This window comes from Sphingomonas faeni, assembly GCF_003053745.1.
GTDB classification, from domain to species: domain Bacteria; phylum Pseudomonadota; class Alphaproteobacteria; order Sphingomonadales; family Sphingomonadaceae; genus Sphingomonas; species Sphingomonas faeni.
On the sequence record NZ_QAYE01000002.1, the window covers coordinates 56,739 to 114,409 of the forward strand.

Genomic DNA, 57,671 nt, shown 5'->3' on the forward strand with positions numbered 1-57,671 from the left:
GAGCGCGGCGGCGATGAAACAGGCAAGAGGCCCAGCGGAAACGGCACTGCTACGTGCTCGGTGGGCGGCTCTACGGCTTGACACCCGGACCGCTGAGCGTGAACTCGCCGCCTATTTCGCGTCCGGGGACACGGATCCCAGGCGTCATTCCATTGCTCTTTCCACCCGTGTCGACGTGGCCTTCGCCGCAGGCTCTTATGCGCAGGCAGTGAAAGCGATCAGCACTTGGCAATCCCTGCACGTATCGAGTCGGACCGCGGATGAGACGGCCAGCATGGCGCAGGAACTGGGAATCGCGAGTCTTCTCGCCAACCAACCTCGCCAGACAGTCATCGGCGGAATGCCGGCCAGTATCCCGACGATGCGCGACAAGGCAGGGCTCGTACGCGCGGACGTGGCGATCAATGGTCTGACGCAGAATGCCATTCTTGACACAGGTGCCAACCTGTCGGTCATGTCGGTATCCGCTGCGAAGCGACTGGGTTTGCGCATACTCGCTGGCGCGGGGAGCATCGCTAGCCCCAGTTCAGGCCAGATCGCCACACGCGTGGCGGTCGCCGATCGGCTTATCATCGCCGGTGTCGAACTGGCGCATTTCGCCTTCTTGGTCATGAACGACGCGCAGCTCAGTTTTCCTATTGCGGGGGGCTATCAGATCGACGCGATCGTGGGATTTCCGGTTTTCCGCGCGCTCGGCCGAGTGCGTTTCGACCGGGCAGGGGGATTTGCCGTGGGAAGGTCGGCGGGCCCCGCGTTGGCGGGTGATACTCTGCGCGCAAGCGGGAATGACCTGTACGTGCTCGCGAACGTCGACAAGGTCCCTGTGACGCTGCACCTCGATACGGGCGCTGCGAGCAGCGGGCTCACCAGCCTGTTCGCCAAACGCCATCCGCAGTTGATAGCAGGATTGGCGCGCGGGTCGGAAAAGATCATGGGGATAGGTGGCAATACGATCGTGGCGCAAACTGCCCTATGGAGGGATGTCAAGATGTCAGTCGGAACGGCATCGACATCATTGCCGCAGATCACCATCGCTCTCGATCTGCCAGCAGGTAGGAAGGAGAAAAGGTTGGACGCGATCGGCCAGGATGTACTCGGAGCTTTCGCGTCCTACACTCTAGACTTCGACACTATGGGCTTCGAGCTGGGGAAACCGACGGGATACGTCTCGAAAATTTCAGCTTCCCGCTCGCGACTCCGCATTCCGATAGCGGATCTACGAGCCTCACGCTGCCGGCAGTGGTAGGGCTCCCGCCAAGGCTGGTAGGAGACGCAAATTGGCCGCATTTGGTGTGCTAGCGGATCGTGCATGAACTATCTCATGCTAGCGATCGCGATCGTCTCCGAGGTTTGTGCTACGACTGCAATGAAGCAGTCCAATGGTTTCACTCGCATGCCTTGGACGTTCGTTACCGTCATCGGCTACGGTATTGCCTTCTACTTCCTGTCACTGACTCTACGTACGATCCCGACAGGCATTGCATACGCTATATGGTCAGGCGTCGGCATCGTCCTGATTTCAACGGCTGCATGGGCATTACAGGGTCAAAAGCTCGATGCCGCTGCTGTCATTGGCATGGGCCTGATCATCGCCGGCGTCATCGTCATGAACGTTTTTTCGAACGCTTCAGGCCACTGAGGCCGGCTGCGGATTTCTTCTCGTTTATCCCAGCAGGCAGTTGATCCGACCGCCACCAGCTTCTGCCCACTAGATCAACGGACGGATGAAGCGGGGAAGCGGGCGAAAGCGCTCAAATGGCCGAGTATGGGGCTCCGCGTTATCCTACGTCTATTCGGTTCGTTGCGGCAGGTCGGCAAGGGGCTTACTTCCGGAGCGAGGCCGAGGAGCGGTGACGGATCCGCTCCTTGGGGGGCTCCGGGCTCTGTTCGAAATCGCGAATTCGGCGAACAACTGCTGAGCGCCGCTCGGTAATCACATCGGCACTGGCAGTGCCACGCGGTAGACCAATATTCGGTTATCGTTGTCGACATCGGAATCGCAGGATTGGCCGGACATCTGGCAATGCCGTGCAATGAAGTCGTTGTCGTTGCCGACGAGTAGGAAATAATCGTTTGGATGGTCCTGCTCCAGCACAGGCACGAGATCCATCGCCTCCCATTTTTCAGACAGGTCCGCGACGGTCAGTCCGACGCGTGCCAGCTGGACCGGGTTGAGCATGTTGATAAACTCGACCCGATCGGCCGGAACGATGCCGGTTTTCAACGTTGTGCCGGCCGGGCTCCGCAACACGGACGCTGTGCCGGTCTCGTACGGCGTACCAGCAAGATCGGTCGCGCCGGTGGTGTCGACGAGTAGGATGCTTTTGTAGACGACGGGCGTCGTCTTCTCCGCGCCGCGACCCGCGGCATCGCGTGCGAGCATCAGGAACCTATGATCGTCGAGCGCGAGGATCTCGCTTTGCGCCGCGGTGCGGTTGGCCGCGCTGCCATCACCGCGGTGGGTATAGGCGGGCAGTTGCACCACGTGATGCGCGATCGGGTGCGTGGGCGTTGGCGTGTGGCTCAGGTCATACACGAGGACTCGCGTGTTGATCCTACCGGCTGCGTTGCCGGTGGCGCTGTCCTGCATAAGCGCGCTTTGCAGTGCCACGAACAGCGTGCGACCGTCGGGCGACAGCGACATGCCCTCCGGCCCCTGGTTGTTGCGCCGTCCGGTCTCGGGTGTTTGCAACGATCCGAAATAGGTTCGTCCGGCCCGTTGTGGCGTGATCGCGGAGGGGGGACGGATCACGCCGCGCAAGCGACCCTGCCGATCGAAATAATAGATGTTCGCGGTGTATTCATCGCCGATGTAGAAGCCGCCGTCGCGTGTGAATTGCAGCGATTCCGCATCGAACGATACCTTGCCGGCGCCCGTGCCGCTGGCCGGGGCGGGAAGAACGATGCCGCGCTCGGTAAGTGTGCCCGGCCCCGGATCGGCGCCGGTGAAGGGCTGGCCGCGAAAGTCCCGCAGTTCCAGGCCACCATCGGGTATGAGACCGAGCGTGCCACTGGCCGGCGTGAAGCGGACGTGGAAGCGGTTCAGCCGTGCGGGATAATCGAAGAAGAGCTTGGCCGCGGGATCGTTGCGACCCCGATCGGGCAGGGTCCAGAGCACACCTTCATAGTGATCGCCGACCCGCTTCCAGCTGTCGCGCGCGATCTTCAGCGAGGAGAAGGAACCGAGCGTATCGCCGAGAAAATCGACCGTGTCCGCCGACAGCATTCCTGCGCCGACCAAGCCCTGATCGACATAGGTCCGGCCGTGCAGTGAGACGCTGCGCGCGCCGACGGTCCGATCCTGATGGGGGCGGGTAATGGCCTCCTCGCCGCCAGTGAAGGCGGTGAGGAGACCCATCAGGATCAGCAGGGCCGGCAGGCGTCTAGAATGCAACGCCGAGGGTTCCGAAGACCTGCCGAGGTGCCGACGAATGGAATACCAGGATCGATCCCGTGGGGTCGCTCGGCGCGAACACGCTGCTGTCGAAATTGGAGGCATAGCGCTTGTCCGTCAGGTTGGTGACGTTCAACGACAGCTTCGTGTTCTTCAGCGGGCCGAAGTCGTCGAAGCTGTAGCTGAGACCGAGATCCACCGTAGCATACCCACCGAACCCCTGGTCGTTGGTATAGGTATAATAGCGCTTGCCCGTATATTTACCCAGCACCGAAGCGGAGAAGCCGCCCTGCGTCAGCGTCAGCATGCTTGAATAGAGCTGCTTCGGCGTATCTACCTGCTGCTTGCCATCGGTGGCGTAGAGCACGCAGGTGGTCGTGCAGAAGTTCAGATCTTGGTCATAGGTCGTCTTGTTCAGCGACGCCGAATTATACCAGGTCACCCACAGTGCGGGCTTTACCAGCACGCCCAGCTCGACGCCCCGGGCGGTGACGCTGCCGGCATTGTGGAAGGAGTTGCCGCAGCCCGGGTTCTGCTGCTGGTTCGTCGGGCAAGGGTTATACTGCAGCAAGCGGTCGTCGAACTTCACCCAATAGCCGGTCAGCGACACCTGCAGCATCCGGCTGACATACCGATAGCCGCCCTCGACGCTGCGCGACGTTTCCGGTTTCAGCGTCGATCCCTGGACGTTCCAGATCGCCTGGGTCACCGATTGCGGCCCGAGCTTGAAGCCGCCCTGGTACATCGCAATGTTCTCGGCATAGCTTGCGAACAGCTCGTGCCCGTGCGTGACTTCCCAGCGTACACCCGCCTCCGGAAGGAAGTAATCTTTGGCAACCAGCGTACCGGTTGCGAACTGAGTCGACGCCGGTGGTACGGCCTTGGCGATGCCAGGCACCGCGCGGGCATCGGAACGTGAATACGTGCCCTTGAACCCGAAATCGAAGCTCAGTTCATCGTCGAGCAGCGACACCGTGTCCTGCATGTAGAATTGCCGCGTCGTCCAGTCGGTCTCCTGGACCCACTGCGCCATCGCCGGCTGGCCGCCGAGGAACTGTCCCAAGTTGATGGGGCCCTTCACCTCGTTGCGGATATAGCGCGCCGCGCTGCTGGTGTTGCCCTCAGTCCAGACGCCTGCTTCGAAATGGTTGAAGCCTATGCGCCAGCTCAGGCTGCCGAGGATGCCGTCGCGGTCGATGGTATAACGCGTGTCGCGAATCTGCACCGGCAGGTCGTCCGCGGTGGTTGCGGTGCCCTGTGTCGAGAGCCCGGAGATAAAGTTGTTGCCGGCACCCTTGTCGGTATGGCGATAGCCCTGGACACGCGCGCTCAGGCCCTTGGCGATGTCAATGTCCGCCGCAAGATAGGAGAGTTCGTCGTTCCGCAGGATCTGGCCATTGGTGTAGGTGACGTCGCCGCTCTTCTCCGGCAGCACCGAGGGCGCGCACTTGATCGGCGTCGTCGTCACGGCGCAGGCGTTGCGGCTGAGATAGGTCTGCCAGTCGGGCGCGTAACCGCCGAGATCCCAACCGCGACGTCCCAGCGTTTCCTTGGACAGATAGGCATCGTCGGCCTGGTTGGTGCGCGAGATGTCGGCAAAGGCGGTAAGGCGGAAGCCGTCGGTCTTGTACATGATCTTGGCGTTGATCTGCTTGCTGGTGGACCGGGTATGGGCGCCTTGATCGACGAACAGGTCCTGTCGGGCATATTGGCCTGAGACATAGGCCGACAGGCCTTCATACTCGCCGGTGTCGAGGCGGACGAAGGTGCGCAGGGCGTTCTCGCTGCCGACGGTCTGGCTGATCTTGAGACCGAGATCTTTGCTCGGATTGCTGCTGGTGTACATCACCGCGCCGCCGAGATTACTGGTCGAGGCGATGCCGAGTCCGGCGATCCCCGTCGCGAGATCGGCACGACCCAGATTCTCCGAGATCAATGCGCGGCTGATCGTGAGGCCGTTGTAGTTGTTATAGGCGCCGTCGCCGAGCGGCATCTCGTCGAGCGTGTAGCCGAGATGCGTCGTGCTGAAACCGCGAACCTGCAGCGACATCGACTGTTCGTTGAGGCCCAGCGCATCGATCGACTGCGCGCTGACACCGGGCAGCATGTTCAGCGCCTTCTGAATGCTGGTACCGGGCGGCAGCGCGTCGAGGTTCGCCGGCAACAAAGTCGATACAGAGCGGGTTTCACCGGCGCCGACCACCACAATGTCGGCGGCGGTGTCGGCATCTGCGGTGGTCTCGGCATTCTGGAACTGGGGATCGGCAGACTGGGCATGCGCACCGGGAGCGAACGCAGTCAGTGCGGCGGACGCCATCAGAACGGCGTAGCCGTGACCGATGCGCAGTCCGCGGCGCGAAAAATATGTCATCGTGATTCCCTGTCGCAGCAGCCGAACAGCCGCCCCCGTCATCGCGGCTAGACGCTAGGTAAGTCATTTCGGTTGCGAAACGGCGTCGTTTGGGTGACACATTTGCGGGACAGATGTTCTTGGGCCTAAATCTGACGATCGACGACTTTCTCAATGCTGGGAGTTTCAACCGGTTCTTGAACGACCAAAAGTAGGTCCCCCCGCAACGAGGCGGGACGGCCAGCAGCTAAGCTATGATTGGCGGCGTGAAGAAGCCCTGGTCGTTTCGGTACCCGAGAAGGACGTCGTTGCCGCCGGACCCAGCGCTTGAACCGGTCGCCGTCGGCGGCGCTGTCGAGGATCAGTAAGCGCGTGCGCGGGACGCCGCCGTCGTTGCCCCACCCGGCCGACTGCCGAGGGTGCGCGCAGGTCGCGAAGTCCTCAAGCTAAGTCTCCCAGCCGCCGTTGGCGCGAAATCGGTTGGGGAGGGACGTGTTTCGGCAGAAGCGGCGGGACTAACAGCCGTATGCATGTAGATAAGCGCACGCGTCATTCCCGGAGAATAGGTCAAGCCGCCCGCTTTTGGAGGGTGTAGACGTGACCCATTCTGTTCGCCGACGTCATCGAGAAACGTGAAAATCGCTTGAAAAACCTTGTTGCTGCAATAGCTGGAGCGCCGATCGGCAAAGTAATTTCGGCCGCGGCTAGCGATAACCTATCAGAGAAGCCCTTTGTGAAATGGGGAGTAGATAGATCGATAGGTGGGTAGCCTTTCTAATTGAAGGCGCTCCGCCATCACTTACGTAATCGCCAAAGCGGATTACGTCAGCGACGGCGCAATTTCGCTCGCGACCGCGCTTTTGTCGACCATAGACCAATCGGCATGTGGGGCGTTCTGACGGTCGCAAGTGCCGGAGAAACCGTTCGTTTAACCTTTCGCGGCTAGATAGCCGTTATGCCGACGTTATCCTCAGCGCCTGCGACGGCAAACGCCAGTCGCCGCCAGAATGCCCTGGCTGGCGCAGTCCGAGGCTGTCGACGCCATCTGGCGTTCGCGGCGATTTTCTCGGGGCTGGTGAACGTCCTGTACCTCGTGCCGTCGATCTTCATGTTGCAGGTGTACGACCGCGTGGTGCCGACGCGGGGCGGGGCGACGCTGTTGCTGCTGACGCTGATCCTCGTGCTGTCGCTGGTCGTGTTCGCGGTCCTCGATGCGGTCCGCATGCGGCTGCTGCTGCGTGCGAGCATGCGGCTGGAGCGTCGGGCGGCGCCGGGCATATTGCTGCGGATTCTCGGCACGGACGGCGCGACGATCGGGCAGCGCAGCCAGGCGATGCGCGATTTCGATACAATACGGGGCACGCTGACCGGGCCGACGATCATCGCGCTGTTCGACGCGCCCTGGGCTCCGATCTACATCGCCATCGCGTTCCTGCTTCACCCGTGGATCGGGGTGCTGGCACTGGTCAGCGCGCTGCTGCTCGGCGGGATCGCGATCCTGAGCGACCGGGTGACCGCGGCGGCCGCGCGCGACACGCATGCGCGCGCGGTGCTGGCGACGCGCGAGCAGGACGTCTCGATTCACGGATCGGAGGTCGCGCGCGTGATGGGAATGCGTAACGCGCTGATTACCCGGCACCTGCTGGAGCGCGCCGAACTGGTCCGCCGTCAGTCCGCGCTGGCCGGTACATCGGGCCAGTTCCTCGCGATCACCAAGTTTCTCCGCCTCCTGCTGCAATCGCTGGCGCTGGCGCTCGGCGCGCTGCTGGCGATCCGGCAGGATATCTCGGGCGGCGCGATCTTCGCCGCGTCGCTGTTGCTCGGGCGTGCATTGCAACCCGTCGAGCAGATCCTCGGCGCGATGAAGCCGCTGGCCGCCGCGCGGAACGCCTACCGCGATCTCGACGCGTTCTGTGCGATGCCGGGGCCGTCGATCGACGCGACGACGCTGCCCGCACCGGTCGGCCGGATCGACGTTCGCGGCGTTACCGTACGCGCGGAAGGTAGCGATCGCGCGCTGCTGTCGGACATCAGCTTTTCGGTCGAGCCCGGTGAAATCGTTGCGTTGGTCGGTCCGAGCGGTGCCGGCAAATCGACGCTGTTGCGCGTGTTGTCGGGCGCGCTGTCGCCGGACACGGGCGAGGTCCGGATCGACGGCGCGAGCCTGTCGGACTGGAACCGCGAACAGCTCGGCCGCCAAATCGGCTATATGCCGCAATCGCCGTCGCTATTCCCGACTTCGGTCCATACCAACATCTCGCGGTTCCAGTCGGTACTGTCGGGCGAGAGCGAGCAACTCGACGCCGCGGTGGTCGAGGCGGCGCAGGCTGCCGGCGCGCACGAGGTGATCGTCGGCTTGCCTCAAGGGTATGCGACGATGCTGAGCATGGCGGACGGATCGGGGCTGTCGGCGGGGCAGAACCAGTCGGTCGCGTTGGCGCGCGCCCTGTTCGGTACGCCGACGATCCTGTTTCTAGACGAGCCCAACGCGCATCTCGACAGCGACGGCGAAGCGCGACTGGTGACGACGCTGGCGGCGCTGCGGGCGCGGGGCGCGACGGTGATCGTCTCGACGCACCGGACCGGGCTGCTGCAGGCGGTCGACAAGATCATGGTGCTGCGAAACGGCACGATCCAGCTGTTCGACGAGCGCGCGAAGGTCGTACGTCCCGCCAACGCGGCGCCCGCCGGCGGGCCAGCCGCGGCGACCGGAGGTACACGATGATCCCCGCCGAACTGGCCAGTCCGGTCCCAGCCGCCGGCGGTGCGAGCTTGGCCGATCGCCTTCGCCTCGATGATTCCCCGCGGCACGCGATCCTGGTCGGCGGGATCGTCGCGATCCTGTTCTTCGTCGTCGGGCTCGGCTGGGCGGCGTTCGCGCGGCTCGATGCAGCGGCGGCGGGCGACGGGCAGGTGGTCGTCGCCGGCAACCGCCAGACCGTCCAGCACCGCGAGGGCGGGATCGTCGCGGCGATGGCCGCGCGCGACGGCCAGCATGTCCGCGCGGGGGACGTGCTGTTCCGGCTGGAAGGCGCCGAAGTTACCGCGAGCGAACGCGCGCTCGCCGCCAGCGTCATCGACCTCCAGGCGCAACGCGCACGGCTCGAAGCGGACGTTCGCGGTGGCGCGATCGTCTGGCCCACCGAGTTTGCGTCGGCAGAGGGCGATGACCTGCGGCTGGTCGAGCGGGCGAAGTCGCTTCAGATCGCGCAACGCACGGCGCGGTCGGCTGCGCTGGCGGCAAACGGCGCGGTGCTCCGCCAGCAGGCGGCGGCCGTCGCGCAGCAGACGACCGGCTTCAACGCACAGGCGCAAGCGACCGCCCGCCAGCGCGCGTCGCTCCGCCAACAACTGGAGAGCACGCGTACGCTCGCCGATCAGGGCTACGTCTCGCGCAACACGGTGCGGGCGATCGAGCGCTCGATCCAGCAGCTCGAGGGGACCGACGCCGACTATGTCTCTCGCTCGGCGGCGGCACGCGAACAGATCGGCCAGACGCGCGCGGAAGGTGTCCAGACCCGGCGCAAATATGTCGAGGACAGCGCGACGCTGCTCCGCGACACGCAGTTCCAGCTGAACGAGGTGATGCCGAAGTTCGCCGCCGCGCGCGAGCAGCTCGCACGCACGATCATCCGCGCGCCGGTGGCGGGCCGCGTCGTCGGGCTGCGCGTCTTCTCGGTCGGCGGCGTGATCCAGCCGGGTCAGGCGATCCTCGACATTGTCCCCGACGCCGCGCCGCTCGTGGTCCGCGCGAACTTCTCGCCCGGCGACATCGACGGCGTGTTTGCAGGTCGCGAGGCCGAGGTGAAGTTCCTGTCGCTGCACGAACGCGACCTGCCGATCCTGGTCGGCACGGTCCGCACCGTGTCCGCGGATTCGCTCCGCGACGAGCAGACCGGCCACAGTTACTTCAGCGCCGAGATCACCGTGCCGCGCGACCAGATCGCCAAGATCGAGGCCGTCCGCGGTCGCGATACCGGCATCCGTGCAGGCGTGCCCGTCACCGTCCTCGTCAAGCTGCGGTCGCGCACCGCACTCGACTATCTCCTCGATCCGTTGACCGAGGCTTTTTCACGGTCGCTCCATGAACGCTGATATCCTTCGCCTCGCCGCCGTCGTGCTTGTGTTGCCGGCCGGATCCGCGCTCGCGCAGACGGCACCGGAGGCAAGGTCCGCCGCGCCGGAAACGCTGGGGCAGGCGATCGCGGACGCGTATCGCAGCAACCCTTCGCTGGAGGGGCAACGCGCGCAACTCCGTGCGCTCGACGAGCAGATCGTCCAGGCGGGGGCGGCGTATCGGCTGACCGCGGGTGTCAACATGACGCTGCAATATCAGTCGCAGGACCAGCGCGGGTTGCTTGGCGATTTCGATACGGCACGGGGGCGGATGGTTGGCGCCTCGCTGACCGCCTCGCAGATCCTGCTCAACGGTGGGCGCACCGCGGCGCAGGTGTCTGCGGCGGAGGCGACCGTGCTGGCGGGCCGTGAACGGCTGCGCGAGGCGGAAAACGCAATCCTGTACGAGGTCGTCGATGCGTTCGTGTCGGTGCGGCGCGATCAGGCACTGGTGGCGATCCAGCAGCGTTCGCTTGAGTCCTACGGGCGTCAGGTCACGCAGGCGATTGCGCGCGAACGTGGCGGCGACCTGACGCGCACCGACATCGCGCAGGCGCAGGCGCAGCGGGAGATCATTCGCGCACAACTGGCGCAAGCGACGGTCAATCTCCAGGCGAGCCGTGGACGGTTTGCAGCGGTGGTCGGGCGCAATCCGGGTACGCTGCTCGTGCCGCCGACACTGCCCGGCCTGCCGCGCTCGCTCGACGCGGCCTTCGCGGTGGTCGAGAAGGAGAGTCCGAGTCTGTGGCAGGCGATCCTGGCGACCAAGGCGGGCGACGCCAGGATCGCTGCCCAGCGCGCCGAGCGTGCGCCGATCGTCGCGCTGTCGGGCAGCTATGGCTATGCGAGTCCGTATTCCTACCGTCTCCGCGATGCCGGTGCGCAGGCGACCGGCGGGGTCACGCTGACGATGCCGCTGCTGACCGGCGGCGTGATCGGATCGCGCGTCCGTGCCGCGGTCGCCGAACGTCAGCAACTCGGGTTCGAGGTCGAGACCGCGCGACGGGCGGCGCTCGCCAGTGCGCAGAACGCGTGGAACCAGGCGGTGGCCGGCGGCGAGCAGATGGCGGCAGGGCAGCTCGCGACCGAGGCCGCGGAGTCTGCGCTCACCGGCGTCCAGCGCGGGTTCGCGGAAGGGTTTCGCTCGAATTTCGAAGTGCTGGATTCGGAGCAGCGGCTGCTGACCGCGCAACTCGTCTTCATCAACGCGACCTACGGCGCCTATGCCGCAGAAGCGCGCCTGCTGGCCACGCTAGGGCGGTTGCAGGCGGCGGCGATCGATCAGGCCGTTCCGACCTACGATCCGGCGCAGAACACGCGGCGCGTCCGGGCGAAGACGTTCGGGCCGTTCGATCCCGTGTTGGCGCCGATCGATCGCGCGCAGGTTCCGAGTGCTGCTGCTCGACCCGCACCGCAGCTTGCGCCCGCGACCGATGCGAGGATCAGGCCGGCGCTCGTCCAGGCGTTGCCCGGACCGGTTGGCGCAGCCTTGCCGATCACGAGCGTTCCCATTCTGGCAGGCCCGGCGATCGGCGACCTGAGCGACACGGTCGTGACGGGCGGGACTTAACGCTTCAATTACCCTCTGTCCGTCGCGCGGCCCAGGCAACTGCAACTATCGCTCAAGTCCTTCGCCACGGTAGAATTGCGCCAAGTCGCGCGTGGTCAACAGCATGAGTTTTGGCAGGACGATCTGGTCGAACAGCGCCGCGTACCGCCTGCGGTTGGCAGGTGTCGTGACCGCGATGTGTCGGATCATCGCCCATGTGACTCGGTCGCTGCCGCCTTCGAGTGCCCCGTGCCTCGTTCGGTCGAACCAGGATCACCGGAGATAGCGCAGGAGGCTGGTCGTCGTCGGCGCTTCGAGAAGTATCACGCCCGTCGCTCGTCCGAGACGCTGCGACAGGCACCGCGAATAATTACCGTCCATCACCCAGCGTGAGCCGGTGATAGCTAGGTTGTGCAAAGCCAGGAACTCGTCGTCCGGCCGCGGCTGCCAGTCGGTATTTGGCCGGTGGTGAAGCTGGTCGAGATGGATGGCGGGCAGACCGCGTCCCCGTGCGATCGCGGCTGCCAGCGTCGACTTCCCGCTGTTCGAAGGCCCAAGGGTGCATAGGCGAGGGCCGAGATCGTCGAGCGTCATGGCTCGTTTTCTACGCCGACCACGGATCGTGCAGCAACAGCACGACCGATCCTACCCCGTCATCAATGATCCATACAGGGCGGCATACGCCCCAATAATCGTGTCGTGGTCATAATCCCGCCGCACGCGCTCGCGCATCGTTTCCCCCATCGCCAGCCGCATCGACGGATCGCCGGCGATCGCCAGGATCCCCGCCGCGGTGGCTGCCGGATTGACCAGCGGCGTGACGATGCCGCCATGGCCGGAGTCCGCGCCGCCGCGACCCTCGATCATCTCGCGGCAACTGCCGACGTCGGGGGCGACCACCGGGATTCCGCATGCGCCACCCTCCAGGATCACCAGCGGTTGCGCTTCCGACAGGCTGGTGAGCACGAGCAGGTCGATTTTCGCCATCCAGTCCTCGATCCGGACGCGGCCGGCGAAGCGGAACACCGCGCCGAGCGCGAGATCCTCGACCAGCCGCGCGCACTCGGCGGCATATTCTGGGTCTTCGTCCTCGGGGCCAAGCACGACGAAGCGGATATCGGGGCGTTCGGCGTGTGCGATCGCGGCGGCGCGGATGAACGTCTTCACGTCCTTGATCGGCACCACGCGGCCGAGCAGCGCAACCAGCGGATGCGCCGGATCGCGCTGATCCGGGAGGCTCGCGAACCGCCGCGAGTCGATCCCGTTGGGGATCACGCGGACACGGTCGGCGGCGGCGCCCAGCCGGCGCTGGACCGCCGTGTTCGCGCCGTACAACGCGACGATCGGGTCGCAGCTGTCGTAGCAGGCGGTCGCATAGCTGGTGAACGCGCGTACCCACAGGTCGCGGAGGTCGCGGACGCTGCGCTCCAGTTCGAGCCCGGTGTCGACCTGATCGCCGATCCAGTCCGCCATCATCACCTCGATCTGGCGTTCGAGCAGGTAGATGCCGTGCTCGGTGATGAACGCCGGTCGCCCTGTCTGGCGCGCGGCACGGGCGGCGAGCAGGCCCGCGAACCCGGTCGAGATCGTGTGATACGCCTTCGCGCGGGGCAGGGGCGTGGTCAGCACCGCGAGCAACCCGCCCAGGAGAACGCGCATCGCCCAGAAATAATGGTGGAACGACGCCTTGGGCAGCATCGCCTGATAATGGCGCCGGAGGCGTGCGAAGACGGCGGGGTGCGACAGGATATCGCCGGGCGCGAGCGGCCGGGTGCTGCCGCCGATCACGTCGATCAGCGTCGCGAGCCGATCCGCGCCACCCGTCGCGACGAACGCGACCAGCGCGTCGGCGATCGGCACCGCGATCCGGTCTGGGATGGCGCGCGGAACGGCCGGCGCGGGCGCTAGGCCGATCTCGACGACGTCGACGACGTTGGGCGGCGGTGTCAACTGGAACGGGAGCAGTCCGGCGCCCGGCTTGATCGCGGCGATCACGAACCGGACGTCCGGCAGGTGCGTGATCAGGTCCTGCAGCCAGCCGGACACGCCACCGATCACATAGGGGTACGCGCCCTCGACGATCAGGCAGATGTCGGCGTCCGGTATCTCGACAGACGCTTGTCGCGACCTTTCGGCGAGGGCCGAGAGCGGGATCATGCCGCTGCTCCCGTCAGCCACCAAGTCGCCCGCGTCGTCGCGCCGCGCTGCGTAGCGTCCATCGGCGCATCGTGCCGCTCCGACGCGGCCTCCATCGCAGTCGCCATCCGGTCGATCGCCGCGTAATCGCCCGCGACCCACAATGCTTCCATCAGCAACGCGTCGCGCGTTCCAGACCGTGGATCGTCCGCCTTTAAAGGGACCGCGGCGACCATCGTTGCGACCGCATCCTCGCGAAGGTGGAGGCGTTGCGAATCCGACAGCAGCACGTCCGAACGGGCATGATCCGCGAGCAGCGTCGCCAGGCTGATGGCGGCTTCCGGATCGGCGCCATCGGCAACGCGCGCCGATAGCCTCGCTCGTGCCAGGACGAGGTTCTCCGCGACCCGGGCCGAAGCCGCCGCCGCCAGCGCGCGGATGGTCTGGTCGCTGTCGGTCAGCGCCAGCGCGATCAACGGCGACAGTGCCGGCTCGAACGATCGCACCACCGTCTCCAGCGCGCGCCGCCGCTCGGCAACCGCACCGTGACGCATGATCGTGACCAGCGAGCTGAGCGTATCGGGCGTCGCATGATGAACGCGTCCGTCGAGCATCCGCGCTACAGCGAGACGCGCGCCGCGCTGTGCGGAGCCGCCTGTAACCGGGCCGAACATCTCGTCGTCGCTGCGCTGCGTCTTGGGCCTGGATAAACGCCCGAGCGGCAACGCGACGAGCAACCCGAGCGGCCCGAGCACGCCGAGCATCGTCGGCGCAAAGCCGGCCGCAGTCCCGCTGCGAAGCCACACGCCGAACCCGAACGCACTCGCCACGGCATGCACGGCGAGGCTCCAGCCGACCGTGACTCCGGACATCCAGCACGCCCCCAGGATCATCATCTCGAAGACCGCCAGCGCGATCAGGCGGAGGATCACGCGACCAGCCCGGCGGATCTCACTGGTTGCCGTGTCGCCTGCGGTAGTTCGGCGAGCAGGGGCGTCAACCAGGCGGCGATCTCGGCGAGTTCCGCGGTACGATTCGCGTTCAGAGCCTCGAAGGGCAGTGTATGGAGAACCAGGCAGCCGACGATCTCGCCGGTCTTCCGGTCGGGCAAGGCGATCGCGGCGACGCCGACACCGTCGAGCGCGTGCCGATCGCTCCGCTTGGCGACATGCAACATCCGTTTGTGCCGCTCGATTCGCTCCAGCAGGGACGCGGGCAGGACGTCGCGCCGTCCTGCGGTGACCGGCCCGCGGAGCCAGGCACGCGCCTCCCCGCCGGTGACCCTGTAGCAGGTGAAGTCGGCGGTCCGCGCGGCAAGCGCGACCAGTTCGCCGATCGCGCCGCGCCGCTCTGCCCGGTCCTCCGAACCGAGCCGCGTCGCCGTCTCGATCGCATGGCCGACGGTATGCGCCTCGGTTGCGATCTGGACCTGCAACAGGCGATTGGTCTGCGACAGCGTCGCGAACGCGTCGGTCAGCCGCGCCAGATTGCGCGTCGCGACACGGCCGCGCCTTTCCAGCCGATCGTGACGCCCGGTCCGCATGATCGTCACTTCGCCGATGATCCCCGCCACGACGAACCACATCAGCGGCTGAAGCGACAGATGGAACAGGTGGTCGAGGTAATCGCGTTCGCCTGGGGTGTCGTGAACGTTGGCGAGCCAAAGCCCCGATGCGATCACGGCTGCGAGAACGCCGGGGCCAGTCCCATACGCCAGCGCCATCACGAGGACCGGCACCCAATAGGGGTTGGGATGGACGTGCGCGAAACCGGTGCCGCCCGTCAGCCACCAGTCGAGTGCGACCAGCGCGGCGAAGGCAAGCGCGATCTCCCCCGCAACACGCGCGGGGCGTCGCCACCGGCTCTGCCATTTGCGAACTTGGTCGTCGTCGGTCACTGCGTATCCCCAAGGCTGCGCGTCAGCAGCGCCCGTGCGTAGAGTTGGCGACCCGAAAAGCCGGGGCGTGCGATCGAGGTGATGCCGCCGCTGCCCTCGACCCGCCATGCCACGCCGATCGGTGCGGCGATTCCCAAGCTGGCGGTCGGCCCGTCACCACCGAACCTATCGACGGTCCAGCCTGCCAGTGCGGTCATCTGCACCGTACCGAGCGCGCCGCTGAGCAGGCCCTGGACGGTATGGTTCTCTCGCGTCGCGAGCGGGATGATGGCCAGGCTGTCCGCGCCGAGTTGCAAACGCTGGACGTATTCGGCCTCGAACCGATAGGTCAGGCCGAGCGCGGGGAACTGGCGACGAATGAGATAATCGACCCCGCCGCTCGCGACGACGGTGTCGCTCGCGCCGTTGCTCCCGGCGAGCCCGTAGCGGTTCGCGCCGATATCGCCTTGCACGACGAGACCCGGAGTCAGCCGATAGGTCACCCCGAGCAGGGAGCGCGACAGATACCCGCCTGCCAGCACCTGCGCCGGCGTCGAGTAATCGGGCATGTGCCGGGTCAACGTCACGCGAAACTGGGCATCGGCGGACCCCGCGACTGCCTTGGCGCCGCCCCCGGTGACGCCGTCGTCGAGCGCTGCGGAGGCGAGCAGCTGGACGCGGACTGCGCCGTCGAACGCTGCGGCCAGCGAGGCATCGACGATCGTGTCGCCGGTTCGCACGGTCTGCGCGTCCGTGCCGACTCTGCTGACGACGTGGCGGAGGCCACCACCGGCGGCGAAGGTATCGCCGACCGCCGCGTCGATCCGTGCGGCGAACTCCGCCTGCGACAGGTCGCTGCCGTCGCGCGCGGTGACGCCGATGCTGGCGGTCCCCGGTGCGGCGGCGATGGCGCGCCGTGCGGTCAGGTCGTCGGCGGCGAGCGCACGGTAATCGCGGGCCGCGCCGCGCACGTCACCGTCGGCGAGACGCGTGTCGGCGAGCATGCGCGCCGCGCGTGGGTCGGTCGGATAGCGTTTCGCCAATTGCGTCGCGGCGCGTCGTGCCGGCCCCGGATACCCGGCCGCGGCATCCGCCTCGATCGCGGTCAGCGCGGCATCGGATGCGGTATCGTCGGTGCCCTCGGCGAGCGGTTCGGTCGAGGCCGGCGGTGAGAAGGTCACCGCGACCGTTGCGCCCGCCTGCCGCCACGACATCGACCAGCCGGCGGCGGGACGCAGGACGAGGCTGTCGTCGTTCCAGCGAAGATCGCCGATCGCATCACCCGCCGCCTCGCGGAACGCGGCGATCCGGTCGGCGGTCATTGGCTGGTCGAAGCGCGCGACCAACTCTCCATCGCGGTCCTCGATGCGGACAACGGCTTGGTCGGGCCAGGCGAGTATGGACTCGGGAACGACGACCCGACTGTCCGCGAAGACGGTATGGGGAACGGTCAGCGCGGGCGCGTCCGTCAGACAGAGAAACAGCGCGATCATTGCGCCAGCACCGTTCGGGCACGCCCGGCCTGGCCCTGTGCGATCAGGAGGCGCGCGTGCAGGGCGGTAAGCGATCGGTCGCGCGGGGTCTCGGTGCGCAGCGTCTCGACCAGCGCCACGGCCTCGCCCCGACGACCGAGCTTTTCCAGAATCTCCACGCGAGCTTTGCTGGCGGCGGGCGTCTGGGCGAGCGCGCGGTCCAGCCAGGGTCGTGCCGCACGCTCTCCTCCGATCCGTGCCTGCACGTCGGCCATCAGCCGCAACGCATTCAGGTCGGTCGGATCGCGCGCCAGATGCTGGTCGAGCCACTTCGCCGCACCCTTGGCATCGCCTGCATTCCTCGCCGTCCAGGCTAGGTCGAGCTGATCCCGCGGCGCCGCGACCCCGGCTGCAACGCGCCGTTTCGCGATCGTCGCCGCTTGTGCCGGGTCGATCTTTGCGGGGGCTGCGGCGGATAGCGCGGCGACCTGCGCGGGATCGAGCGAGCGGCCGTCCAGCAACGAGGTCAGCACCGCACGACCGGCGGTATCATTGCCAGCCGCGCGGGCCAGCGACAGCCGCATCAGCATCACGTCGGTCTGGCTCGCAAGCGGATGCCGCGACAGGAACGCCAGCGCCTCGCCCGGACGATCGCGCTCGGCATAGCGCGTCAACCAGGCGCGCTGCTGGTCCGCGCTGCCCTGCAAACTTTGCTGTTTAAGCCAGGTGAGATCGTCGCCCCCCGGCCGCGGCCCCATCAGGTACAGCAGGCGCTGAGCGGCTGACGCGGTCGGTGACTGGCCGGTCGCCGCCCGCCGCAGTACCGCCATCGCATCGCCGCGGTAACCCGACGCGAGCAGCCGTTCCGCCTCCCGCTCGGGTTGCGCGCCCGGCGCCGCAGCACGCGCCAGCAGTTCGGTACGCAGGCCATCTCGGTCGCCGGCCTCGGTCAGGATCATCTCGCGCGCGGTCGCCCGCTGCTCGACCGGCAGATAGTCGGCTGCCCTCAGCCCTGCCGCGGTATCCTTCGCGCGCGCCGCGACACGGATAGCCAGCCAGGGATCCGCCGCCCGCCAGTTCGCGGTCGTCGCCTTGTCGAGCAATGCGATCAGGTCAGTGCGCCCAGCCTTGTCGGCACGTTGCGCCAGATCGAGCGACAGCGCGGCATCGGGCGGCGGGATGACGTGGTTCGCCGCTGCCACGATCACGAGGTCGGGCCGATCGATTGCATAGGCCGCCGCAACGATATCCGCAGCCGCCACCGCCCCGCGCGTCTGGGCCGCCTGCGCGACGAGCGCGGCCGCATCCGCAGTCCGCCCGGTTTGGCGCAGAAGATCGACACGCAGCCGCCACGTCGCTGCCGCCCCGCCGTCAGGCCGTGCCGCCAGATAGCCGAGCGCCACCGTCGGCCGCTTCGCTGCGATCAGGTCATAGGCGACCTGCAGCGTCGACACCGACTGGCCCTCGGCGATCAGTTGCGCGGTCAGCGCGGCAAGCGTCGCCGCATCGGCAGTCGCGATCTGCGCCGCGATCGCCGGATGCGCAGGCGGCAGCGCAGGCGGGGATACCGGTGCGGACGGCATCGAGCTGCTCGCCGCAGGCACAGGCTGCGCGCGGCGCTCGGCGTGGCGAATCTCGCGGTCGTTCGGCAACAGCATCAGCCCGCCCGCGAGCAGACCAAGCCCGGCAAGGGCAGGCAGGATGATCGCGAGACGTCCGCGTCGGCGGTCGATCCTCATCAGCTCGGCTCCGGGACCAGTCGGTCGAGCGCCAGCGTCGCGACATAGGGGCGGAACCCCGCCGCCCGCTCGCGCGCATACAGTGCTGCGACCTGCTTCGTGTCGGCCGGATCCCAGTAATCGAGCGTCATCAGGCCCAGCGCAGGGTTCCGGGCCTTGGCCGCACGCAGGCGGCCGGCTTGCCAGGCCCAGTTCGAATCGCTGAGCAATTCATGGCGCTTGGTGGCAAAATTCCACCGCGACGCCATCGCTTCGCCGAGCAGGTAATCGATCTTCGGCGCGACGTCGGGCAACAGCGCATAGCCGCGGTTGAGCATGATGCGCATCCTGGGAAAGCGCGCGCGGACGGCAGCGATCAGCGTCACGCCGGCGGCCACCATGCCCTTGTTGGCCACCGGATCCTGCCGCTCCATCGCTTCGGCGTTGTCCATCGTATCGATGAAGATGCCGTCATAGCCGAGCGCCAGGATCGCGGGGACGAGCCGGTCGAGCACCGCCGCGCGCCACGCCGGATGGCGCAGGTCGGCCAGCCGCGCGTCGGGCCAGTTGGGGTTGGCGGCCTTGAGCGCCCCGGCCTTTTCGAGCGCGGCGAAATACGGTCGGCCGCGTTCGACCTCGCCGAAGCTGACATAGCCGAGCAGGATGCTGCCGGGGCCCCGGAGCGGCGCGATCGGGCGCGCATGATGCGGCTCCAGCACCAGCAGCGCGCACATCCTAGCCAATACCGGATCGGTCGTTGCGCCGTAATCGACGCCCCAGCGCAGCGCGGCTTTCGCGGACGGCTTGGGCGCGGCATCCGACCGAGACCGCATGCCAAGAGTTAGGGCGGTTGCACCCAGCGCTAGCATCCGCCGCATGATCTTCCTGCGCGGCATATCCGTACTTCCTGTCACAACAGACGCCCTCCGTGCCCCACGACCGAGGGATTGTTGCCGACGAACACCAGGTAAGTGAGGTTGACCGTGGCCTCGGCGACCAGCGCCATGCCGACCGACGCACCGACCACCGCGCCCGCCATATAGCCCCAGCCGAACGCGGCAAACCCCGCGTCCCATTGCAGCAGCGTCGCGACGCCGCTGCCGATCGCGAACGCGGTCCAGGTCAGCAGGATCCGCCCGAACAGGTCGTAATAAGCGAGCACGACCGTTGTCGCGATCACCACGAGGTGGAAGACGGTGCCGAGCGAGGTCTGGCGGAACGCGAAGATCGCCCGCGCGTCCGCGCCGATCAATTCGAACAGCGGCACGGCGAACACCCAGGCGAGCGCGGCGACGAGCGCCTGCACCAGCAGCATGATCCGCAGCCCGCCGAACATCGTCCGCGCGAGTTCGCTGCGCGCCTCCTCGATCCGTTGCAGCGTCGACGTGCCGGTACACCGTACGATCATATCGCCGAACGCGCGATCGAACCGAGTTTCGGTGACGATCAGCAACAGCGTCAGGCCCGGCACCATCGTCAGCAGCCCGAGAAAGCTGCCCTGATCGTTGATCGGATTGAGCCGCAACAACCCGATCGCGCGGATGCTGTCGGGCCCCTCCCACAACAGCAATTTGTCGATCCAGATTGCAGCGACCCCGGCGATGCCCGCCGCCGCGACGATCCACGCGAGCCGCGGCGCCATGGCATCGCGCGCCGGCAGGACGGGCGGGGCGGAGAAATGCCGCCGGATCACGATCATGATCGCGGCCAGCGTCAGGCCGATTCCGCCGGCGATCACGCCGAGCACGACGACGATTTCGGGCGTTGGCAGGAGCCACAAGATCAGCGTCGAAAAGCCGATGCCGAGCAGATAGGCGAGGGGGATCGCGCGGTAGCGGCGTAGCGCGGTGAGCAACGGCGCGGCGATCCAGACCTGGGTAAGCCAGGCGACGATCAGCGTCGCAAGCGCGGCCTCGCCGAACGGAAGCTTTCCAAGCGTCCCGAACACCACAGCCCCGATGCCCAGCGCGATCGCGCCACCGATGGCGAGGGCGACCAGCATGATCCCCGATACGCCGCCAGCATCGCGTGCGAAAATCCGGTCCGCGACCATCCGCGTTGCTAGAATGCCGACGGGTGCCGCGGCGAGTGCGGACAGGCTGAACGCATAGACCAGGATCGTCTGCACCGTCCGCGCGCCATCGGCACCGAGATGCGCGCCCGACCAGTGGTTGAGCATCGCCATCGCGACCGCGGTGATGAGCCACGGTCCGGCGCTGATCACCGCACCGAATGCGGCGGCGCCGACGATCCCGCCGACGCCGCCCTCACGCGCGGTTTTCGCTAATTGGAAGCCTATGCCCGCCATAACACTGCTGGCCTATGCCGCGGACTACATGAAGAAATCGTTTGCAGTCAGCACATGATGCCCGGTCAGCGCGATCGAGAAGTCGGCGGCCGAACCGCTGTCGGTATTGCCCTCGACGACGGTGAATTCCTTGCCGCCGATCATCTGGTAGCTGTAACGGAGCTGCCCCGGTGCGGTGAACTTGCCGGTCGTACCGATGAAGCTGAACGCTTGGTCGCCGCGCGCGAACAGCGACGTGTTCGCGTCGATCATCGACAGGTCGATCTTGTCCTGCCCGACGGTGAAGTCGGTGATGACGTCGCGCGCCGACGACGTCAGGCTGTCGCCCTTCACTTCGAAGCGGAAGATGTCCGCGCCTGCGCCGCCGGTCAACGTATCCATGTCGTCGCCACCGATCAGGATGTCGTTGCCGTCGCCACCGTTGAGGATGTCGCGACCGTCGCCACCGATCAACGTATCGTTGCCCGCACCGCCGTTGAGCGTGTCGTGGCCCATGCCGCCGATCAGGCGATCGTTGCCGCCCAGCCCGTTGAGCACGTCGTTGCCCCAGCTGCCGTCGAGCACGTCTTGTTCGCTGGTGCCGTTGATCGTGTCGGCGAAGATCGTGCCCGTCTTGGTGATGCCGACCACGTCGGTCACGCCGATCGTCAGCGTCTGCGTGTCGATCGCGCCACGCGCGTCGGTCGCGACCACGGTCACGCCGTAGATGTTGTCGCGGTTGGCATCGGTCGGCGCCTCGAAATCGGGTGCGGTCACGAACTTCAGCACGCCCGTGGTCGCGTCGATCGAGAAGTTGGCGCCGTCGCCGCCAGAGCCGATCGAGTATTTGATCGAATCGCCCCAGACGATGTTCGCGTCGGTCGCGGTGATCGTGGTCAGCGCGGTGCCGTTCTCGGCGATCGACAGCGCGCCCGTGGTGCCGCCGCCGAACGAGGTCAGCACCGGATCGACATTGGCCTGCTGGCCGATCTTGACGTCGTGGACGCCGATCGCGCCGAGATCGATCGTCAGGATCTCACCGATCTGGCTGGCGATCGTGCCACCGCTCACCGTCGTCCAATCGGTCCCCGGCGCCTTCAGGTCGACGGTGACCTTGCCTTCGCCCTCGACCGTGAACGTAAGGTCGCGGCCGTCGCCGCTCAGCGTCGTCAGCGTCGCACGCATCGGCAGCGCGGTGATGTGCGTCACGTCGTCCGCGACCGCGCCCATCGTGATAGCATAGGTGCCGCCCGCTTTCGGCAGGAACACCGTGTCCGCGTCATAGGCGTACCAGTTGGCGACATTCTTGATGACCTGGCCGTTGCTCTGGCCGTCGACGTCGAGCGAGAAATTGCCGGTGGTCGCGCCAACCGTCGCGGTGATCGTGTTGCCGACGACGGTCGAGCTGATCGTCGTGTTCTGGAACGCGCTGACCCGGCCTGCCAGATCGGCGAGCGTCACGAACTCGACGCCAGCCGCCGCTGCCTGTGCGACGAAGGTCGTGAACATCTGCTTGGTGTACAGGCTGGTCGCGCCGTCGGCGGCCCACATCGTCGGGCCGTAGTCATGCCACGGCCACACGATGACCGGTGCGTCGGCACCGGCGGTCAGCGCGCCCAGTTCCTTCGCCCAGATCGCGCTGGCCTCGGCGACGGTCTTCTTCTGGAACTCGATCAGCGAGAAGTCGAATGACGTGTTCGGCGCCAGATACACCTTGTCGTCGGCGGCGTTCTGCGGCGTCATATAGCCGATCGCGTTGGGATAGCCCGCACCGACGCCCGAATAACCGCCGCTGAGATACGTCACGTATTTCAGGATTTCCTGGCTCGTCGCGATCTGCTCGGGTGCGCCCGGCACCGCGGCCCCGCCGACCGTCACGGTCTTGCCGAGATAGGCGCTCAGCTGCTTTTCCAGCTCGGTCCGCGACTGGCCGAATTCGAACGCGATCTGCGCATCGGTCAGCAGGTTGGTGTCCATCGGATGCGTGTAGCTGTGCGTGCCGATCTCGTTGCCCGCATCGAGCAGCGCCTTGTAGACCGGCAGCGACACCGCCCAGTCGGTCGCCTGGCCGTTCGCCGGATCGTTGCCGATGTTGACGTAATAGCTGCCAACGAAATTATAGTTCGTCTTCCACTCGGTCAGGATCGGCAGCAGCTTGTTGTAGATACCGGGCGCGGTGCCGGCCGGATTGACCTCGTCGATCTGCTTGCTCTGGTCCATGTCGACGCGCGACGCGAACAGCCCCGACTGACGGGTCATCTGCAGCCCGACCGACAGGCCGTCGCCGTGGACCGAGTAATCGATCGCCTTCTGCAGCAAATTGTCGTCGGCCATCACCGCTTCGCTGGAGAACAGCACGTTGCGGCCCCCGGTCTGCGTCGCGATCGCTGCCGAATAGGTCTGGCCGTTGATCGTCTCGGTCGCGATCGTCGTGCCGGTCCCGCTGACGCTGGTGAACGCATTCCAGCCGACGCCGGTATATTGGCGGATCACCTGTCCGTCGCTGTAGCCGTCGAGCACGAGGTGCGACGCATCGCTCGCCTTCACCGTCACGTCGGCGGGGAAGCCACCGGTCACGCGCGTGGCGTCGAACAACAGCTTCATCCGCGAATAGGAATCGCCAGCGAGCGCGGTGTTGTCCGCGCCGTTGGTCATGAACTCGCCTGCCGCGACCAGGCCGATGCCGAACTGCTTGGTCGCCTGTTCCAGCGTCTGGGCGATCAGGTCCGCCTTGCCCGCCTCGACGTTGCGGAACGACGGGAAGACGATCGTGTCGTACTTGGCGAGCGTCGCCAGGCTGGTGAGGTCGCCTTCGGTCAGGATGTCGAACGGCACGCCGGCCTGCATCGCCTGGGACTGCGCGGCCATGAACAGCTGCGAATAGGCGGTCTTGCTGAAATAGGCGTTGGCGGTCGAATCGGACCAGACGATCGCGATCCGGTGCGACGCGTCGGCGACGATGCCGGTATCGTTGAAAACGGTGAAGGCGGGGTTCGAATAATTGCCCGGCAGGAACGCGGTGTCGTTGACGTCGTAGATGGTGTCGATCGCCTGCGGATTGCCGATCGCCGCCTTGGGCACCTTGAACTCGACGGTGGTGCGATCCGCCGACCAAGCCGCCTGCAAACCGCTGGCCACGAGGGTCTGCCCGGCTGCACCGCTGTACAGCGACACCGTACCGTCGGCGGCAAAGTTGACGTTATACTCGGCGCCACCGGCAAACCCGAAAACCTGGTATCCAGTCGTCGCGTTACGATCGGTGTTAAGCCACGCGGTGGTGTTCGCACCGATCGCGGTGGGGGCCGTGATCGCGAAGGCGAAGTCCGCGCCATCGCTGCGGGCATAGATCGCATAGCCGGTGCCCAGACCACGATCGATGCGATCAGCCGCGGTCCAGTCATTCAGCATGCCATCGAGCATCACCGGTGTTGCGTTCGTCATCGTTCGTCCCCGTTTCAGCCACGGGCTTCACGAGAGCGGCAAGGCTGCCCGTCACGAAGCTCGAGCGCCGCTTAGCGAATACATTCCGTCTTTCGAACAGCTTAGATGCTCGGCTAGGGCGGAACTGTCTCACCGTGGTACGGGGATGCTCGTCTCACCGGCGTGCTGGCGCCAGATAGGCAGGAGGGCGATGACAGCGGACTGTTGGGCGATCCAGGTAAATCCTTACCCCCTGCCATAGGCCTTTCGTGTAAAGCAGTCGAATGCCGAACGCGCTGGCAGCAGCAGTTGAGTCCCACCTCTTGTCTTTCAAAGGCCATTTGTCGACGTGTGAAACCGAAATGAAGGGGCTGTCCGGGTTTTGGTAGGCGAGAAATCATGGCTGCACGTCCGGAGCTGGGGGGCGCCAGCATTTTTGAGCGTTTCGGTACCAAAGTACGCTGGTACCATCGACTAATAATCCTTCCGCCCTCATCTGATCGTCAATGCACGGCTCTTCGACCGTACTTAGATTGAGATAGTGGTCGATTACGAAGGGCGGGTGGACGCGCATGCTTGATCCCAAACCGCTCTCTTGCCGAACACGCCAACGTTGTCCCGGCTTGACGAACCGACCGCATAACGTGCGAGAGCTTGCGATTGGTCCGCCTTTGCCGGCTACTTCATCGGCGAGGCAGGCGGATGACCTGGAATCCGCCCTTGATGGAACGCATCTGGAGACCTGTTCCGTTGAGCATCGCCTGCAAGGCGGCTGTCGGGGTCATCGTGCCTACCACTGGTTGCGACCGCTTACCGCGCGCGAGGTCGGTACCGGAAATCGGGCAGCGGGTCGTCAAGCGCAGTTGCTCAAGGGAGCGGTCAAGCCGATCCCCTGGAATGGCGATTGCGACCGGTTCATTCTGGCAATCGTAGCGGAAGTCTCCGGCCTGGCCCTTGCTGTCCGCTGCTACCAACCCATCGTTTCCATAGCTACGCGCGACGCCGCGACGATCAAGCTCGATGTCGATTGCGCCGAGGGTGCGATTATACGAGGCCAACTCGGCAGCGCTCACGAAATCCTGTTGGCGGGAAAGGCGGTTCAAGCTCGCCTGGGTCTGTCCCACCTGCCTCCGAAGCGTGGCAGCGCGAGCGCTTGTGATCGCGCCACCACGCTGAGCCTCCGTAATCCGCTCCCCCGTGGTCCCAATACGCGCGCGCAGGTCAGCGGACGCACGGGCGTTCGACGCCCGCTGCGCTTGTGTCCCGTGCTGCTGTGCCGACACAGCAAAGGTAGGTGTGGTTACGACTGCCAGGCCAAAGGTGACGGCAAGCAGGGTTCGCGAGAACGACGTCGGCATTGATGTGCTCCAGATGCGCGCGGATGATCCGAGCGCGAGGCGCCTATACGCAGGCCAAATTGAATGGTTGCTGCACTTCCGCACCATCAAGCTTGACTGAGGTTAGAACGTAATTGTCTTGAGACAGCGTCGACCGGATGTCATGTCGTCGTTTGCAGGAAAGTTGGCGAGGCGCTCAAGCAACGGCGGGTGTGGCGGCCTGGCGATTTTCATTTGCTGGCGGCCTAATCCGGAACCACAGCGCGTAGAGCGCAGGCAGGAACACCAGCGTCAGCACCGTTCCGCCGAGTGTCCCGCCGATCAGCGTCACCGCCATCGATCCCCAGAACACCGAGCTGATCAGCGGTACAAACGCGAGCACCGCCGCGAGCGCCGTGAGGATCACCGGACGCGACCGTTGCACCGTCGCTTCGACCACCGCATCATACGGATCCATTCCCTCCTTCTCATGGTCGTGGATCTGGCCGATCAGAATCAGCGTATTGCGCATGAGGATACCTGCGAGCGCGATCAGCCCAAGGATGGCGTTGAAGCCGAATGGCTGTCCGGTCACCAGCAGCGTCGGCACGACGCCGACCAGTCCCAGCGGCGCCGTCAGTAGCACGATCGCCATCGCCGACAGGCTGCGAACCTGCAGGATGATGACGATCATCATCAGCACGATCATGATCGGAAAGATCGGAGCGAGCGCCGCATTGGCCTTGCCGGCCTCCTCGATCGAGCCGGCCATGTCGATATGATAGCCGGGCGGCAGTTTCGCGATCAACGGCTGGAGCTTTTCGAGCATCGCGGTCGAGACGTCGGGTGGCTGGAGGCCGTCCGCGATGTCGCCGCGCACGGTGATCGTCGGCACCCGGTCGCGGCGCTGAAGGATCGGGTCCTCCATCCGGACCTCGATCCTGCCGATCTGACTGACCGGAACACGCTGTCCAGCGCTGCCAGTCAGGGTGTAATCGCCGATCCGAGCGGGATCGAGCCGGTCGGTGCCGGCCGAGCGGGCCACCACATCGACAGTACGGATGTCCTCGCGCGCCTGGCTGACGACAGCGCCGCTGAGCAGGAACTGCAATTGGTCGGCGACGTCGCCCGACGTCAGGCCCAGCGCCCGTAGCCGGTCCTGATCCAGCACGAAGTGCAGCGCCGGCGCGCGGTCACCCCAGTCCGCGTTGACGGTTCGCATCGACGGATCGGCTTGGAGAACCGCCTGCGCCTGGGCCGCGATCCTGCGGACGGTGGCAAGGTCTGGCCCGCTGACACGGAAGGCAACCGGGAAGGGCGAATAGGGCCCAAACGTCAGCTTGGTCGCGCGGATGCGCGCCTGTGGGGCAAGCCCGTCCACGGCCGCCTGACGCAGCTTGATGCTGAGCGTATCGCGCGCCTCCTCGTCGGGCGTGAGGACGATGATCTTGGCAAAGGACGGGTCCGGCAGTTCCGGCGACAGCGACAGGAAGAAGCGCGGCGCGCCTTGCCCGACATAGCCAGTGACGATCGTCGCCTCGGGCTGCTTGCGCAGCCACGCCTCGACCTGCTTTGCCGCGGCTGCAGTCTGCGCGATCGCGGTGCCCTTGGGCATCTGGACTTCGACCAATACCTCGGGTCGGTCGGACGCGGGAAAGAACTGCTTCTTGACCAGCGCCATGCCCGCGCCGGCGATCAGGAATGCCGCCAGTGTCGCCAGCGTGACCAGCAGCTTGCGACGCACCGCCCAGGCGATCACGCCGCGTACCTTCTGGTAGCGCGGGGTCTGGTAGATCGCGGCATGCCCGCCCTCGACCGGCTTGATGTTCGGCAGCAGCTTGACGCCCATATACGGCGTAAAGATCACCGCGACGAACCACGATGCGATCAGCGCGAAACCGACGACCCAGAAGATGTTGCCGGCATATTCACCCGCGGTCGATTGCGCGAAGCCTACCGGCATCAAGCCGATCACCGTCACCAGCGTCCCGGCGAGCATCGGCGCGGCGGTATGGCTCCATGCGTAGGCGGAGGCACGGATACGGTCGTACCCCTCCTCCATCTTCACCACCATCATCTCGATCGCGATGATCGCATCGTCGACCAAGAGCCCGAGCGCGAGGATCAGCGCGCCGAGCGTGATGCGGTCGAGCGCGCGCCCGGTCGCCCACATCACGACCAGCACGACCGCCAGCGTAAGCGGCACGGCTGCTGCGACGACGATGCCGACGCGCCAGCCAAGACTTATCAGGCTGACGATCATGACGATCGCCAGCGCTTCCAGGAACGTGTGCATGAACTGATCGACGGATTCGGCGATGTTGACCGACTGATCGGTGACCGGCGTCAGCGACATGCCGAGCGGCAGTTCTGCACCGATCTTTGCCACCTCCTCCTTCAGCGATTTGCCGAGATCAAGACCGTTCCAGCGCTCGCGCATTACGACGCCGAGCAGCAGCGCCGGTTCGCCCTGGCTGCGGACCAGGAAGGTGGCGGGATCTTCGTAACCGCGCTCGACGGTCGCGATCTCGGACAAACGCAGCGTGTTGCCTCGCGTGACGATCGGCAGGTCTCGGATCTTGGACAGATCGTCGAACGCGCCGTCGAGCCGGACGACGATCTGCTGCCCCTTGCTCTCGATTGCGCCGGCCGGCGTTATAAGGTTCTGCTTGGCGAGCGCGGCGAAGATATCGCGCGGCGAGACGCCGAGCGTCGCCAGCCGTTCCTCGGCGAACTGGACGTACATGCGTTCCGGTCGTTCACCGACGATGTTGATCTTGTTGACGCCGGGAACGTGGAGCAGGCGCTGGCGTAGTTGCTCGGCCTCGCGTGCGAGCAACCGTTGCGGCTCTCCTTTCGCCTTTAGCGCGTAAAGCGCGAAGGTGACGTCGGCATATTCGTCGTTGACGAAGGGGCCGACGACGCCCCGTGGCAGACTGGATGCCTCGTCCGACATCTTCTTGCGGGCTTGGTAGAACTCATCGGCGACCGCGGCGGGCGGGGTGGTATCGCGCAGCGTCAGCGTGGTGAAGGCAAGACCGGGGCGAGTGAACGTCTCGCTGCGGTCATACCAGCGCAGTTCCTGCAGGCGCTTTTCCAGCGGCTCCGCGACCTGATCCTGCATTTCCTGCGCGGTCGCGCCGGGCCAGGCGGTTACGACGGTCATTACCTTGATCGTGAAGCTGGGGTCCTCCGCGCGGCCTAGTTTCGAGAAAGCCACTGCACCGGCGAGGATGATCGCGATCAGGAAGAACAGCGTCACCGATCGTTCGCGCACCGCGAGCGCCGACAGGTTGAAGCGTCCAGGCGCATCCCTCGGATCGTCAGCCCGTCCGCTCATCGCGCCGCACCCGGTGCCGGGGCGATCCGCACCTGTTGCCCCTGATGCAGCATGTGCGCGCCCATCGCGACGAAACGCTGCCCCGTCTCCAAGCCGCCCGTGATCGTCGCGCTTTCCTCGCCGACGGCCGAAACCCGGACCGGTTGCCAGGCGACGGTCGGCGTCGTGCCTTCGCGAACGACCCACACCCCCGGTCCGCGTCCGGTGTCGCGCAACGCACCCAAGGGTATCTCGGTGCTTGCGGTGCTGCCCGGCAGCGCGAGTGCGATTGTGACCGTTGAGCCCAATGGCGCACGTGAGGCCGCGCCGCCCAGCACATAACGCGCCTCGAACGTCCGCGACGCCGGATCGGCGGAATCCGCCAACTGGCGCAGCGTGGCGCTACCGGTGCTGCCGTCGAACGTCCTTGCGCGCGCGACGGAGTTGAGCGGCGGGCGTAGCGTTTCCGGTAATTGCACCAACGCTTCGCGCGGACCGGACCGCGCCACCCGTACGACGATCTGTCCGGCGGTGACGACCTGCCCCGGTTCGGCGAGCGTTTCCACCACGGTGCCGTCGGCATCGGCCAGCAGCGTCGCGTAGGCGGTTTCGTTGCGCGCGACCCGTGCCCGAGCCTGTGCGGCGGACAATTGCGCACGTGCGGAGTCCGCGGCAGCTTTCGCCTGGTCATAGGCGGAGGCAGACACCGCGCCAGCGCCAACCAGATCGCGGAAGCGCCGCTCATCGGCAGCCGTCTGCACCGCGTGTGCACGAGCGGCGTCGACGGTGCCAAACGCGGCACGTGTGGCCAGCGCCAGATCTGCACCATCGAGACGCATCAGCGGTTGGCCGCAGCGCACGACCTGCCCAGCGTTCACCAGTCGCTCGACGACCTTGCCGCCCACCCGGAAGCCGAGGTCGCTTTGCACGCGTGCCGCGACGATCCCCGTGAACTCGCGGGTGGCGTCGTTTGCTTTGATCGGCGTCGCCACGCGTACCAGGGGTGGTTGGGTACGGGGGTCGGGCTTTGCATCGCCGCAGCCGGAGAGCGTCCCGCCAAGCAGGACCGGGATGGCGATGGCATAGCAACGAAAGCGGTTCGACACGCGACGGTCCTCCTGAAAACAGGACGACGAATGCTATCGAGTTACCAATATGTCAACTAGTCACAAACTCGCAGTGCTGCTGCCTACGGCGCAAGGCTGCGAAGAATGAGGCTCGTGACCTCGTTCTGTGCCTCCGGCAAAAGGTCCAGATTGCGTTCCAGGTGAAGCGGATCGATGAAGGGCATCATCGCGTAGAAGATTGCGCGGCAGGTTTCGTCCAACGGCGTCTTGCGCTCGAATTCCCCGTTCTCGCGACCTTCACGGACGAGGTCCTCGACGATCGACCTGAGCGTCGCCGAATAGTATTTGGCGGAGTTCCACTGCTCGAGTGCAGAGAGCGCCGCGACTTCATAAATCTTCCGATCATCGAAGAACAAAGCGACGCTGAGTGCCGTCACGCTACGAAACATCCGGCGAAACCGGTCTGTTGCACTGCCGCCCTCGTCCATTGCCACCCGGGCTTCGGTAATGATCCGGTCCAGGCGATCTTTGCAAATCGCCTCGCCGATCGCCTGTTTCGATTCGAAAAAACGATAGATGTATGCCTTCGAGAACCCGATCCCCCGGGCAAGATCGGCGACGGTCGTCTTCTGGTACCCATAGCGCGCAAAACATTCGTTGGCCGCGTCGATGATCTGATCGCGCACCGCATGTTCGGCGGGACCGCGCGCTAGCGTTTCGGAAGTAGGTGCCTGGCTCATCACTCCAGATAATCGGATACGGACGTATTGACAATAAGTGACCAATGCGGCCATCGGTAACAGCGTTAGTCGGGGTAGGATTTGATGATGCGACCTTTACCGCATGGGCGGGCGTCGGTTCTTGCACTCCTGTTTCTGTCGGGTTGCGCAGTGGGGCCGCGCTATGTGGCACCGGCGACATCGGCGCCCGCGACCTATGTAGGTGGAGCGGCTGTGGATGCCCGATTGGTTCCCGCCGACGCTGCCGACATGATCAACTGGTGGCGGTCGTTTGATGACCCTGTGCTCACAGGCCTGGTCGAACAGGCGCTCGCCCAGAACCTCGACCTCCAGCAGGCGCGCGCGCGGGTGATGCAGGCTCGTGCCGCACTGAAGGGCGCCAACGCCGCGTTATTGCCGTCGGGGCAGATCAGCGGACAGGTCGGCGAAACCTACCAGTCGCTGGAGACGCCGATCGGCCGGATCGGCAGCGCCTTTCCGCAATTCGACCGCTCGACCGAAACGTACGAGGCGAACCTCGGCGCAAGTTGGGAACTCGATGTGTTCGGCGGACGCGATGCCGCCCGGGATGCGGCGCGGGCGGACTGGGAGGCATCGGCCGCGAGTGCCGTCGCGGCACGGCTGGTCGTCGCGGCGCAGACGGCGGACACCTATATCCTGGTCCGGGCATTGCAGGCCCGCCTCGATGTCGCGCGTTCACAGGCGGCCACGCAACAGCGCCTCGTCGGCCTGATCGCCTTGCAATATCGCAAGGGCCTCGCCGCGGAACTTCAGCTCCGGCAGGCGGAAGGGGCGTCGGCTCAGGTGCGCGCCAGCGTTCCGGCGCTCCAGAACGAGCTGGATATCGCCATGAACGCGCTCGACGTGCTCGTCGGCATGCAGCCGGGCAGCAATCGATCCCGGCTTGCCGGTCCCGCCGCGATACCATCCCCTCCCAAGGTATCGACGGCGGGCGGGCCAGCTGCGCTGCTGCGACGCCGACCCGACATCATCGCGGCCGAGCGCACGCTGGCGGCGTCGAATGCCCGGATCGGGGCGGCGGTGTCGGAATACTACCCGAAATTCTCACTCAGCGGCCTGCTAGGCACCGCCACCACGGCTGCCGGTGGCCTGTTCGGTGGCAGTGCAACGCAGGCCAGTGGCGTGCTTGGGCTGCGGTGGCGACTGTTCGACTTCGGTCGGGTCGATGCCGAGATCAGGGCGGCCAAAGGGCGCAACGCGGAAGCCCTGGCGGCCTATCGCCTGACCGTCCTGCGTGCGTCGCAGGACGTCGAGGATGCGTTTTCGACACTGGTCCAACAGGAAGCACGCGCCGCGATGCTGGTACAGGGTGAGGTGTCGCTTACTCGGGCCAGGGCGACGTCCGATACGGCCTACCGGGGCGGGGTCATCAGCCTCATCGAGGTCTTGGACGCGGACCGGCGCCTGTTGGAGACGCGCGACGGGGCAATCCAGGCGCGAGCGGCCGCAAGCCGTGGCGCGGTAGCGTCGTTCCGTGCGTTGGGCGGTGGCTGGGACCCGGCTCGTATCGCCACGTCGACCGATGTCAGGGGTAGTGCCGATGCCGGTGCGGTATTGGCCAGTCAAAACAAGTGAAGGGAGGGAATGCCATGTCGTCAATTGCTGCTGAAGGTCCTGATGGGCTAGCCCAGGTTCGCGCGTTGCTCGCGACCGGACGGCAACCGCCACTCGGCGAAAAACTCGGTATTTCGCTGATCGAAGCGGACCATGGGCTCGCGGTCTTCGAGGCAACGCCAGACGGCAGCTCGTACAATCCGATGGGGTCGGTCCATGGCGGGTACATTGCGACGATCCTCGACAGCGCCTGCGGCATCGCGGCCCATACGGCGCTGAAGCCGGGATACGGGTACACGACGCTGGAGTTGAAGGTATCGTTCGTGAAGGGGCTTAGCAGCACCAGCGGCACGATCCGCGCCACCGGCCGGCTGATCTCGATAGGGCGGCGTGCGGCCTTTACCGAGGCCACACTACACAACGACAAGGGGCAGGTCTGTGCGACGGCAACGTCGACCTTATTGGTGTTCGAGCTGCCGCCAGGGAAGTGAGATCCCGTTCTCGCTGCCGGTTATTGTTCGGTTCGGCACAACCGGCGGCGCCAAGCCAGCGTGCCGATCAATGCGGAGCAGTGACCTCGCGGTTGCGCGTGACTATGGTTTCGTGACTGGGCGGGGTCTCGCTGCTGGCAAATTCAGACATCAGGGCGTCACGATTCCGCGGTGCATCGTCCTTGACCGCCTGAGCCAGCGCGGTCTCAAGTTCTGGCGCCGTCAGTTCGGTGCAGTACGCGGGCGTACCGGGCTGATGCCGCCATGACCCGTCAATGTCGCCAGCATCGACGGGATCGAAGCCGGCAGCGTCGACGAGCTTCGCCGCGACCGCCTTGGCCGCTCGGTCGTCGCCCGAGATCGGCATCGCGATCCGGTGTGCATCCCCTAAGGGCTTGCCGGCGTCCGCGAGCGTCTTGGCAAGGGCTGCGTTGAACGTCTTGATGACCGGGTGGCCAAGCTGCTCGCTGGACCAGATGCTTTCTGGCTTGCCCTCGTCAATCTCGGCAATCCGAGTGCCGAACTGCGGGTAATAGTTCGAGGTGTCGATCACGACGACATCTGCCGGGACATCGGCAAACAGCGTCGCAACGTCGGGAATGCTGGCGAACGGTATCGAGAGGACGATGACCTCGACATTCCTGACGGCGTCCTCGGAGGTGACGGCGGCGGCGCCGATTTGCCCCGCCTGATCGCGAATGTCGTCGGGGCCCTTGGACCCTGCGAGTTTGACGGTGTGCCCTGCTGCAACGAGCTTGCGGGCGATCGTGCCACCAATGTTGCCTGCGCCGATAATGCCGATGTTCATGCTGGTACCTTTCGGATGATGTCTGGAATCAAAGTGCGTCAAGCGCTGACGCGTGGATCGAGCCCGTACTGGGCGGGCGCGCCGAGGTGATCGCGAAGGGTCGTTCCTGCGTAGTCGCGATGGAACAGTCCGCGCTCCTGCAGGATGGGGACGACCCCATCTACGAAGGCATCCACGCCATCATCGTAGATGTCAGGCGACACCCAGAAGCCATCGACCGCGCCCGCTTCGAACCATTCCTGCATGTGATCGGCTGCCTCGACAGCGGGCCCGACGATGGCGGGATGATAGTCGATCACGCCCTGCGCCAGGATGTCGCTTACGCTCCATCCTTCACGCGCGATCCTGAGTGCGTTTGCGGCGCGAGGATCGCGGGGCGACGGCCGTGCCGAGGCAAGCTGCTCCGGCGACAGCGGGTCATTCAGACGCGTCGGATCAAGCCTTACCCCCAGCATCTGCCCAAGATATCCGGCACGCTCCGGGAAGGTTCGTCCGGTCATCTTCGTGCGTCGATCGAGCCCACTGCGCCGATCGGCGGTGATCGTCGTCATCAGTCCAGCGAAATACTTGACCTCGTCGGGATCGCGGCCAGCGGCTTCCGCTGCATTTCGCAAGGCATTCCGCTGCGCGCGCGCGTCTTCGATCGTGAAGGCCGCGCCTATCAGAGCGTTGGCATGCCGCCCGGCGACTGCATGCGCGTTCGGGCTGCCACCGGCGTGAAAGACGATCGGCTGCCCCTGTTCGGAGGGCGGGATATAGAGGGGCCCGCGGGAGGCGACGAACTTGCCACCCATGTTGATGGGGGCAATCTCGCTGGCGTCGGCAAAGCGGCCGGTTTCCTGATCATGCGTCCAGGCATCGCGACCCCAACTGCCCCAGAGTGCCTGTACCAGCTGGATCGTCTCGAAGGCCCGACCGTATCGATCCGGGCTGGAAGGAAGGCGCTTTCCGTAGTTCGCAGCGACGTCTTCGCCGCTTGAGGTGACGGCGTTCCATCCCGCCCGTCCGTGGCTCATGACGTCCAGCGCCTTGAACTGCCGAGCCAGATTATAGGGCTCGTTGAATGTGGTCGAACCGGTAGCGACGAGCCCGATACGACTGGTCTCGCGAGCAACCGCAGCGAGCGTCAGCATCACGTCGAGGTTGAAGTGCGGGGGTTCGTTCTCGATGTCGGCGACCACGCTGGGACCGTCCGGCAGGAACAGAAACTGGAGCTTCCCACGCTCAGCCGCCTGAGCATGGCGAACCTTTGCGTCGAAGCTCGCATAGCTCGCCGGATCGACCCCCGGCATGCGCCATGACCCGGGTTGGGAGCCGTAGCCATTACCCAATTGCATGCCGATGATCATCTGCCGCGCCATCATCATTCCTTGCTGAGCCGTACCAGCGGTGCGTGCCCTCTACTTTGCCAAACCGGAGAAACACCCTATATGCGGGGACGTTCTCCGCTTGAACTGCAGATACGGAGACACTCCCCGGTATTCAAGGCCTCGCGATCGACGATGACAAATTCGGCCACGCAGCGACGCCCGCGTAAGGATGCACAGCAGAACCGAACGCATATCCTCCAGGTGGCGCGAGAGGCTCTGACCAGCGCTGGGGGCGATGTATCGATGGACGGCATCGCCAAGCAGGCGGGCGTCGGCTCCGGGACGCTGTATCGGCATTTCCCGAACAAGGATGCGCTGCTCGCTGCACTGCTCGATGCGCATCACGAGGGTTTGGACCAGCGCCGCGCGCGCATCGAGGCGGAAGTGAGCGATGCCGGCCAAGCGCTACACCAGTGGATCGACGCACTGGGCGACTGGATGCTGGGCTATGACGGCTTGTCCGATTCACTTCGGGCGGCGTGGTCGCGGACCAATTCACCACTGACGCCAACGTGCCAGAACGTCGTCGATACCACCGAGGTATTTCTCCGAGCCGCGCAGGATGCGGGCCTCGCCAAATCGATGTTGACCGGACGCGATATCTTTCTCGGCGCGCTCGCTGTCGCGTGGGCTACCGGCGCAACGACACCAGACGAAGCGACGGGGACGAGACTCCGCGGAATGCTGAAGAGTGGCTGGTCCAGTACGACCGCCTGAGGCTCATCTTGCTTTCCCTCCCGTCGAGATCAGTTCGGGCGTTTCGGCTGCCGCCGCGATCTTACCGGAAGCGGACCGTCTGCTATCCCCGTTATCACGACGTTCATGCCGGATAATCGTACCTCGATCGCGATCAGCACGGCGATGAATGAGTATCCGCAGTTGGGAAGCGGGGAAGGGGGCGCGCGAATGTCCGGTGCGGCACGCCGGCCGGTAGGTCGCCACTACGATAGGCGAACAGGATCGCCCGAGCCGCGACCCCTTAACCGCGCGCATTTCCTCAGGATGTTGCGCGCCGCGACTGGCAGTGCATCGGTATGCCGGAATAGGCGGTCAGGGCACCCATGCGATCGCCTTACTCGATTGCTGTCATTGAGATCTCCGGTTTCGCGCGGATGGGCTTCTCGTTCAGGGAGACCTCTCGCCGCACGTCCTGTGCGGGTGTGCCGCTTTGGCGGTACGCGAGAACCAGGGGTATCCATGACGAATTCGAAGAGCCGCCAGACGCTGGTGGCAATGTTGCTCACCGCTGCGTCGGCAAGCGCAATGATCCAGCCGGTCGGCGCGCAGACGATGGCGCCAGCCGAAACGCAGGCCGAGACCCGCATGACCACCGCGGCCGCGCCGGTCAGCGCCGGCAAGCCCGCGCTCGCGCAGGCCGGTGTCGCCGGCACGGTCGATGCGAAGGGCGATGCCGGCAGTGCCGCAGCCCCGCAGATGACCCGCGACAATGGCGCGCCGATCGGTGAGAACCGTCACTCGAAGGCAGCCGGCGATCTGGGGCCGGTGCTGCTCGAAGACACCACGCTGATCGAGAAGCTGGCGCGTTTCGACCGCGAGCGGGAGCCCGAGCGCGTCGTCCATGCGCGAGGCACCGGCGCGCACGGCGTGTTCACCGCCACCGCCGACATCTCGACCATCACCAACGCATCGCTCTTCGCGAACGGCAAGCAGACGCCGGTGTTCGTCCGCTTTTCGACCGTGATCCATCCGTCGGGCAGTCCCGAGGGTATGCGCGATCCGCGTGGCTTCGCGACCAAGTTCTACACCGACCAGGGCAATTGGGACCTCGTCGGCAACAACCTGCCGATCTTCTTCATCCGCGACGCGATCCAGTTTCCGGACATGATCCATTCGCTGAAGCCGTCGCCGGTGACGAACAAGCAGGATCCCAACCGGTTCTTCGACTTCTTCTCGGCCACGCCCGAGGCGACCAACATGCTCGCCCACGTCTATTCGAACCTCGGCACGCCCGCGTCCTACCGGACGATGGACGGCAATGGCGTCCACGCGTTCAAGCTGGTCAATGCCAAGGGCGAGACCGTGTTCGCCAAGTTCCGCTGGATCAGCCGCCAGGGCGTGAAGAACCTCAACGGCGCGCAGGTCGCGACCGTGTCGTGGAACTACCTGACCGACGATCTCTACGGCGAGATCGCAAAGGGCGACTTCCCGACCTGGGACCTGATGGTCCAGACGATGAAGCCGTCAGAGTTCGCCAAGCTCGATTACAACCCGTTCGACGACACCAAGGAGTGGCTGGGCGTGCCGTTCCGCAAGATCGGCGAGATGACGCTCAACAAGGTGCCGACCAACTTCTTCGAGTTCACCGAGCAGTCGGCGTTCGCGCCGGCCAATATGGTGCCGGGGATCGAGGCGTCGCCCGATCGCATGCTGCAGGGCCGGCTGTTCTCCTATTCGGACACGCAGCGTCACCGGATCGGTGCCAACGTCATGCAGTTGCCGGTCAACCGGCCGCTCGCCAGCGTCGTCAACAACAACCAGGACGGCCAGCTCGATCACGCCACGCGGACCTCGGATGTGAACTACTTCCCGGCCGCAACCGCCGCGAAGTCGACCGATGCGCGCTATCGCGCCTCGACCTACGCGGTCGATGCGACGGTCGATGCCAAGCCGATCGCGAAGACCAACAACTTCGCGCAGGCAGGCGACTTTTACCGCGCGCTTAAGGCACAGGATCGGACCGACCTCGTCACCAACCTGGCGGGCGACCTGAACGTCGTGACGTCGGCGCGGACGAAGACGATCATGGTCAGCTATTTCTACCAGGCGGACCAGGACTTCGGCACGCGCCTCGCGACCGCGGTCAACGTACCGATGGCGGACGTGTCGCGCGCCGTGGCAGAGTACCGCACCGCCAACCCGGCGCAGACCGCGCGCCGCTAACGGTAGGGCAGGGGGCGCGGTGTGACCCGTGCCCCCCCCATTTTGCTTTCGAGAAACGAGACTGACGATGCTGATATTCCTCGCGGCGCTCGCCGCAGCCGCAGCGCCGCAAGCTGCGCCCGCCAACCGGCCGGTATCGCCTGCGGTGGTCGCGCCATCGCCTGAACGCCGCCAGCAATTGCTGTTCGACGCCGCCCGGCTCGGTCGCACCGACATGATCGATCCGCTGCTCAAGGCGGGCGCGGACATCAACGCGTATGACGATCGCGGTTTCACGCCATTGATCCTCGCGGCCTATAACGGTCAGGCGGCGACCGTCGACGTGCTGATCGCGACGGGCGCGGACGCGTGTCGTCCCGATCGCGACCAGGGCAACACCGCGCAGATGGGCGTCGCCTTCAAGGGCGAGGACGCGGTCGCCGCACGTTTGTTGAAGGCCGGATGCGACGTGAACGCGCGCAACAACGCCGGCCAGACCGCGCTGATGATGGCATCGCTCTTCAACCGCACGCGGCAGGTCGACATGCTGCTCGCTGCAGGTGCCAATCGTTCGATCCAAGATGCCGCGGGCCGCTCGGCAAGCTCGGTCGCCGCCGATCAGGGCAACGCTCCGATGGCGGCACGCGTAAAGCACTGAGTGTCGCTGTCGTTCCGCACGAACCGGTCGCCGGCACGTGCGGAACGACGAAGAGGATCAGTTACGGCCGATTGTCGAGTTCCGGCACGCCGCTGTTGCGGTCCGCATAGGCAGCGAGGAACGTCGGCCGCTCCTGCCAGCGCCGCCAGAACGCGTCGATATGCTCGTAGCGCTCGTCGAGCGGCATCGCGTTCACCGCAAACTTCGAGAACGCGATCGCGGTCGCCATCGTGATGTCTGAGAAGGTCGGCTCGTCACCGCCCAGCATCCACGCGCGACCGTCCGACAGATGCCGGTCGACCAGCGCGGTATGCGCCAGCGCCTCCTTGCGGCAATGCTCGCCCCACGCGGCGTTCGCGGTCAGCTCGAGCTTGGGGCCGAGACCCTGATGCAGGACGTGGAACGCGGTTGTGATGCGGTAGAGGATGTGCACCCAGATGCGGTTGTCCCACATCATGTCGAGACCCTGCTGCTCCGGCGTCTCGCCCATGATCCGCCGACCCGGATATGCCTGATCGAGATAGCGAACGACTGCGGCCGTCTCTGAGATGAAGCTGCCATCCGCCAGTTCGAGCGTCGGCGTCTCGCCCCACGGATTCATCTTCAGGTGCTTCCACTGCCGCTGCTCGCCGACCGGCGACATGTCGTAGACCGTTTCGTCGAAGCGGTCGGCAATGCCCTTTTCGTGCAGGAAGATGCGCAGGCGCTGCGGGTTCGGGAAGGCGGACGGGGAGGTGAACAGGCGAAGTTTTGCGGTCGATGGCGACGTTTGAACGGTCATGACATATCCCTACCAAGTGATCGGTAGTGGCTAACTGCGTGCTTGCGCGGCGCGCGTCAACGTCTATCTACCAGTTGGTCGGTTGGCGGGATGGAAATGTGTATGGCGAGTTCGAATTCCAGGGAAGCCGTGCTCGCCGCGGCGAAGCGAAGCGCGATGGCGCGCGGCTATAACGGCCTCAACTTTCGCGACATCGCTGCCGAGGTCGGGATCAAGGCACCCAGCATCTATCATCATTTCGCGACCAAGGCCGAACTCGGCGCGGCGGTCGCGCGGCGCTACTGGGAAGATACCGTCACGCAACTGGCGGCTATATCGGACGAAGCGCACGATCCGCGCATGGCCCTGCGTCGCTACCCCGAGATCTTTCGCAAGTCGCTCGCGAACGACAATCGCATCTGCCTGTCGAGCTTCATGGCCGCCGAATACGACGATCTGCCCGACCCGGTTAAAATCGAGGTGCAGGGCTTTGCCGACGTCAACGTAGCGTGGCTCAGCACGCTCCTCGTCGACGCCGAAATCCTGGGTCCCGACGAAAGCGAAATCCGGGCTAGGGCGATCTATGCGGCGGTTGCGGGCGCGCAGCTGTTCGCACGCGGTCGCGCGGATATCGCCCTCTTCGATACGATGATCGCCAGCTACCGCGCGGCCGGGCTTTTGCCGGCTTAGTAGCAGGGGCCGGACATGCGGTGTTCGACTGAATGGGTCGGTCAAAGCTCCCGAGCCGTGCCTTCCGGTAAGGCAATTTCGGCAAAATGGCGACGGATATAGTCCAGCTTTGGATCGATGTAGCGACGACAAAACGGCCTGTCCGGGTCCGTCCGGTAGTAGTTCTGGTACCGCGCGTCCGAGGGTTTGAAGTCAACGAAGGGGAGAACCATGGTCCGCGCCGCCTGGCCCGTTTCCTCGGCAAACCGAGCGATCACGCGGGCAACGTCATCGTGTTGATCCGCCGCGAAGACATAGATCGCGCTCCGATACCGCCCGCCGGGCGAGTAGATGCCGTTCGCCGAATGCGTTCTCAGGTGAACCTCCGCCAGCGTCGACAGGCTGATGATTGCGGGGTCGAAGCTGACGATCACGGCTTCAGCCCACACGTCCGAAGGCGCCTCCGACCGAATGAAGCCCTGATCGACGTGGTCGACGCCGCGCAGCGCCTGAAACACACCCTCGGTGCACCAATGGCAGCCGCCACCAGACCCGATTCAATCCAATCCCGCTCTCCCGTGCCCCGACCGCATGATGCATATGGACGCTGGCCGCGGGTCTTGAACCCGGTGGGGCAAGATTCCTGAAATCGGATGCGGGCCCATGCCAGTGGGAGGATGCCGCGTCCGACGTTGCTTCAACCGTTTCGGGCCGCCACCATCGCGCGTCTTGTCGACCGTCGGAATTTCAGCGAAGCAACTGCAGCGAGGCAGATGAGTGCCCCGGTCAGTGGCACCATCCAGGCCATCGTCAGCAAATGCCGCTGCTCGACCGGGCCGAAGGGCGCCGATTCGTCCCACCCGATGATCGACAGGCCGCGCCCGAGCAGAGCTCCGCTGATGCCGCCGCCAAGCTTCAAGGTGAGAAGCAACAGCGCCACCGGTAGCCCCTCGAGCCGGATACCCGTCCGGTGCTCGCCGTGGTCGATCGATCCGGCGAGCAGTACCCAGATCATCATCTGCAATCCTGCGTTGCCGATCCCGAACAGCGCGATACCCGCTATCGTCACGAATTTACCCGTTGCGAAGACGAGAAGTCCGATCGCGATGATGGTCAGCGCTGCAACCAGGACCTCTCGCTGCCGGACACGACGGGCGATCGCCATCCACGCCGGCAGCGCCACGAGTTGCGACACCGCAAGCGTCGTCAGCGCGCGACCCGTCCACGCCGCGTCATGGATCACGCCCTTGCCGATATAGGCGAACGATCGCGCAAAGAACGGCAAGGTCAGGGCCTGTGCGAACCCGAGCGCGAGCAACATCAGGAGCGGCCGATTGCCGATGATCCACGCAAGCGATCCGCCGTGCTTTGGCTCGGATTGCGGTATTTTCGCCACCGGTACCGATGCCGAGGACAGCCACAGCGTGCCGACATACGCCAAGGCGGCAAAACTGGTCACGGCGAGCAGCTCATAGCCTCCGTCATTCGTCGGATCGACGAACGCCTGCGCGAAATGCGCGACCGTCAGGGCACCAAGGCAGCTGAACATGTACCGCAGGCCGGACAAGGTCGTCGCCGCGCCCGGAGTCTTGGTCATCCGCATCATCAGCGCGTTGTGCGCTACGTCGCAGACCGAATACGCAGTACGGAACAGCAACACGATCGCGATTGCCCAAGCGAGGATCGCGCCGCCGCGCCAGCCCGGATCGACGAAGAAGATCGCGAAGAAAATCCCGACAAAGGGGGCGCCGACGAACAGAAGGCGACGATACGTGCCGAGCCTGTCGGTGGAGCGATCGAGCAGGCGCCCGAGCAGGGGATCGCAGAGGCCATCCCAGACGAGCCCGATCATCACGACCAGCCCGGCTACCCCAGCCGATACGCCCCAACGCTCGGTCAGGACGAACAGCAGGAACACGTCCATCGTCGACGCGAGGACGTTCTTGCCGAAATTGCCGCTGGCGTAACCGACCATGCGCATCCTACCGGCCTGGGGCCGATGTTCGAATGCGGACGCTAAGTCATCGGCGGCGGCGTGCTCCATCCGTTAGCGTCTTAGCGGCTGAGTCTTGCAGTTGCGGGACATTTCGTCTGGCGGTTCCGACGGGCGGGGCGACGGTCGTGATCGCGAGGATGCCGCCGCGGAGCAATGCGGCGTGGTCGACGCGGAAGTCGGGCAGGGCGCGCCCGTTCAGGCTGGTGCGTGCGATCACGCCGTCCTCCGGTCCGTCGCGGCGGATCGTCAATCTGCGTCCGCTGCCGAGATCGATGTCGGACCGCGCGAACGCCGGAGTCGTCACGACATACCACGGCTCGCCCGGCACGAGCGGGTACAGGCCGAGTGTCGCGAACACGTACCACGCGGTCATCCCGCCAGCATCGTCGTCCATTCCGTCGGCAAGCCCCTGCGGCGACAGCGCGAAGCTGCGACCGACGAACGGCACCGGCAGCTTGCCGCTGTTGGTATAGGGATGCGCGATCGGCTTGGTCAGGATCGTCCGGACGAGGCTGGCCGTGGCTTGCGGCTGGCCCAGCGCGGCGAACATCCACGGGACCTGGATGTCGGGCTCGTTGGTCATGTTGAACAGGCCGGCATCGAAGAAATGATGCAGTTCGCCGAGCATCCGTTCGCGGCCGACCGTCGCGGTCATCCACGGCAGGTCGAAGATCGGCGCCCAGCGATATTGCCACAAGGTGCCCTGATACAGCCCGCGCGCCTTGACCACGTCGCCATCCACGCCCGGCGTCTGGAACACCGATCGCCACATCGGGCGGTAGCTTTGCGCCTTGGCGGTGAAGGTCTGCGCGAGGTCAGCTCGGCCGAGGTCGCGCGCGAGTTCGGCGGTCGCCCAATCGTCATACGCCGCCTCGATCTGCTCGTCCGGCGTGCCGCGCTTGAGCGTGTCGCTGTCCGCCGCCATTCCCGCCAACGCGGCGCCCGCGTTGAACGCTATGCCCTTGCGGTGCATGTCGAGCAGCGCGATCCCGGCATGCTCGGTGCGGACCGTCAGGAACGGTTCGCGTGGGGTCGACCATTGCGCTTTGCCGCCCGCGTAGAGCGCGACCAGCGAGTTTGCGATATCGGCGCTGCGCTCGGGCTGGATCAACGCGAGCAGCGGCATCTGCGTGCGGTAATTGTCCCATAGCGACCAGTTCGCGTAGCGCGTCCTGCCCTTCGACGAGGTCTGCACCGCGCCGTCCTTGTCGCGGTGGCGGCCGTCGGGATCGTCGATCGCGACTGGGGTTTCCATGACGCGGTAGAGCGACGTGTAGAATAGCGCGCGCTGGTCTCGCGAGCCGCTGAGCGCGACACGGCCGAGGATGCGGTTCCAGGCGGCGCGAGTGTTGCTAGCGACGGCGGCGAGCGATTTGTTGCCGAGTTCGGTATCGCGGACCGATGCCGCGCCGCGTCCGTCCACGGTGGAGAGCCCGGTACGGATTTCGATCGCATCGCCCGCTTTGCCGACGATGTGCAGCGTCGCCAGATCGTTCGCGCCTGCGGTCAGCGTCTGGTGGATGGGCCGTCCGTTGACGAGGATCCGGCTGGCGGTGTGGAGGTGATAGGCGCCCTGATCGCAGACCGTGCCTGCGACCAGATCGGCGCGGAGGTCGTCGCTGGTCAGGCTCGTCCAACTGGCTGCCAGCCGTTTCGAATAGCTGTGCCGCGGGTCGATCCGCAGGTCGACGGCGCCGGCGCGAGGCAAGGTGAAGCGCAACACGCCCGCACCCCGCGTCGCTGCCATCTCGGCGAGGATGCCGCCATCGTAGCGGACACGGTAGATGCCGGGCCGAGCTGTTTCGCTGCGCTTGTCGATCAGCGCGGGACCGCTGGCGCCGGCATAGCGCAGCGAGATCATCAGGTCGCCGCCGGCACCACCGCAGCCCACACCGACGCCGCGGGTGTGCGAGAAGCCGAGCAATGTGGTCGCCGCGTGATCATAGCCCGCGTGGTTGGCGGGGCTGGTATCGGGGCCGAGCTGCATGATCCCGAACGGCGCGACTGCGGCGGGGGAGAGTTGGCCGAAGTCGGCGAGCGTGCCGACGAACGGGTCGACGAGGTCTGCAGGGGTTTCTTGGGCGGCGAGCGCGGCGGGGGTCCCCAATATGGCCGCGAGCAGAAGAGCCGTCCTAAAACCGCGCGCCCCCGGCGAAGGCCGGGGCCCAGGTGGAAAGGCCGATGTAACCGAGCGCGGCCCTGCGTTGGCGACGTTTCCCAACTGGGCCCCGGCCTTCGCCGGGGTGGAGGCAGGGATGTTTACTGGGGTCGGGTGCCTAAAATAATCGCTCATGGATCGAGAGGATCGCGCGGATCCTGTCGCAGCGATAGCCGCGACGGCCGGAATTCGAGATCGTACGCCGACAGTCGCCGCCCAACCGCGCCCGGCAAATACCCCAGCTCGGTGCGGTTGCGATCCGAGAAGGTCTGGCTCTCGATATATTTGCTCTGCTCGGCGTCGGTCACGATCAGCGTTGGGCGGTCGAGCGGGATGCCCAGCGCCACTATCCGCCGCGTCGCGTTGCGCAAATTGGTGGTCGTGTGCCGGGCATAGGGTTCGGGAATGACGCGGTCGGACGGGATGCCGTAGCGCTCGACCAGTGCACGACGGATCTCGACCGCCTCGACGAACCGGGTACCGCGCGGGTGCACCGCACTGCCCGAAACGAGGATGAACGGCGCGAGGCCCTGGCGATAGCGTTGTGCCGCGAGCAGCGCGTGGAGCTTGCTGCGTGGGCTGAGCGCAGTGCCAGTGTCCTCGGGGCCGACGCCGGGGACGATCAGCAGCGAATAGCGGAACGCCTTCCAGTCGGTCCGCGCCGCCAGCGCAAGCGCCCCCGCATTCTCCCGCTGGTCGAGCGGTTCGAACCGCGTCGCTGCCACCGCGTCGTTGGCATCGAGCAACGCCACGGCGAGCCGCACGCTCGCCGCGATGGTCGCGGGCGGCGCATCGGACGCGGCACGCGCAGTATCGATCGCGACCTTGACGCTGTCGGCAAAGAACGGCGTGCCGGTCGCGAAGATCGGTCCGTCGATCTTGGGATAGCGTCCGGCCAAGCCAAGGCCATAGACGCGCAGCACGACGTTCACCCCATCCAGTTCCTGGTCGAGCGCCACCGCTAGCGGCAGGTCCGCATTCGACTTCACCGATCGCAGAGCGCCAGTTGTCGCCAACTTTGCCACTATCGCCCGGTCCTGATCGGTCCAGATCGTCGCCTCGATTACGCAGGCAGGCACATCGCCACACGCGGCAATCCGTCGCGCCCGCGCATCGAACGCCCGCGCCGGTGAACGCCCCAACGCGCCGAGCATCGGAAACAACCGCTCCGACAACGTATCGACGACCGTGTCGCTGACCGCCATCGGTGCAGGCGTCTCCGCCCACATTGGTGCAGCCGCGGTCATCGTCAGCGCCGCCATCATCATACGCAGTCCCGTCACCAGGACTTGCTGACCACGAGGCGGACGTTGCGACCGAAGTTGGGACGGCCGTAGATTGCGCCCGCGGTGCCCTGGCCGCTCAACAGGTCGGTACGCGTATTGCCCTCGGTCAGGCCCTTCGCGTTGAACAGATTGTCGCCGACGACCTGCATCTGCCACGTGTCGTGCGTCAGTGTGATCCCCGCGCCGACCGTCTGGTAGGAGGGCAGGGCGGTGTTGTTGAAGAAGTCGACATAGCGTTTGCCGGTATATTCGTAGCGGCCGTACAGCTGCACCGAATTGCCCGCGACGTCGAAGTCGACTGACGGGCGGATGTTGCCATAGACCTTGGGCTCGCGGACGATCTGGTTGCCCTCGACGTCGCCCGCGCTCGCGCCGTTGGCGTTGACGAGGCTCTTATACTGCGGATCGCTGATCGTCAGTGCGCCGGTCACGGCGAAGCCGTATGGCAGCGCGAGCTTGCCGTCGATCTCGATGCCCTTGATCTCCGCCTTGCCGACGAACGGCACCGACTGGTCGTTGCGGCCGGTGACCGGGTCGAGCGCGACGAACGACGCGTTGAGCGGATTGTAGCGCGTATAGAAGCCGATCAGGTACAGATAGGACCGGCCGAACGCCGCCTTCAGGCCGACCTCATACTGGTTCGCCTTCGACGTGATGATCGTCGGGTTGATCTGGTACGTCACCTGCGTCGACGGCGGCGTTTCGAGATGCGAGGCGCGCGCATAGGCGCCGAAGTGCTTGGTGACGTCGTAGTTGATGCCGCCGGTCCAGTTGGTGATGCTGGGGCTGAGCTTCGAGTTGATGATCTGGCCGGTGAACGCGCGGACCGCGTTGTCGGCGAGCGTATTCGGGTCGCCGAGATTGGCAGAGGTCGTTGCGAACGCATAGCCCTCGAAGCTGTAGCGTTCATGGCGGATGCCGCCGTCGAGGGTCAGGCCCTTGACCAGTTCCCACGTGTCGTTGGCATAGAGCGCGTACATCGAGGCGTCGGTGTTGCCGCGGTTGAGCGTGGTCGTATAGCGCAGCACGCCGTTGTCGGTGACCGAGCCGACCGCCTGGCCTGCGGCGTTGTAGGCGATCAGATCAAGCGTGCGCGGCTTGCCCTTCACCTCGAGCAGATAGTCCTGGTACGCGACCTCGTTGGTCTCGCCGTACAGGCTGCCATACACGCCGACGCGCAGGTCGTGCGTGCCGAACCCGGTCGCGATCGATCGCGTGACGCTCAGGTCGCCCTGCGTCGAATAATATTTCGAGACGACGTCGCGGAACTGCGCGGGGACAACCAGCCCGGAAGCGGTGTTGGGGTCATAGACCTCGGCGCCATTAGTGCCGGCGATGGCATAGCCGAGGCGGGTCACGCCGGCGCCGAACGCCTTGCGAGCGTTATCCAGGTTGGTCGGAGTGCCGATCCCGTTGCTCGTCGCGTTGGCGTAGGTATTGGCGTCCAACGGGTTGGTGGTCGAATACAGCGCGTTGAAATGGAGCTTGCCGACGCTGACGCCGCCCTTCGCCGCGACTTTCCAACCGTCGAAATCGGCGTCGTATTGCACGCCGACGTTGCCGAACTGGGTGTGGCGACCATTGCCGAGATCGGCGTCGACGTTGCGCGTCGTGCCGTCGGCCTCGCGGAAGCGGATGTTCGCGTTGCGCAGCGCCGGCGAGTTCATCGTGCCGCTGAAGAAGTCGATATACTGGTTGAGAGACTTGCTCGGATCGCGCGGGTCGGCGGTCGGGATCGGCAGGTAGAATACGTTGTGGTCGTTCAGATAATTACCCGACACGCGCAGCGAGCCGTTGCTGAAGTCGTGCTTGATATTGGCGCGGACCTGGCCACCGCGATCGTTCGGGAAGCCGTTGTCGCGGTAGCCGTCGTGGCGGCGGAGGAACCCGCCGATCGCGTAATAGGTCGAGTCGTCGATCGGGCCTGCCTGATACCCGTCGAGCCGGTAGAGGCCGGTGTCGCCGAGCGTGACCTGCGCCTTGCCGCGCGTCGTATCGGTGCCCGACACGGTGATGTTGTTGACGATCGCGGCTGCGTAGCTCGCATAGACCGGGGCAGGGCCGCCGCGCACGACCTCGACCCGCTGCGTCATCAGGTCGAACCGGTTGATGCTGTCGCCGCGGAAGAAATTGCCGTCATTCTCGTGGAACAGCGGCAGGCCGTCCTGCTGGAAGGTGACCAGACCGCCGTCGCTCGGCAGGCCGCGCAGGCGGATGATGTTCTGGACCTCGCCGCCGGTATTCTCGACCGCGAACCCGGGCAGCTTGCCGAGCAGGTCGGCGAAGTTGATCGGGGCGAGCTTCTGGATGTCGGCGTTGCTGAGCGAATTGACCGCATAGGAGACGTCGAAGCGGCGCTGCTGGCGAGCGGACCCGGTGACGATGATGTCACCGCCGCCGGCGTCAGGTGCTGCGGCGTCGGGACCGGTTGCTTCCGGGGCTGCATCGGCAGGCGGCGTGGCGGGGGCGGTCTGGGCCCAGGCCGGCGACTGCGCCGCAATGCTCAGCGCGATAAAGGCACAACCCGTGCGCAAGCCAAATTTGGTCATCTGTTCGTCCCCAGCCCTGTTCGATGCCACGCCGCTGGACGCGGAATATGACGATTTTAATTAATTTCACGAAATAAACTAATCGAGTTATCGGACGCGGTAACGGAGTACGGTCATGTCCTACGCGAAGCTGAGGCTCGATGATGACGAGCGGCGGATCATGCAGGTCCTCCGGTCGGTCGGCGCACGGTCGCGCAAACAGCTCGCCGCCGATCTCGCGATGAGTGCGTCGAAGCTGACACGACTGTCGAGCAACCTGCTGGCACATGGACTGATCGAGGAATGTCCGAGTTCGGAGCCGATGACGCCGGGCCGGCCGGCGGTGCCGCTCCGCATCTCGCCCGACGCGGGCTATTCGGTCGGCGCGATGCTCCACCGCGGACTGATGGAGGTGGCGCTAGTCGATTATGCCGGCGGCGTGATCGCGCACAGCTCCCAGCCATTCGACGATCCCGATCCGCGCATCTTCGCCGCGCGCGTAACGGCGTCGATGCACGACATGGCGATCGAGAACCGGTTGCTCGGGCGGCGATTGCTGGGGGTCGGGATCGGCGTCCCCGGGTCGTCGCTATCTCCCGAGGGGAATCGGCGCTGGACGGTCGACAGCCTGGCCGCATGGCGCGGGATCGATCTGAAGACGCTGTTCGAGGAGCATATCGGGCATCAGATCTGGATCGAGAACGACGCCAACACCGCTGCGCTCGCGGAATATTACGTCGGCGGGCTGATGCGCCGGTGTTCGACCGCGGTGGTGATCCTGCTCGGTCACGGGATCGGCGCGGGGATCATCGTCGAAGGCCGTATCCTGCGCGGGGCGATGGCGAGCGCGGGTGAAATCGGCTGCCTCTATCCGACGAACGAACCCCGTCCTTCGACGCTGGATTTGCTCTCCACCTTACGCGACGAGGGGTGCGCGATACGCTCGTTGGTGGACTTCGACGAAGTCACTGCGGGATATGAAACGGTCGTTGATCGATGGGTGCGGCGCGCGGCGAAGCAGATCGAACCGATCATAAACTGGGGCGTCGCGTGGATCGACCCTGGCGAGTTCGTGATCTCCAGCCCGCTTCCGGCTCCCATCCTGCAATCGCTGGTCGATCATATCGATTTCGGCGCGATGCACATCGGCGATCATTGCAGCGAAATGCCGCGCGTATCGGTCTCGACTCTGGAAGGCAGCGCGGCGACGATCGGCGCTGCGCTGCTCCCCATTCACGCCACCGCGGTGGTGTAGACACGCGTCGAACAGGAGCGTGACAGCCGCCGACCGGCGAACGAGCCGGTCCGCTGTCGAACGCTGAGATGGTGTAAGCCGGCTTCGTCCAGACGTCGGCAGCGGCAACTGTACCGCTGATGCCAACCGTTTTCCGGGTCGGTATGCGATCTCGGAACCCGTCGGTCGCCACGCAGCGGCATTATGACGGATAGTGACGATTCGGATAAAGCTTCGAAGCAAAGCTCAACATACCGTCGAATATTAATCGGCTCACGCGTGACAAGCGACGTTGCGTGGCTGACCAACGATCTGATCCCCTATCGTCCTTATCGGCACCGCTACGTTCTGGCCTTGATCAACGAGCCCGTATTCCACTGTGTTGCTATGTCCGGTGGCGATAGTCGAACCGCCATGCGGTTTGCTATCTGTCTCGCCGTTGTGTCGATCCGAACGTCATCTCGAAGCACAGTCCCTTGTCGCCGGGTCCGGGCGCGACGTCGAGCAGGCCAAGATGCGCACGTGCCACGCGGTCGACGATCGACAGGCCGATTCCCGAGCCTTCCGACCGTGATCCGTCACCGCGCCAGAAACGGTGCTTGAGCCGGGCGAGATGCTCGGGTGCCACGCCAACGCCGTCGTCGATCACACCGATACGTGCACCCGGGCCGACGCGCACGACGATCGCGGTGCCGGGGGCGGTATGGCGCACGGCGTTGTCGACGAGATTCTCGAGCGCGAGGAGTATGGCGCCGGGATAGCCGATGCTACCGGTATCGGCTGACAGGTCTTCCAGCGCGATCGTTCGGCCGGCTGCAAGGATGCCGGGTGCACGACCAGCGACGACCGCTTCCGTCAAGGCGGCAAGGTCGAGTGGTTCGCCGGCATCTTCGACCGGCCGTTCGAGGTCGGCGAGCGCGAGCATTTGCGCGACGACGCGGGCGGCGCGGTCCACCGACGCGAGCAGCGCGTCCTTCACGGCCGCGTCGTCGACCGCGTCGGCGCGAAGGCGGATCACGGCGAGCGGCGTGCGCAGTTCGTGCGCGATGTCGGCGGCGAATGCAGCCTGCGTCCGGAACCCGTCCTCGAGCCGGTCGAGGGCTTCGTTCGTGGCGGCAGCCAGCGGCTCGACCTCGGACGGCAGTATGCCGCGCGGCAACCGAGTGTCGAGCGTGCGCGGGCCGATCGCGGCGGCGGTCGCCGACACCGCCTGCATCCGCCGGGTGAGGCGTCGGGTCAGCAGCGCACCGATCAACGGTACTAGCGCGGCGATCGGCAGGATGAGCAGCGCGAACCGCTTGAGGAAGGCGCTGACGATGTCGTCGGTGATGACTTCGGGCGCAGCGCTGTCCTGCGACGCGACGATCCAGCGACCGCCGGCGATTGGTACGCTGTACGCCTCGATCACGCCACGGCGGAAGAAATGTGCGCCGTGGTCCATCGGTACGGCGGCGACGATCCGGGGGCGAGCCGGGCCTTTCGCGATCAGGACGGCGCGGCTGCGGTCGACGATCGCGACCGCCATTCCGTCGGTCAGGACATCGCTGGGCAGCGTGACCAGAGGCAGGGCGCTGGCGACGATCGCGGCCTGTTGGCGGAGCAAGCGGCGCTGGTAGTGATCGGCGGTACTGTGGAGCAGAGCCGCGACGCCGAGCGATAGCGCGATCGTGGCGATCAGCGCGGTGGCGATATGGAGCGCAACGAACTGGCCCAATAGCGACCGGGGCAGCTGTAGCCTCACGGCTTGACCACGATGATGTAGCCGACGCCGCGTACCGTCTCGATCCGTGCACCGCTCTCGGCCTCCTCGAGCTTCTTGCGCAGGCGGTGGACATAGACCTCGACGGCATTCGAGCCGAGCTCGCCGCCGAGCCCGAACAGGTGATCCTCGGCGATCCGCTTCGGCACGACGTTGCCGGCGCGGCGGAGCAGAAGTTCGAGCAGTTCGGTCTCGCGGACCGACAACGCGATCGTCGTGCCCTCGACATGCGCGACACGGATTTCGATGTCGAACACCAGCCGTCCGCACGTCAGCGACTTGCCGAGATACCCCCCTTGGCGACGGAGGACCGCGAGCAGGCGTGCATGGAGTTCGTCGACGTCGAACGGCTTCACGAGATAATCGTCAGCGCCTTCGTTCAGGCCGCGGATACGGGCGTCGATCGTACCACGCGCCGTGAGAATGAGGACGGGGCGCGTGTCGCCGCGTGCGCGCATCCGGTGGAGCAGCGCGAGCCCATCTTCGTCCGGCAGCCCGAGATCGAGCAGGACCGCCGCGTAGTCGCCGTCCTTCAGATACGCCTCCGCCTCGTCGCCATTGTGCGCGAGATCCACCGCGAAACCACGTGGCGCCAGCGCCGCGGTCAGCGCCTGCGGCAGATCGCGGTCGTCTTCGATCAACAGCACCCGCATCGAATTCGACCTCATATCGCCGCCAATATTGCGGCAGCGCAGCATCCGTAAGCGCGCTGTAAGCCAGCGGCGCTAGCGGCTCCAGTCTAATCCCCAAGGGGCTGATTATGCACGCATCGACGACACCCGAAACGCTCCCCCCTGCCGCCATGCTTTCCCGTTCTGCGCAGATGCGCTGGCTCGGGATCGCCGCTGGCGTGATTGTCGGGCTGGTGCTGATCGTCGTGCTGATCGGCAAGTTCACGCATCACGAGCCTGCGCCTGCAACGGTCACGCCGGCAGGGACGTTCCGGCCGACCAAGGATCAGATGGCCGGGCTGACGACGATGCCTGTCGGCTATGGTGCATCCGATGCGCGGACGTTGGCGAGCGGCGCGATCACGGTCGATGGCGATCGCAGCACGCCGGTGCTGATGCCCTATTCGGGGCAGGTGGTGCGTGTGCTCGCCGATGCTGGGCAGCGCGTGACGCAAGGCCAGCCGCTGATGCTGGTGAAGACGAGCGATTTCGTCGATGCGCGCAGTGGCCTTTTCGCGGCAAGGGCGGCGGCGCAGAACGCGCAGGCGCAGCTTGCGACCGCCGCGCGGACTGCCGAACGCCAGCGGCTGATCTACGAGACGGCCGGCGGCGCGCTGAAGGACTATCAGCAGGCCAAGACCGATCTCGCCGCCGCGCAGGCGACCGCACGCACGGCCGCTGCGTCGCTCGGTGCCGCCCGCGACAAGTTGGCGATCCTCGGCAAATCGCAGGGCGAGATCTCACGCCTGGAGAATGTCGGCGAAGTCTCGGGTATCCATGACGTGACCACGCTGCATGCGCCGATCTCCGGTCTGATCGCGTCACGCGACGTATCGGCGGGGCAGTATCTGTCGCAGGGCGGCGACAAGCCGGTGATGACGATCACCGATCCGTCGCGCGTCTGGCTGATCGCACAACTCGCCGAGGGCGATGCGAGCGCTGTGCATCTCGGCGACAGCGTCACGGTGACGACGCCCGCGCTGCCGGGGCGCAGCTTCCACGCGACGATCGACCTGGTCGGCGCCGCGCTCGATCCGCAGAGCCACCGCCTGCCGGTGCGCGCGACCATCGCCAACCCGGACGGGGCGCTGAAACCGCAGATGTTCGCGAGCTTCTCGATCCAACGCCCGCACAGCGGCGACGCGTTGCTGGTACCTGCGGCGGCCGTGATTCATGAAGGCGACGATGCGCGCGTGTGGGTGGTCCGGCCCGACGGCCTGCTGGTCGCGCGGAAAGTGACCGCGGGCGAGGAGCAGGATGGCAAGGTCACGATCACCGCGGGGCTCAAGTCCGGCGAGCGGATCGTCACCGCGGGTGCGCTGTTCGTCAACGAAGCCGGTCTCGGCGAATGAACCGGATCGTCGAATTCGCGCTGCGTCAGCGGCTCCTGATCGTCGGCATCTTTGTCGCCATGCTGGTGGCGGGGGGCGTCGGCTTCTACAATCTCAACATCGAGGCGTATCCTGACCCGGTCCCGCCGATGGTCGAGATCATCACCCAGACCCAGGGCCTGTCGGCCGAGGAGATGGAGCGCAACGTCACCATCCCGATCGAGGTCGGCATGGCGGGCATCCCGCATCTGACCGCGATCCGCGCGATCTCGCTGTTCGGGCTGTCGGACATCAAGATCCAGTTCAGCTACGACCTGACCAACGATCAGGCCAAGCAACAGGTCATCAACCGCCTGTCGCAGCTCCCGCCGCTCCAGGGTGGCGCACAGCCGACCTTGTCCCCGACCAGCCCGGTCGGCGAGATTTTCCGCTACAAGATCACCGCACCGAAGGGCTATTCGGTGATGGATCTCAAGACGTTGCAGGACTGGGTCCTCCAGCGCCGGTTCAAGCGCATTCCGGGCGTTATCGACGTCACCGGCTGGGGCGGCAAGCTGCGCACCTACGACGTGGTGATCGACAATGACCGGCTCGCCGCGCACAACGTGACCGTGTCGCAGGTGCTGGCGGCGCTCGCCAAGAGCGACGGCAATGTCGGCGGCCAGACGATCAATTTCGGTGCGCAGGCGGCGATCGTCCGCGGCATCGGCCTGATCCAGTCGGTCGGCGGCATCGAGAACGTGCTCGTCGGCACCGGCGGCGGCCAGCCGGTGCTGCTCAAGGACGTCGCGCACGTCCGCATCGGCAATGCGCCACGGCTCGGCATCGCCGGCTACAACGACCAGGACGACATCGTCCAGGGCATCGTCCTGATGCAGCGCGGCGCGCAGTCGATGCCGACGATCCTCGCCGTGCAGAAGGAAGTGTCCGACATCAACGCGTCGGGGATCCTGCCGCCGGGCGTCCATCTCGACCGGATCTACGATCGCTCCGACCTGATCCACCTGACGATCCACACCGTGCTGGAAAACATGGTGGTCGGCATCCTGCTGATCTTCGCGCTCCAGTGGATCTTCCTCGGCAATCTGCGCAGCGCGATCATCGTCTCGGCGACGATCCCGTTCGCGCTCGCCTTCGCGATCCTGATCCTCGTCTTGCAGGGCGAGAGCGCGAACCTGCTCTCGGTCGGCGCGCTCGATTTCGGGCTCGTTGTCGATGCCTGCGTGATCATGGTCGAGAACATCTTCCGCCACATGGTCGAGCGGTCCGCGCATGTCGAAAACGGCAAGGGGCATTACACACTCGCCAACCGCTTCTCGGCGGTGCTGGGCGCCAGTTCCGAGGTCAGCCGCGGCATCTTCTTCGCCGCCGCGATCATCATCGCGAGCTTCCTGCCGCTGTTCACGCTGACCGGCGTGGAAGGCCATATCTTCGGACCGATGGCGAAGACCTATGCCTATGCGATCACCGGCGGCCTGATCGCGACCTTCACGGTCGCGCCGGTGCTGGCGACGATGCTGCTGCCCGACAAATTGTCTGAGGTCGAGACGTGGATCGTCGGCAAACTGCGCCGCGTCTACGAGCCGGCGGCGGCGTTCGCGCTAGGCAACCGGGTCGTCGCGATCGGTGGCGCGCTGCTGCTGATGGCGGTCGCTCTGGTCGGCGTGCGGTCGCTCGGGATCGAGTTCCTGCCGCATCTCGAAGAGGGCAACATGTATATCCGTGCGACGCTGCCCGCGTCGGTCAGCCTCGAGGCGGGGCAGCCGGTGGTCAACGGCGTCCGCCGCATCCTGATGCAATATCCCGAGGTGCAGGCGGTGTTGTCGGCACACGGTCGCCCGGACGACGGGACGGATTCGACAGGCTTCTTCAACGCCGAATATTTCGTGCCGCTGAAGCCGTTCGACACTTGGCCGAGCGGCGTCACCAAGGAGACGCTGACCGAGGAACTGTCGAAGCGGCTGTCGGCCAAATATCCCGGCGTCGACTTCTCCTTCTCGCAGATCATCGAGGATAACGTCGAGGAGGCGGCGTCGGGCGTGAAGGGCGCGAACTCGATCAAGCTGTTCGGGCCCGACCTAACCACGCTCGAGAAATATGCCAACCAGATCAAGGCGCAGATGGGCAAGGTCCGCGGGATCGAGGACCTTGGCGTGTTCCAGTCGCTTGGCCAACCGACCGTGCGGATCGACGTCGATCGCGCGCGTGCCTCGCGCTACGGCCTGACCCCCGACGACATCAACGCGACGGTTGCCGCGGCGATCGGCGGGCAATCCAATGTCGACCTGTACGAGAAGGGCACCGATCGCCACTTCCCGATCGTCGTCCGACTAAAACCCGAACAGCGCGACACGATCGACGCGATTCGCCGGATCACGATCGGCGCGCCGTCGCCCGATGGCGCGGGCACGATCCAGGTGCCGCTGTCCGAGGTCGCCGACGTCAAGCTGACGACCGGTGCGTCGTTCATCTACCGCGAGCATCAGGAACGCTACATCCCGATCAAGTTCTCGGTCCGCGGCCGCGATCTCGGCGGCGCGGTCGACGAGGCGCATGCGCGGATCGGCCAGACCGTGCACCTGCCGTCGGGCTATCACCTCGAATGGGCGGGCGAACTCGACAACCTCAACAACGCGGTCGCGCGATTGGAAGTGGTGGTGCCGATCAGCCTGCTGGTGATCCTGCTGCTGCTCTATGCGAACTTCGGCTCGATCCGCGACAGCCTGCTGGCGTTCTCGGCGATCCCGATGGCGATCATCGGCGGCGTGCTCGCGCTCGCGCTGACCGGGACCGCGTTCAGCATCTCGTCGGCGATTGGTTTCGTCGCGCTGTTCGGGATCGCGGTGATGGACGGGATCCTGGTGGTCACGACCTATAATCACGCCGTCGACGAAGGGTTCGCGCGCGAGAATGCGCTGGCGACCACGGTCCGCCACAGCCTTCGCCCGGTGGTGATGACGTGCCTGGTGGCGGCGATCGGCCTGCTCCCCGCCGCGCTGTCGAGCGGGATCGGCAGCCAGGTGCAGAAGCCGCTCGCGCTGGTCGTGGTCGGGGGCATGACGCTCGCGCCTATCCTGATCCTGCTAGTGCTGCCGGTGCTGATCGCGCGCTTCTCGAAGCGCGTGCCGCCCGAGGATCGCGGCGCACATGGGCGCGATGTCGGGCACCATCCCAATACCGAGGTTCAAGCATGAAGCGTCTCGCCACTCTCCTGCTCGCGGGCGTCACGAGCGCCTGCACGATGGGCCCGCGCAATCTCGACGCGCATGCCAGCCTGCCGCCGACTCCCGCCACACAGACCTTCGCACCGTCAAGCGGCGCGGCGCAGGCTACTACGCTCGCGGTGGTGCCGGCCGAGTGGTGGCGGACCTTCGGCAGCGCGCAGCTCGACACGCTGGTGAGCGAGGCGCAGTCGCATGCGACCGATATCGCCGTGGCCGAAGCGACGCTGCGCCAGTACCGCGAGCAGGGTTCCGCCACGGCGGGCTCGGCGTTGCCGCAGGCCGACGTGAACTATCAGGCGGAGCGCACGCGGATCTCGAACGCGCTGTCGCCCGCGGTCGCTGACCAGAACCAGCAGCTCTACACGCTGCATACCGCGCAGGTGACGGTGAGCTATGCGCCCGACCTGTTCGGCGGCACCCGCTCGAAGATCCGCTCCGCGCGCGCCGCGACCGAGACGCAGCGGCAGCGGCTCGCGGCGGCGAAGACGACGGTGATCGCCAATCTGGTCGAGGCGGTGATCCAGCGCGCCTCGCTCGCCGATCAGATCATCGCAGCGCAGACCGCGATCTCGGTCAATCGCGACATCCTGCAGACGCTGGTCAAGCGCCAGCAGCTCGGCGCGGTCGGTGCTGCCGACGTCTCGACGCAACAGGCCGCACTGGCGACTGCCGAGGGTGCGCTGCCCCCGCTCGTCCGCGCCGAAGCGCATCAGCGCGTGGTGATCGGCACGTTGATCGGACGCTCGGCGGGATCGGACCTGCCGCCGCTGCCCACGCTCGCCTCGCTGACCTTGCCGCGCGACCTGCCGCTGGTCGTACCCTCCGATCTCGTCGCGCGTCGGCCCGACGTGCTGGCGGCACGCGCTCAGCTCGAAGGGGCAGGGGCGGATGTCGGCACTGCTATCGCCGCGCGTCTGCCGGCGATCTCGCTCAGCGGATCGGCGGGCGGGACGTCGGAACGGTTCGGCGACATGTTCAAGAACGGCAACCCGTTCTGGACGCTGATCGGCGGGATCACGCAGCCGATCTTCCATGCAGGCGCACTCCGCCATCAGCAGCACGCCGCGGAAGCCGTACTCGAAGGAGCCAAGGCACAGTATCGCGCGGCTGTGCTCCAGGCGTTCGGCGACGTGTCGGACGCGCTGACCGGCCTGCGTACCGATGCCGACGCACTCGATTCCGCTACGCAGGCGACCGACGCGTCCGGCCGTGCGCTCGCCTTCGTCCGCCGTCAGCTCGAGCTCGGCGACGTCGGCACGCCCGCATTGCTCAACGCCACCGCCACCGACGCCCAAGCACGCGGGCAGGCGGTGCAGGCGCGCGCGGCACGTTTGTCCGACACGGTCGCGCTGTTCCAGGCCGCGGGTGGCGGCGTTTCAGGAGAATAACGATGGGCGGAATTACGGGCGCGACGAGTGGCAAGTTCATCCTCATGGCAGCAACCTTGCTGTTCCACGGCCGGGTCGACAATGCGCGAACCACGATCGCGATCGTGCCCGGCGCGCCGCATTCG

Annotated in this window: 42 protein-coding genes (2 of these 42 cut by a window edge); 16 read left to right on the forward strand and 26 right to left on the reverse strand. The window is 65.9% G+C overall.

The window, feature by feature from the left end:
* Both C8J25_RS05105 and C8J25_RS05110 read left to right on the forward strand, forming a co-directional pair.
* Positions 1-1,246, forward strand: the 3' portion of a protein-coding gene (locus C8J25_RS05105) for a retropepsin-like aspartic protease family protein (RefSeq protein WP_146173299.1). 158 nt of this gene lie to the left of the window's left edge; 1,246 of the gene's 1,404 nt are visible here — the last part of the coding sequence; the start codon falls outside the window, past its left edge; its stop codon occupies positions 1,244-1,246.
* Between the two features lie 63 nt (positions 1,247-1,309).
* Complete coding sequence (locus C8J25_RS05110; RefSeq protein WP_107952841.1) at positions 1,310-1,639, forward strand: DMT family transporter; 330 nt, start codon at positions 1,310-1,312, stop codon at positions 1,637-1,639.
* Positions 1,640-1,933: 294 nt separating this feature from the next.
* On the opposite strand, the gene C8J25_RS05115 is transcribed toward C8J25_RS05110, so the two are convergent.
* Entirely contained in the window at positions 1,934-3,394 is a 1,461-nt protein-coding gene (locus C8J25_RS05115; protein WP_244186783.1) for an esterase-like activity of phytase family protein, read from the reverse strand.
* A complete protein-coding gene (locus tag C8J25_RS05120; protein WP_244186785.1) occupies positions 3,384-5,765 on the reverse strand; it encodes a TonB-dependent receptor in 2,382 nt (793 codons plus the stop codon). Before C8J25_RS05120 ends, C8J25_RS05115 begins: the two co-directional genes overlap by 11 nt.
* Positions 5,766-6,699: 934 nt before the next feature.
* On the opposite strand from C8J25_RS05120, the gene C8J25_RS05125 reads away from it, so the two are divergent.
* From C8J25_RS05125 to C8J25_RS05135, 3 genes are read left to right on the forward strand one after another with little or no spacing between them, the layout of a single operon-like run.
* Complete coding sequence (locus tag C8J25_RS05125) at positions 6,700-8,469, forward strand: type I secretion system permease/ATPase (protein ID WP_244186787.1); 1,770 nt, start codon at positions 6,700-6,702, stop codon at positions 8,467-8,469.
* On the forward strand, positions 8,466-9,839 hold the full coding sequence (locus C8J25_RS05130) for an HlyD family type I secretion periplasmic adaptor subunit (protein ID WP_107952845.1): 1,374 nt from the start codon (positions 8,466-8,468) through the stop codon (positions 9,837-9,839). Before C8J25_RS05125 ends, C8J25_RS05130 begins: the two co-directional genes overlap by 4 nt.
* Positions 9,829-11,430, forward strand: coding sequence for a TolC family protein (locus C8J25_RS05135; protein ID WP_107952847.1), 1,602 nt, complete (start codon positions 9,829-9,831; stop codon positions 11,428-11,430). Before C8J25_RS05130 ends, C8J25_RS05135 begins: the two co-directional genes overlap by 11 nt.
* A gap of 45 nt (positions 11,431-11,475) precedes the next feature.
* On the opposite strand, the gene C8J25_RS21050 is transcribed toward C8J25_RS05135, so the two are convergent.
* The 14 genes from C8J25_RS21050 to C8J25_RS05200 form a co-directional block, all read right to left on the reverse strand.
* A complete protein-coding gene (locus tag C8J25_RS21050) occupies positions 11,476-11,619 on the reverse strand; it encodes a hypothetical protein (RefSeq protein ID WP_167397663.1) in 144 nt (47 codons plus the stop codon).
* Between the two features lie 63 nt (positions 11,620-11,682).
* The gene (locus C8J25_RS21055) at positions 11,683-12,003 is read right to left on the reverse strand and encodes a P-loop NTPase family protein (protein WP_107952849.1); all 321 of its coding nucleotides are present in this window, start codon (positions 12,001-12,003) and stop codon (positions 11,683-11,685) included.
* Between the two features lie 51 nt (positions 12,004-12,054).
* Complete coding sequence (pelF, locus tag C8J25_RS05145) at positions 12,055-13,566, reverse strand: GT4 family glycosyltransferase PelF (RefSeq protein WP_107952851.1); 1,512 nt, start codon at positions 13,564-13,566, stop codon at positions 12,055-12,057.
* A complete protein-coding gene (locus C8J25_RS05150) occupies positions 13,563-14,477 on the reverse strand; it encodes a hypothetical protein (RefSeq protein ID WP_107952853.1) in 915 nt (304 codons plus the stop codon). Before C8J25_RS05150 ends, pelF begins: the two co-directional genes overlap by 4 nt.
* Positions 14,474-15,442, reverse strand: coding sequence for a hypothetical protein (locus C8J25_RS05155; RefSeq protein ID WP_107952855.1), 969 nt, complete (start codon positions 15,440-15,442; stop codon positions 14,474-14,476). The genes C8J25_RS05150 and C8J25_RS05155 overlap by 4 nt, the downstream gene beginning before the upstream one ends.
* Positions 15,439-16,914: a hypothetical protein gene (locus C8J25_RS05160; protein WP_107952857.1), complete on the reverse strand. Its 1,476-nt coding sequence runs from the start codon at positions 16,912-16,914 to the stop codon at positions 15,439-15,441. The genes C8J25_RS05155 and C8J25_RS05160 overlap by 4 nt, the downstream gene beginning before the upstream one ends.
* Positions 16,911-18,632, reverse strand: a complete 1,722-nt coding sequence (locus tag C8J25_RS05165; RefSeq protein ID WP_107952859.1) for a tetratricopeptide repeat protein — start codon at positions 18,630-18,632, stop codon at positions 16,911-16,913. Before C8J25_RS05165 ends, C8J25_RS05160 begins: the two co-directional genes overlap by 4 nt.
* Positions 18,632-19,444, reverse strand: a complete 813-nt coding sequence (locus tag C8J25_RS05170; RefSeq protein ID WP_244186789.1) for a glycoside hydrolase family 191 protein — start codon at positions 19,442-19,444, stop codon at positions 18,632-18,634. Before C8J25_RS05170 ends, C8J25_RS05165 begins: the two co-directional genes overlap by 1 nt.
* Before the next feature lie 77 nt (positions 19,445-19,521).
* Positions 19,522-20,919 carry an exopolysaccharide Pel transporter PelG gene (gene pelG / locus C8J25_RS05175; protein ID WP_107952863.1) on the reverse strand — a complete coding sequence of 466 codons (1,398 nt, stop codon included), beginning with the start codon at positions 20,917-20,919 and terminating at the stop codon, positions 19,522-19,524.
* A 24-nt stretch (positions 20,920-20,943) separates the two neighbouring features.
* Positions 20,944-24,339 carry a M10 family metallopeptidase C-terminal domain-containing protein gene (locus C8J25_RS05180; protein WP_107952865.1) on the reverse strand — a complete coding sequence of 1,132 codons (3,396 nt, stop codon included), beginning with the start codon at positions 24,337-24,339 and terminating at the stop codon, positions 20,944-20,946.
* 662 nt (positions 24,340-25,001) lie between these two features.
* Entirely contained in the window at positions 25,002-25,676 is a 675-nt protein-coding gene (locus C8J25_RS05185) for an STN domain-containing protein (RefSeq protein WP_107952867.1), read from the reverse strand.
* Positions 25,677-25,851: 175 nt separating this feature from the next.
* Positions 25,852-28,974 carry an efflux RND transporter permease subunit gene (locus C8J25_RS05190; RefSeq protein WP_107952869.1) on the reverse strand — a complete coding sequence of 1,041 codons (3,123 nt, stop codon included), beginning with the start codon at positions 28,972-28,974 and terminating at the stop codon, positions 25,852-25,854.
* Positions 28,971-30,059, reverse strand: a complete 1,089-nt coding sequence (locus C8J25_RS05195; protein WP_107952871.1) for an efflux RND transporter periplasmic adaptor subunit — start codon at positions 30,057-30,059, stop codon at positions 28,971-28,973. The genes C8J25_RS05190 and C8J25_RS05195 overlap by 4 nt, the downstream gene beginning before the upstream one ends.
* Positions 30,060-30,142: 83 nt before the next feature.
* Entirely contained in the window at positions 30,143-30,814 is a 672-nt protein-coding gene (locus C8J25_RS05200; RefSeq protein ID WP_244186791.1) for a TetR/AcrR family transcriptional regulator, read from the reverse strand.
* Positions 30,815-30,847: 33 nt separating this feature from the next.
* Between C8J25_RS05200 and C8J25_RS05205 the strand changes: the two genes are divergently transcribed.
* Both C8J25_RS05205 and C8J25_RS05210 read left to right on the forward strand, forming a co-directional pair.
* Entirely contained in the window at positions 30,848-32,356 is a 1,509-nt protein-coding gene (locus tag C8J25_RS05205; protein ID WP_107953357.1) for an efflux transporter outer membrane subunit, read from the forward strand.
* 14 nt (positions 32,357-32,370) lie between these two features.
* A complete protein-coding gene (locus tag C8J25_RS05210) occupies positions 32,371-32,826 on the forward strand; it encodes a PaaI family thioesterase (protein WP_107952875.1) in 456 nt (151 codons plus the stop codon).
* 67 nt (positions 32,827-32,893) lie between these two features.
* Here the strand turns inward: C8J25_RS05210 and C8J25_RS05215 are convergent, their stop codons facing one another.
* Both C8J25_RS05215 and C8J25_RS05220 read right to left on the reverse strand, forming a co-directional pair.
* On the reverse strand, positions 32,894-33,634 hold the full coding sequence (locus C8J25_RS05215) for an NADPH-dependent F420 reductase (protein WP_208622518.1): 741 nt from the start codon (positions 33,632-33,634) through the stop codon (positions 32,894-32,896).
* Positions 33,635-33,672: 38 nt separating this feature from the next.
* The gene (locus tag C8J25_RS05220; RefSeq protein WP_107953359.1) at positions 33,673-34,995 is read right to left on the reverse strand and encodes an NtaA/DmoA family FMN-dependent monooxygenase; all 1,323 of its coding nucleotides are present in this window, start codon (positions 34,993-34,995) and stop codon (positions 33,673-33,675) included.
* Positions 34,996-35,136: 141 nt separating this feature from the next.
* On the opposite strand from C8J25_RS05220, the gene C8J25_RS05225 reads away from it, so the two are divergent.
* The 3 genes from C8J25_RS05225 to C8J25_RS05235 all read left to right on the forward strand — a co-directional run bounded on the left by C8J25_RS05225 (position 35,137) and on the right by C8J25_RS05235 (position 38,542).
* Positions 35,137-35,721, forward strand: a complete 585-nt coding sequence (locus C8J25_RS05225; RefSeq protein WP_107952880.1) for a TetR/AcrR family transcriptional regulator — start codon at positions 35,137-35,139, stop codon at positions 35,719-35,721.
* A gap of 480 nt (positions 35,722-36,201) precedes the next feature.
* Positions 36,202-37,905, forward strand: a complete 1,704-nt coding sequence (locus C8J25_RS05230) for a catalase (RefSeq protein ID WP_279628726.1) — start codon at positions 36,202-36,204, stop codon at positions 37,903-37,905.
* A 67-nt stretch (positions 37,906-37,972) separates the two neighbouring features.
* A complete protein-coding gene (locus C8J25_RS05235; RefSeq protein ID WP_107952882.1) occupies positions 37,973-38,542 on the forward strand; it encodes an ankyrin repeat domain-containing protein in 570 nt (189 codons plus the stop codon).
* A 61-nt stretch (positions 38,543-38,603) separates the two neighbouring features.
* On the opposite strand, the gene C8J25_RS05240 is transcribed toward C8J25_RS05235, so the two are convergent.
* Positions 38,604-39,323, reverse strand: coding sequence for a glutathione S-transferase family protein (locus C8J25_RS05240; RefSeq protein WP_107952884.1), 720 nt, complete (start codon positions 39,321-39,323; stop codon positions 38,604-38,606).
* Between the two features lie 102 nt (positions 39,324-39,425).
* Between C8J25_RS05240 and C8J25_RS05245 the strand changes: the two genes are divergently transcribed.
* Positions 39,426-39,992 (forward strand): TetR/AcrR family transcriptional regulator, encoded by a 567-nt coding sequence (locus C8J25_RS05245; RefSeq protein ID WP_208622519.1) that lies wholly within the window; start codon positions 39,426-39,428, stop codon positions 39,990-39,992.
* Between the two features lie 41 nt (positions 39,993-40,033).
* On the opposite strand, the gene C8J25_RS05250 is transcribed toward C8J25_RS05245, so the two are convergent.
* The 5 genes from C8J25_RS05250 to C8J25_RS05270 form a co-directional block, all read right to left on the reverse strand.
* Complete coding sequence (locus C8J25_RS05250) at positions 40,034-40,528, reverse strand: peptide-methionine (S)-S-oxide reductase (RefSeq protein ID WP_107952886.1); 495 nt, start codon at positions 40,526-40,528, stop codon at positions 40,034-40,036.
* Positions 40,529-40,668: 140 nt separating this feature from the next.
* On the reverse strand, positions 40,669-41,946 hold the full coding sequence (locus tag C8J25_RS05255) for an MFS transporter (RefSeq protein ID WP_167397664.1): 1,278 nt from the start codon (positions 41,944-41,946) through the stop codon (positions 40,669-40,671).
* Positions 41,947-41,992: 46 nt separating this feature from the next.
* Positions 41,993-44,074 (reverse strand): glycoside hydrolase domain-containing protein, encoded by a 2,082-nt coding sequence (locus tag C8J25_RS05260; protein WP_244186794.1) that lies wholly within the window; start codon positions 44,072-44,074, stop codon positions 41,993-41,995.
* A 182-nt stretch (positions 44,075-44,256) separates the two neighbouring features.
* A complete protein-coding gene (locus C8J25_RS05265; protein ID WP_244186796.1) occupies positions 44,257-45,408 on the reverse strand; it encodes a YdcF family protein in 1,152 nt (383 codons plus the stop codon).
* Positions 45,405-47,960 carry a TonB-dependent receptor gene (locus tag C8J25_RS05270; RefSeq protein ID WP_107952895.1) on the reverse strand — a complete coding sequence of 852 codons (2,556 nt, stop codon included), beginning with the start codon at positions 47,958-47,960 and terminating at the stop codon, positions 45,405-45,407. The genes C8J25_RS05265 and C8J25_RS05270 overlap by 4 nt, the downstream gene beginning before the upstream one ends.
* Positions 47,961-48,075: 115 nt before the next feature.
* On the opposite strand from C8J25_RS05270, the gene C8J25_RS05275 reads away from it, so the two are divergent.
* Positions 48,076-49,194 carry an ROK family transcriptional regulator gene (locus C8J25_RS05275; protein WP_107952897.1) on the forward strand — a complete coding sequence of 373 codons (1,119 nt, stop codon included), beginning with the start codon at positions 48,076-48,078 and terminating at the stop codon, positions 49,192-49,194.
* Positions 49,195-49,597: 403 nt separating this feature from the next.
* Here the strand turns inward: C8J25_RS05275 and C8J25_RS05280 are convergent, their stop codons facing one another.
* Positions 49,598-50,914 carry a sensor histidine kinase gene (locus C8J25_RS05280; RefSeq protein ID WP_107952899.1) on the reverse strand — a complete coding sequence of 439 codons (1,317 nt, stop codon included), beginning with the start codon at positions 50,912-50,914 and terminating at the stop codon, positions 49,598-49,600.
* Positions 50,911-51,585 (reverse strand): response regulator, encoded by a 675-nt coding sequence (locus C8J25_RS05285; protein WP_107953366.1) that lies wholly within the window; start codon positions 51,583-51,585, stop codon positions 50,911-50,913. Before C8J25_RS05285 ends, C8J25_RS05280 begins: the two co-directional genes overlap by 4 nt.
* A gap of 107 nt (positions 51,586-51,692) precedes the next feature.
* Here C8J25_RS05285 and C8J25_RS05290 point away from each other — a divergent pair, with 107 nt between their 5' ends.
* The 4 genes in view from C8J25_RS05290 to C8J25_RS05305 are tightly spaced (at most 2 nt apart) and all read left to right on the forward strand, a layout consistent with a single transcriptional unit that may run on beyond the window.
* Positions 51,693-52,955: an efflux RND transporter periplasmic adaptor subunit gene (locus C8J25_RS05290; RefSeq protein WP_107952901.1), complete on the forward strand. Its 1,263-nt coding sequence runs from the start codon at positions 51,693-51,695 to the stop codon at positions 52,953-52,955.
* On the forward strand, positions 52,952-56,128 hold the full coding sequence (locus tag C8J25_RS05295) for an efflux RND transporter permease subunit (protein ID WP_107952903.1): 3,177 nt from the start codon (positions 52,952-52,954) through the stop codon (positions 56,126-56,128). Before C8J25_RS05290 ends, C8J25_RS05295 begins: the two co-directional genes overlap by 4 nt.
* Positions 56,125-57,546, forward strand: a complete 1,422-nt coding sequence (locus tag C8J25_RS05300) for an efflux transporter outer membrane subunit (RefSeq protein WP_107952905.1) — start codon at positions 56,125-56,127, stop codon at positions 57,544-57,546. The genes C8J25_RS05295 and C8J25_RS05300 overlap by 4 nt, the downstream gene beginning before the upstream one ends.
* Before the next feature lie 2 nt (positions 57,547-57,548).
* Positions 57,549-57,671, forward strand: the start of a protein-coding gene (locus C8J25_RS05305; protein WP_107952907.1) for a hypothetical protein. Its footprint extends 507 nt past the window's final position; only the first 123 of its 630 coding nucleotides appear in the window; it begins with the start codon at positions 57,549-57,551; its stop codon lies off the right edge, out of view.

Excerpts from the sequence above, each read along its gene's own strand:
- C8J25_RS05110 (WP_107952841.1), top strand. The coding sequence starts at position 1,310 with ATGAACTATCTCATGCTAGCGATCGCGATCGTCTCCGAGGTTTGTGCT.
- C8J25_RS05120 (WP_244186785.1), bottom strand. The coding sequence starts at position 5,765 with ATGACATATTTTTCGCGCCGCGGACTGCGCATCGGTCACGGCTACGCC.
- C8J25_RS05125 (WP_244186787.1), top strand. The coding sequence starts at position 6,700 with ATGCCGACGTTATCCTCAGCGCCTGCGACGGCAAACGCCAGTCGCCGC.
- C8J25_RS05130 (WP_107952845.1), top strand. The coding sequence starts at position 8,466 with ATGATCCCCGCCGAACTGGCCAGTCCGGTCCCAGCCGCCGGCGGTGCG.
- C8J25_RS05135 (WP_107952847.1), top strand. The coding sequence starts at position 9,829 with ATGAACGCTGATATCCTTCGCCTCGCCGCCGTCGTGCTTGTGTTGCCG.
- C8J25_RS21050 (WP_167397663.1), bottom strand. The coding sequence starts at position 11,619 with ATGATCCGACACATCGCGGTCACGACACCTGCCAACCGCAGGCGGTAC.
- C8J25_RS21055 (WP_107952849.1), bottom strand. The coding sequence starts at position 12,003 with ATGACGCTCGACGATCTCGGCCCTCGCCTATGCACCCTTGGGCCTTCG.
- pelF (WP_107952851.1), bottom strand. The coding sequence starts at position 13,566 with ATGATCCCGCTCTCGGCCCTCGCCGAAAGGTCGCGACAAGCGTCTGTC.
- C8J25_RS05160 (WP_107952857.1), bottom strand. The coding sequence starts at position 16,914 with ATGATCGCGCTGTTTCTCTGTCTGACGGACGCGCCCGCGCTGACCGTT.
- C8J25_RS05165 (WP_107952859.1), bottom strand. The coding sequence starts at position 18,632 with ATGAGGATCGACCGCCGACGCGGACGTCTCGCGATCATCCTGCCTGCC.
- C8J25_RS05170 (WP_244186789.1), bottom strand. The coding sequence starts at position 19,444 with ATGCGGTCTCGGTCGGATGCCGCGCCCAAGCCGTCCGCGAAAGCCGCG.
- pelG (WP_107952863.1), bottom strand. The coding sequence starts at position 20,919 with ATGGCGGGCATAGGCTTCCAATTAGCGAAAACCGCGCGTGAGGGCGGC.
- C8J25_RS05180 (WP_107952865.1), bottom strand. The coding sequence starts at position 24,339 with ATGACGAACGCAACACCGGTGATGCTCGATGGCATGCTGAATGACTGG.
- C8J25_RS05185 (WP_107952867.1), bottom strand. The coding sequence starts at position 25,676 with ATGCCGACGTCGTTCTCGCGAACCCTGCTTGCCGTCACCTTTGGCCTG.
- C8J25_RS05190 (WP_107952869.1), bottom strand. The coding sequence starts at position 28,974 with ATGAGCGGACGGGCTGACGATCCGAGGGATGCGCCTGGACGCTTCAAC.
- C8J25_RS05200 (WP_244186791.1), bottom strand. The coding sequence starts at position 30,814 with ATGGCCGCATTGGTCACTTATTGTCAATACGTCCGTATCCGATTATCT.
- C8J25_RS05205 (WP_107953357.1), top strand. The coding sequence starts at position 30,848 with ATGCGACCTTTACCGCATGGGCGGGCGTCGGTTCTTGCACTCCTGTTT.
- C8J25_RS05210 (WP_107952875.1), top strand. The coding sequence starts at position 32,371 with ATGTCGTCAATTGCTGCTGAAGGTCCTGATGGGCTAGCCCAGGTTCGC.
- C8J25_RS05215 (WP_208622518.1), bottom strand. The coding sequence starts at position 33,634 with ATGAACATCGGCATTATCGGCGCAGGCAACATTGGTGGCACGATCGCC.
- C8J25_RS05220 (WP_107953359.1), bottom strand. The coding sequence starts at position 34,995 with ATGGCGCGGCAGATGATCATCGGCATGCAATTGGGTAATGGCTACGGC.
- C8J25_RS05225 (WP_107952880.1), top strand. The coding sequence starts at position 35,137 with ATGACAAATTCGGCCACGCAGCGACGCCCGCGTAAGGATGCACAGCAG.
- C8J25_RS05230 (WP_279628726.1), top strand. The coding sequence starts at position 36,202 with ATGACGAATTCGAAGAGCCGCCAGACGCTGGTGGCAATGTTGCTCACC.
- C8J25_RS05235 (WP_107952882.1), top strand. The coding sequence starts at position 37,973 with ATGCTGATATTCCTCGCGGCGCTCGCCGCAGCCGCAGCGCCGCAAGCT.
- C8J25_RS05240 (WP_107952884.1), bottom strand. The coding sequence starts at position 39,323 with ATGACCGTTCAAACGTCGCCATCGACCGCAAAACTTCGCCTGTTCACC.
- C8J25_RS05245 (WP_208622519.1), top strand. The coding sequence starts at position 39,426 with ATGGCGAGTTCGAATTCCAGGGAAGCCGTGCTCGCCGCGGCGAAGCGA.
- C8J25_RS05255 (WP_167397664.1), bottom strand. The coding sequence starts at position 41,946 with ATGGTCGGTTACGCCAGCGGCAATTTCGGCAAGAACGTCCTCGCGTCG.
- C8J25_RS05270 (WP_107952895.1), bottom strand. The coding sequence starts at position 47,960 with ATGACCAAATTTGGCTTGCGCACGGGTTGTGCCTTTATCGCGCTGAGC.
- C8J25_RS05275 (WP_107952897.1), top strand. The coding sequence starts at position 48,076 with ATGTCCTACGCGAAGCTGAGGCTCGATGATGACGAGCGGCGGATCATG.
- C8J25_RS05285 (WP_107953366.1), bottom strand. The coding sequence starts at position 51,585 with ATGCGGGTGCTGTTGATCGAAGACGACCGCGATCTGCCGCAGGCGCTG.
- C8J25_RS05290 (WP_107952901.1), top strand. The coding sequence starts at position 51,693 with ATGCACGCATCGACGACACCCGAAACGCTCCCCCCTGCCGCCATGCTT.
- C8J25_RS05295 (WP_107952903.1), top strand. The coding sequence starts at position 52,952 with ATGAACCGGATCGTCGAATTCGCGCTGCGTCAGCGGCTCCTGATCGTC.
- C8J25_RS05300 (WP_107952905.1), top strand. The coding sequence starts at position 56,125 with ATGAAGCGTCTCGCCACTCTCCTGCTCGCGGGCGTCACGAGCGCCTGC.